Source organism: Achromobacter sp. D7-1 (assembly GCF_059760445.1).
In genome coordinates, this window is sequence record NZ_JCBAMT010000048.1 from 1 (window position 1) to 50,973 (window position 50,973).

39 protein-coding genes are annotated in these 50,973 nt (G+C 67.5%); 23 read left to right on the forward strand and 16 right to left on the reverse strand.

Annotation, left to right across the window (positions count from 1 at the left end; all coding sequences use genetic code 11):
• The first annotated feature begins 71 nt into the window (after nt 1-71).
• The 3 genes from AC6LKD_RS19830 (at nt 72) to AC6LKD_RS19840 (ending at nt 1,540) form a co-directional block, all read left to right on the forward strand.
• Complete coding sequence (locus AC6LKD_RS19830; RefSeq protein WP_013393888.1) at nt 72-239, forward strand: hypothetical protein; 168 nt, start codon at nt 72-74, stop codon at nt 237-239.
• 48 nt (nt 240-287) lie between these two features.
• A complete protein-coding gene (locus tag AC6LKD_RS19835) occupies nt 288-440 on the forward strand; it encodes a DUF3309 family protein (RefSeq protein ID WP_013393887.1) in 153 nt (50 codons plus the stop codon).
• A 158-nt stretch (nt 441-598) separates the two neighbouring features.
• Nucleotides 599-1,540, forward strand: a complete 942-nt coding sequence (locus AC6LKD_RS19840) for a 2-hydroxyacid dehydrogenase (protein WP_498117211.1) — start codon at nt 599-601, stop codon at nt 1,538-1,540.
• A 10-nt stretch (nt 1,541-1,550) separates the two neighbouring features.
• On the opposite strand, the gene AC6LKD_RS19845 is transcribed toward AC6LKD_RS19840, so the two are convergent.
• Nucleotides 1,551-2,384, reverse strand: a complete 834-nt coding sequence (locus AC6LKD_RS19845) for a universal stress protein (RefSeq protein WP_013393885.1) — start codon at nt 2,382-2,384, stop codon at nt 1,551-1,553.
• Between the two features lie 114 nt (nt 2,385-2,498).
• Nucleotides 2,499-4,625: an FUSC family protein gene (locus AC6LKD_RS19850; RefSeq protein WP_498117213.1), complete on the reverse strand. Its 2,127-nt coding sequence runs from the start codon at nt 4,623-4,625 to the stop codon at nt 2,499-2,501.
• A gap of 308 nt (nt 4,626-4,933) precedes the next feature.
• Between AC6LKD_RS19850 and AC6LKD_RS19855 the strand changes: the two genes are divergently transcribed.
• Together AC6LKD_RS19855 and AC6LKD_RS19860 are read left to right on the forward strand one after the other, a co-directional pair.
• A complete protein-coding gene (locus AC6LKD_RS19855) occupies nt 4,934-5,845 on the forward strand; it encodes an EAL domain-containing protein (protein WP_013393883.1) in 912 nt (303 codons plus the stop codon).
• Nucleotides 5,846-6,008: 163 nt separating this feature from the next.
• Complete coding sequence (locus tag AC6LKD_RS19860) at nt 6,009-6,188, forward strand: hypothetical protein (RefSeq protein ID WP_013393882.1); 180 nt, start codon at nt 6,009-6,011, stop codon at nt 6,186-6,188.
• 123 nt (nt 6,189-6,311) lie between these two features.
• Here the strand turns inward: AC6LKD_RS19860 and treY are convergent, their stop codons facing one another.
• From treY to glgA, 8 genes are read right to left on the reverse strand one after another with little or no spacing between them, the layout of a single operon-like run.
• Complete coding sequence (treY, locus tag AC6LKD_RS19865; protein WP_498117215.1) at nt 6,312-9,014, reverse strand: malto-oligosyltrehalose synthase; 2,703 nt, start codon at nt 9,012-9,014, stop codon at nt 6,312-6,314.
• The gene (malQ, locus tag AC6LKD_RS19870; protein ID WP_498117217.1) at nt 9,011-11,110 is read right to left on the reverse strand and encodes a 4-alpha-glucanotransferase; all 2,100 of its coding nucleotides are present in this window, start codon (nt 11,108-11,110) and stop codon (nt 9,011-9,013) included. Before malQ ends, treY begins: the two co-directional genes overlap by 4 nt.
• Nucleotides 11,107-12,885, reverse strand: a complete 1,779-nt coding sequence (treZ, locus tag AC6LKD_RS19875; protein ID WP_498117219.1) for a malto-oligosyltrehalose trehalohydrolase — start codon at nt 12,883-12,885, stop codon at nt 11,107-11,109. Before treZ ends, malQ begins: the two co-directional genes overlap by 4 nt.
• Entirely contained in the window at nt 12,882-14,993 is a 2,112-nt protein-coding gene (gene glgX, locus AC6LKD_RS19880; protein ID WP_498117221.1) for a glycogen debranching protein GlgX, read from the reverse strand. Before glgX ends, treZ begins: the two co-directional genes overlap by 4 nt.
• Before the next feature lie 6 nt (nt 14,994-14,999).
• The gene (gene glgB, locus AC6LKD_RS19885; protein WP_498117223.1) at nt 15,000-17,192 is read right to left on the reverse strand and encodes a 1,4-alpha-glucan branching protein GlgB; all 2,193 of its coding nucleotides are present in this window, start codon (nt 17,190-17,192) and stop codon (nt 15,000-15,002) included.
• Nucleotides 17,189-20,542, reverse strand: a complete 3,354-nt coding sequence (gene treS / locus AC6LKD_RS19890; protein WP_498117225.1) for a maltose alpha-D-glucosyltransferase — start codon at nt 20,540-20,542, stop codon at nt 17,189-17,191. Before treS ends, glgB begins: the two co-directional genes overlap by 4 nt.
• A gap of 18 nt (nt 20,543-20,560) precedes the next feature.
• Nucleotides 20,561-23,752: an alpha-1,4-glucan--maltose-1-phosphate maltosyltransferase gene (locus AC6LKD_RS19895; RefSeq protein ID WP_498117227.1), complete on the reverse strand. Its 3,192-nt coding sequence runs from the start codon at nt 23,750-23,752 to the stop codon at nt 20,561-20,563.
• Nucleotides 23,753-23,776: 24 nt separating this feature from the next.
• Nucleotides 23,777-25,345: a glycogen synthase GlgA gene (glgA, locus tag AC6LKD_RS19900; protein ID WP_498117229.1), complete on the reverse strand. Its 1,569-nt coding sequence runs from the start codon at nt 25,343-25,345 to the stop codon at nt 23,777-23,779.
• Nucleotides 25,346-25,736: 391 nt separating this feature from the next.
• On the opposite strand from glgA, the gene AC6LKD_RS19905 reads away from it, so the two are divergent.
• The 3 genes from AC6LKD_RS19905 (at nt 25,737) to AC6LKD_RS19915 (ending at nt 27,521) form a co-directional block, all read left to right on the forward strand.
• Nucleotides 25,737-25,994, forward strand: a complete 258-nt coding sequence (locus tag AC6LKD_RS19905; protein WP_498117231.1) for a hypothetical protein — start codon at nt 25,737-25,739, stop codon at nt 25,992-25,994.
• Nucleotides 25,991-26,329 (forward strand): ElaB/YgaM/YqjD family protein, encoded by a 339-nt coding sequence (locus tag AC6LKD_RS19910; RefSeq protein WP_498117233.1) that lies wholly within the window; start codon nt 25,991-25,993, stop codon nt 26,327-26,329. Before AC6LKD_RS19905 ends, AC6LKD_RS19910 begins: the two co-directional genes overlap by 4 nt.
• A gap of 82 nt (nt 26,330-26,411) precedes the next feature.
• The gene (locus tag AC6LKD_RS19915) at nt 26,412-27,521 is read left to right on the forward strand and encodes a DUF748 domain-containing protein (RefSeq protein WP_013393870.1); all 1,110 of its coding nucleotides are present in this window, start codon (nt 26,412-26,414) and stop codon (nt 27,519-27,521) included.
• Here the strand turns inward: AC6LKD_RS19915 and AC6LKD_RS19920 are convergent.
• From AC6LKD_RS19920 to AC6LKD_RS19930, 3 genes are read right to left on the reverse strand one after another with little or no spacing between them, the layout of a single operon-like run.
• Nucleotides 27,511-28,527 carry a lysylphosphatidylglycerol synthase transmembrane domain-containing protein gene (locus tag AC6LKD_RS19920; protein WP_498117234.1) on the reverse strand — a complete coding sequence of 339 codons (1,017 nt, stop codon included), beginning with the start codon at nt 28,525-28,527 and terminating at the stop codon, nt 27,511-27,513. The two genes, AC6LKD_RS19915 and AC6LKD_RS19920, sit on opposite strands and share 11 nt — an antisense overlap.
• On the reverse strand, nt 28,524-29,720 hold the full coding sequence (clsB, locus tag AC6LKD_RS19925) for a cardiolipin synthase ClsB (RefSeq protein WP_498117235.1): 1,197 nt from the start codon (nt 29,718-29,720) through the stop codon (nt 28,524-28,526). The genes AC6LKD_RS19920 and clsB overlap by 4 nt, the downstream gene beginning before the upstream one ends.
• Nucleotides 29,717-30,484, reverse strand: coding sequence for an endonuclease/exonuclease/phosphatase family protein (locus AC6LKD_RS19930; protein WP_492275178.1), 768 nt, complete (start codon nt 30,482-30,484; stop codon nt 29,717-29,719). The genes clsB and AC6LKD_RS19930 overlap by 4 nt, the downstream gene beginning before the upstream one ends.
• Before the next feature lie 201 nt (nt 30,485-30,685).
• Between AC6LKD_RS19930 and AC6LKD_RS19935 the strand changes: the two genes are divergently transcribed.
• On the forward strand, nt 30,686-32,323 hold the full coding sequence (locus AC6LKD_RS19935) for an ABC transporter ATP-binding protein (RefSeq protein ID WP_498117236.1): 1,638 nt from the start codon (nt 30,686-30,688) through the stop codon (nt 32,321-32,323).
• A gap of 11 nt (nt 32,324-32,334) precedes the next feature.
• On the opposite strand, the gene AC6LKD_RS19940 is transcribed toward AC6LKD_RS19935, so the two are convergent.
• The 3 genes from AC6LKD_RS19940 to AC6LKD_RS19950 all read right to left on the reverse strand — a co-directional run bounded on the left by AC6LKD_RS19940 (nt 32,335) and on the right by AC6LKD_RS19950 (nt 35,080).
• A complete protein-coding gene (locus tag AC6LKD_RS19940) occupies nt 32,335-33,048 on the reverse strand; it encodes an MgtC/SapB family protein (RefSeq protein ID WP_498117237.1) in 714 nt (237 codons plus the stop codon).
• A gap of 189 nt (nt 33,049-33,237) precedes the next feature.
• Nucleotides 33,238-33,645 (reverse strand): hypothetical protein, encoded by a 408-nt coding sequence (locus AC6LKD_RS19945; RefSeq protein ID WP_498117239.1) that lies wholly within the window; start codon nt 33,643-33,645, stop codon nt 33,238-33,240.
• A 481-nt stretch (nt 33,646-34,126) separates the two neighbouring features.
• Nucleotides 34,127-35,080: a LysR family transcriptional regulator gene (locus tag AC6LKD_RS19950; RefSeq protein WP_498117240.1), complete on the reverse strand. Its 954-nt coding sequence runs from the start codon at nt 35,078-35,080 to the stop codon at nt 34,127-34,129.
• 125 nt (nt 35,081-35,205) lie between these two features.
• Here AC6LKD_RS19950 and AC6LKD_RS19955 point away from each other — a divergent pair, with 125 nt between their 5' ends.
• The 14 genes from AC6LKD_RS19955 (at nt 35,206) to AC6LKD_RS20020 (ending at nt 50,927) form a co-directional block, all read left to right on the forward strand.
• Nucleotides 35,206-36,123, forward strand: coding sequence for an alpha/beta hydrolase (locus AC6LKD_RS19955; RefSeq protein ID WP_498117241.1), 918 nt, complete (start codon nt 35,206-35,208; stop codon nt 36,121-36,123).
• 64 nt (nt 36,124-36,187) lie between these two features.
• A complete protein-coding gene (locus AC6LKD_RS19960) occupies nt 36,188-37,117 on the forward strand; it encodes an alpha/beta hydrolase (protein ID WP_498117242.1) in 930 nt (309 codons plus the stop codon).
• Between the two features lie 8 nt (nt 37,118-37,125).
• A complete protein-coding gene (locus AC6LKD_RS19965; RefSeq protein ID WP_498117243.1) occupies nt 37,126-37,416 on the forward strand; it encodes a hypothetical protein in 291 nt (96 codons plus the stop codon).
• Nucleotides 37,417-37,678: 262 nt separating this feature from the next.
• Nucleotides 37,679-39,256 carry a TerC family protein gene (locus AC6LKD_RS19970; protein ID WP_013393862.1) on the forward strand — a complete coding sequence of 526 codons (1,578 nt, stop codon included), beginning with the start codon at nt 37,679-37,681 and terminating at the stop codon, nt 39,254-39,256.
• Nucleotides 39,257-39,514: 258 nt separating this feature from the next.
• Nucleotides 39,515-40,525: a SphA family protein gene (locus tag AC6LKD_RS19975; RefSeq protein ID WP_498117244.1), complete on the forward strand. Its 1,011-nt coding sequence runs from the start codon at nt 39,515-39,517 to the stop codon at nt 40,523-40,525.
• Between the two features lie 81 nt (nt 40,526-40,606).
• Nucleotides 40,607-41,770: a formylglycine-generating enzyme family protein gene (locus AC6LKD_RS19980; protein WP_013393860.1), complete on the forward strand. Its 1,164-nt coding sequence runs from the start codon at nt 40,607-40,609 to the stop codon at nt 41,768-41,770.
• Between the two features lie 32 nt (nt 41,771-41,802).
• Nucleotides 41,803-42,780, forward strand: coding sequence for an AAA family ATPase (locus AC6LKD_RS19985; RefSeq protein WP_498117245.1), 978 nt, complete (start codon nt 41,803-41,805; stop codon nt 42,778-42,780).
• A 7-nt stretch (nt 42,781-42,787) separates the two neighbouring features.
• Nucleotides 42,788-43,747, forward strand: coding sequence for a DUF58 domain-containing protein (locus AC6LKD_RS19990; RefSeq protein ID WP_498117246.1), 960 nt, complete (start codon nt 42,788-42,790; stop codon nt 43,745-43,747).
• The gene (locus tag AC6LKD_RS19995; RefSeq protein ID WP_498117247.1) at nt 43,744-44,244 is read left to right on the forward strand and encodes a DUF4381 domain-containing protein; all 501 of its coding nucleotides are present in this window, start codon (nt 43,744-43,746) and stop codon (nt 44,242-44,244) included. Before AC6LKD_RS19990 ends, AC6LKD_RS19995 begins: the two co-directional genes overlap by 4 nt.
• The gene (locus tag AC6LKD_RS20000) at nt 44,231-45,253 is read left to right on the forward strand and encodes a vWA domain-containing protein (protein ID WP_498117248.1); all 1,023 of its coding nucleotides are present in this window, start codon (nt 44,231-44,233) and stop codon (nt 45,251-45,253) included. The genes AC6LKD_RS19995 and AC6LKD_RS20000 overlap by 14 nt, the downstream gene beginning before the upstream one ends.
• Entirely contained in the window at nt 45,238-46,833 is a 1,596-nt protein-coding gene (locus AC6LKD_RS20005) for a vWA domain-containing protein (RefSeq protein ID WP_498117249.1), read from the forward strand. Before AC6LKD_RS20000 ends, AC6LKD_RS20005 begins: the two co-directional genes overlap by 16 nt.
• On the forward strand, nt 46,830-48,251 hold the full coding sequence (locus AC6LKD_RS20010) for a BatD family protein (protein ID WP_498117250.1): 1,422 nt from the start codon (nt 46,830-46,832) through the stop codon (nt 48,249-48,251). Before AC6LKD_RS20005 ends, AC6LKD_RS20010 begins: the two co-directional genes overlap by 4 nt.
• Nucleotides 48,248-49,246 carry an HAD family hydrolase gene (locus AC6LKD_RS20015; RefSeq protein WP_498117251.1) on the forward strand — a complete coding sequence of 333 codons (999 nt, stop codon included), beginning with the start codon at nt 48,248-48,250 and terminating at the stop codon, nt 49,244-49,246. The genes AC6LKD_RS20010 and AC6LKD_RS20015 overlap by 4 nt, the downstream gene beginning before the upstream one ends.
• A gap of 46 nt (nt 49,247-49,292) precedes the next feature.
• On the forward strand, nt 49,293-50,927 hold the full coding sequence (locus AC6LKD_RS20020; RefSeq protein WP_498117252.1) for an arylsulfatase: 1,635 nt from the start codon (nt 49,293-49,295) through the stop codon (nt 50,925-50,927).
• The last annotated feature ends 46 nt before the right edge of the window (nt 50,928-50,973 follow it).

Genomic DNA, 50,973 nt, shown 5'->3' on the forward strand with positions numbered 1-50,973 from the left:
GTGCCGGTCACGCGGGCCGGCGCGGGCACGCGGCTTGCTGAGGGAGGAATGGATTTTCCCCGGAGACAGCCATGCACATTGCGTACTCGTATTACCTGCACGTTCCGCCCAAACCAGATCCGATACCGCCGGGTTCGCCTCCCGGGGACCTGCCGGTGGATCCGGATACCGACGAGCCGGACGTCGACCTGCCGCCCTTGTCGCCGCCGGGCAAGGAAATCACGCCGCCCAGCCCCTGACGCGGGCAACGGGATTCCACAGACCCCAACAAGAACCGAGGAGTCGCCATGTCGACCATCCTGCTGATTATCCTGATCCTTTTGCTGGTCGGCGCCGTGCCGGCCTGGCCCCATAGCCGTGGCTGGGGCTATTACCCCAGCGGCATACTGGGCATATTGCTGATCGTCCTGATCGTGATGCTGCTGACCGGACGGCTGTAGCGGGGCCGGTCCACATTAGCGCGAGCCGTGTCGGGCGGCTCGCGCACCGGTTCCGTCGCCGGGCGGCCGCCTGGCGGACGGCGGCTGGCGCGCGTCACGGCCCAGGCGTAACATCGCCGGGTTTTTATGCAGCCCCCGCGATGCGCGGCATTCCCGACATGACCATCCCCTTGCTTGTCCTGATTGAAAGCGTGCAGGACTATCTGCCCGAAATCGAAGCGCGCGGCTTTCGCGCTATTTTTGCGCCTACCGACGCGTCGCGCGCCCAGGCGATCCGCGACCATGGCCATGAGATCCGCATCGTGCTCACGCGCGGCGCCACCGGCTTGCGCGCGGCGGAAATGGCGGCGATGCCGAAACTGGAGATCGCCTGCTCCCTGGGCGTGGGCCATGAAAACATCGATCTGGCCGCGGCGGCCGCGCGCGGCATCGTGGTGACCAACGGTCCGGGCGCCAACGCAGTGTCGGTGGCGGACCATGCCATGGCGCTGCTGCTGGGCGCGGCGCGGCGCTTGCCGCAGGCCGATGCTTCGGTGCGTCAAGGCCATTGGAGCGGCTTCATGGGGCCGCAGGTCTCGGGCAAGCGCCTGGGCATCCTGGGGCTGGGCACCATAGGCCAGGAAATCGCCCGGCGCGGCGCCCTGGGCTTCGGCATGAGCGTGGGCTATTACAGCCGCAGCGTCCGCCCGGAATCCGGCTATGCCTATTTCGATAGCCCGCGCGCGCTGGCAGCGGCGTCGGACTTCCTGGTGGTGGCGACGCCGGGCGGGGCGGGCACGCGCCATCTGGTGGATGCCCAGGTGTTGGAAGCGCTAAGACCCGAAGGGTATCTGGTGAACATCGCGCGCGGCAGCGTGGTCGACACGCAGGCGCTGATCGCGGCCCTGGCCGGGCGCCGCATTGCGGGCGCGGGCCTGGACGTGGTGGACGGCGAGCCCGACGTGCCCAAGGCGCTCATCGAGCTCGACAACGTGGTGTTGACGCCGCACAGCGCGGGGCGCTCACCGGAGGCGGTGCATGCCACCGTGGCGCTGTTCCTGGACAACGCCACGGCGCACTTCGCCGGCAGGCCGGTACTGACCCCCGTGCGCGGGGGCTAGCAGCCTGACGCTAGTGGGAGAACACGATCGGCACGGTCATGCTCTTCAGGATGGACGCGGTGGCGCCGCCCAGCGCCCACTGGCGCAGCTTGCTATGGCCGTAGGCGCCCATGACGATCAGGTCCGCGCTATGGTCGGCGGCGGCATTCAGGATGGTGCTGCCCACGCCGACGCCCTTGATGTCGCGGCGCACGTGCTCGGGCGCCGGCATGCCTTGCGCGACGCAGTAGGTCGCCAGGTCCTCGAACGGCGCTTCATGCTTCGGGCTGGCGGCGCCTTCGTTCATGGTCAGCACGGTCATATGCGTAGCCAGGCGCAGGATCGGCGCGGCATCGGCCAGCGCGCGGGCGGCTTCGCGGCTGCCGTCCCAGCAGCACAGCACGCGGTCGCCGATGACCGGGAATTCGCCGCTGGACGGAATCGCCAACACCGGGCGGCCGGCCGTCAATAGCGTCTGCTCGACGAATTCGATTTCGTGCGCGGCTTCGACGTCTTCGCGGTTTTCCTGGCTGACCACGATCAGGTCGGTGGTGCGGCCGAGCAGCGCCACGGTCTCGCTGGGCGAGGAGGTGCCAGCGCGCATGAAGGCGGGAACGTCCGCCTCGGCGGCAGCCTCCAGAAAGGCAGCTTCCACCGCATCGCGGTTTTGCGCGTGCAGTTCCTTGATGATGCCCAGCGAACGCGACATGAGCACGGATTCGCCGTAGTAGTACTGCGGCGGGGCGGCGTTGGCGTAGATGCCGACCAGCTCGGCCTTGTGGCGCTTGGCCAGGGCCAGGGCAGCTTCAATGCGGCGTTTGCAGTCGAATCCGTGATCGAGGTGGACGGAAATGCGGCGATACATGGAGGCCTCCTTGTTTAAGCGTGCCATGTGTCTATGGTTACGCTTTTCGGCCATTTCGCCCTTGATAAGCGTCAAGCCCGCGGCAGTTCGCCGGGGCCAGCGCAAACGGGCCGGCTAGGCCGAGGGCTGTGCCCGTTCCACGCGTTCGCGCAGTTGGCGCAATTGGCGCGCTTGCTGCGCGATGCGTTCCAGTGGCCCCGCGAGTTCCGGATAGCCGGCAGCGACTGCGGCGGGCACGGCCAATTGCCGGCCCCCCGACTCCGGCGCGGGCTCCTGCGGATGCAGCGCGTGCGCCAGCACCGCGCCATACTCGGCTAGCGCCTGGGCCGCGGGTGAGGCGGCGGGCAAAGCGGCTTGTATCTCCAGCACGGTGCCCGCGGCCGTGACGCGGCGCATTGCGTTCAGCAGGTTTTCCGCCGTGCCTACGTTGCGGTCGCGATGGACCGGGTTCTGTTGCAGGCGCTGCAAGGAGGCCTGCGCATTGTCTGCCGACAGGCAGGCCACGCGGCGGCGCGCCACGATGTCGTGCCCCGCGCGGGCATCGCCGCTTTTTTCACGGACCAGGGCACGCACGTAGGCGGCATGGCGTTCCAGCGCCAGGCTGAGCGCGCCCGCCAGTTGGCGCGGCTCTTTTTCAGGCCAGACCAGAAAGCCCACCAGCAGCGCCAGGATGCCGCCCAGCACGCTGTTGAAGGCACGCAAGGCGGCGAGCATGGGTTCCTGGATTTCCGGCTGCTGGATATGGGTGACCAGCACGAACTGCGACGTCAGGAAGAACGTGAACAGCGCGTAATGGATGGTGCGTGCGGCGAACGTGCCCAGCGCGATGGGCAACACCGCCAGGGCCACGGACAGGGGGGTGCTGAGGAACAGCCCGAGCAGAGAGGCGCCAATGGCGCCCGCCACGCTGCCGGCCACGCGTTCCAGCGTGCGCTGCCAGGTGGTGGCAAAGTAGGGCTGCAGAATGAAGACCAGCGTCAGCGACATCCAGTAGCCGTGGTTGACGGCAAAGGATTTGGACAGGGCCACCGCGATGGTGGCGCCCACGCCTACGCGCAGTGCGTGGCGCAGGGCGTCGGATTCGAAACTCAGATTCTGGCGCAATGCGCGCCAAGCGTCTTGCGTGCGGCTGGTAGCGCGGCGGTCGCGCGCTGGCGCCACGGGCGCATCGCCCTGGTCGAACAGCGACTGCGTCACGGCCTGCGCGGTGTGCAGCAAGCGGTCCAGCACCGGCACCATGGTAGCCAGTTCGGGCGCACGGGCCATGGCGCCGCCGCGCAGTTCGTGCAGACCGGAACCGTAGTGGTCCAGCCGATCGCGCAGGCACTGGGCCTGCTTGGCGTCGTTGAGGTCCGAGGTGCTGGCGATGGCATTGCACAGGCTGGCATAGCGATGCAGCGCGTGGGAAAGATGGGCCCCGGCGCCGCGGCCCAGCCACTGCGGCGCATTCGATTCCAGCAGGTCGGCCGCGGCCACCAGCGCGATGAAGCTGTCCTCGGCGTTGTCCAGCAGGTACAGCAACTGCTGCGCGCGGGCGCGGCGCGAGGGCCGCGCGTCCTGCACTTCGCGGATGCGCGTCCGGGCGGCTTCGAGGGCGGCGCGCTGGGCGCTGCGCTGCGGACGCGTGACGGCGCTCCAGGCCTGGGGGCTGGCCGCCGGCGTCAGTCCGGAATACATGCGGGCCAGCGCATCGGCGAAATCCGCCAGGCCGCGATAGCAATGCGCGACGGCATGGGTGGCATCCTTCCACGGCCGCCTGCGCCATACCAGCGCGGTCATCAGGATGGCCCAAGCCGCCCCGGCCAGGAAGAACAGCGTGTACGACAGGCTCTCCGACCAGGTCGGGGCGGGCAACTCGGCCGCCACCACGAAGCCGGCCGACAGCAGGGTGCCGACGATGGCCGCAGCCGGCCCCAACACGCGCAACAGGCCGCCGAAGGTGCAGCACACAAAGGTCAATGGCAGCAGCAGCCACAGGTGGGCGGCGCTGACGCTGGCCAGGAAGCAAAACAGCGCGCCGATCAGCCCCAGCGCCAGCATCGCGCCGGCGCGCTGCCGCAGCGGGCCGCCCGGGTCGCCGAAGCAGGCCCAGAACGCCGCGATGGCGCTCCAGCCCAGGCGCGGTTCGTGCGCCAGCACAGCCAGGATGACAGGGGCGGCGCTGATGGCCGCAGCTTGCAGGGCGTCCAGCCACAGGACGTTGCGCAAGGAGGCGCGGCAACGGGAAAACAGGTTCTTCACGCTAGGAGTACAGCAGCGGAGGTGGGCCCGGCAGGGCAAAGGACGCCAACCCTACCATGTCGACAAGGCATTCCGGCGAGGGGCGGCCGGGGCGCCGGAGATTGCAGCTTTGTTCATGAATCCGAGCAGCTTAATACGTATGGATACATATATGTGACTTTGCCGCCGCAGGGGCGCAGAATTGCCTGGAACAAAGTCTGGAAATGGCATACAAAAAGCGCTGTAGCTGGGAATACTCAGTCCAATGTGCCTCTTTCTGCGCCCGGACAGCGCAGGTTAACGCCCAGGGGCGCGCAAGGAGTGTCGACATGACGTCGAATCACGAGGCTTCCACAGACTCGGTGGCGAGCGACGACGAGATCGCCGCCATGATCACCGGCAAGGATGGCCTGCGCATGTTGTTGCAGCCGCAGGTGGACTTGCTGACGGGCAGGATCGTATCCGCCGAAGCGCTGGCGCGCTGGCGACATCGGCGGCTGGGCATCATCATGCCCTCCGAATTCATCCCGGCGGTCAACCGCCTCGGGCTCGACAAGATGCTGTTCGAGCGCGTCTGCCTGCGAGTGATAGACATGCTGCTGACCATGCGGCGCGCCGGCATCGCGATTCCCGTGGCCATCAATGCGCCTGCCTCCACCTTGTCGGACGAGGCCGCCGTCGACTTCCTGCTGGACCGCATCTACGCGGCGGAACTGCCGGCGTCGCTGGTGCGGGTGGAACTGACCGAAGACCAGCCCATCCGTGAACTCGACGTGCTGCGCGCGACGCTGCTGAAGCTCGAAAACGCGGGCTGTGAAGTCAGTCTGGACGATTTCGGCACCGGCCATGCGTCGTTGAAGCTGCTGTCGGCGCTGCCGCTATCGGAAGTCAAGATCGACCAGTATTTCGTCACGCGCATGCGCCGCAGCGCTGTCGCGTTCGAAGTGCTGCGCACCGCCGCCGAACTGGCCAACCGGCTGGGCCGCCGCGTGGTGGCCGAAGGCGTCGAAAACGTGGCGGATATTCCCGCCTTGCGCGCTGCCGGCTGCCGGTACGGGCAGGGCTTCGCGCTGGGCCGTCCCATGCCGCTGGACGAATTGATGGTCCGCCTGCGCACGCAGCGCGACCAGGGCGAGCCGCTGGCCGCGCCCGCCGCCTATACCTCGTCCTGGCTCGATACCTACGATGCCTCCCAGGAGGCGCAGTCCGCGCGCGGCAAACGGCACGTGGCCACGCAATAGCGCGGGCCGCCAAGCGCAATTTTTACCGGCTGGACCGGACTTTACCCTCGGGCCTTGCGTCCCCCATGCTCGCCCGGTGCGAAGGCTGGGTCACCGGGGTTTGGGCACGCGGGTTGCTGTATGGAAGGTGGCGGAGTTTTTTCCGTCTTCCAGGAGACTTGCAATGCCCAATCAGAACCAGCCCGACCAGCAAAAGCAGCAGCAGAAGCAACAGGCCCAGGAAAACCCCAAGGACCGCAATCAGCCTGGGCAGCAGCAGCCCGGCCAATCCGGCCAGCATGCCGATAAAGACCGGCAGCAACCTGGCCAGAACCCCGGGCAGCAAAGCAAGATGCCGCGCTGACTCGTAGACCGCGTGTTCCGGGCCCCATAGTCGGGCGGGTATCGCGGTAGCAAGACGGCCTTGTCCCGCTGTGGGCGGACAAGGCCGTTTATTCATGGACGGCATTTACGCGGAACTTCCTCCTCAAGGATGGAGGGACAGGCATAAGGCTACCGGCAGCTCGCGCAGCAGGTCATGCAGATGCAGCGCGCCATCCGGACCGGGCTGCACCGGGACGCCGCTCACGGCATCGCGCCAGGCCCCGTTCCTGATGGCATCAGGCAGCTGGATGACCGTGCCCGCCCAGAACCCGCGCGCTGCCGCAGGCTCGCCGCTCGCGTAGCCGGACAGCCGGCTTGCGCATAGCCGCGGGGCAACGATCAGCGCAGTCCCATCTTCATGACGCCGCAGCCAGGCAAGCAGGTGACGCGCGTTCGGCCCCGCTACCGTCAGCGCGACGCACCCTCCATGACTGGACAATGCCGGATGACGCTGGCGCGCCGCCAGCAGCCGCTGGATCAGCGCCTGCTTGACCGCGCCGCTGCGCCAATCCGATTCCCGCGTGCATATTCCGCCTTCCGCGGCCAGAGCCTGGGCCTCGGCGAGCATGGCGATTCGCCTCGGATAGTCCACGGCGCGCCGGTTGTCGGGGTCGACCAGGCTGTAGTCCCATAGCTCCGTTCCCTGGTACAAGTCCGGCACGCCGGGCAGCGTGTTGCGCAAGAGCGTCTGCGCGAGGCTGTTGATCATGCCCGCCGGAGCCAACTGCAAGGCATAGGCAGCCATTTCCGCCAACAGGCGGCGTCCTGGTCCCGAATCCCGCAGGAAGGCAAGCGCGGCGCGCGCCGCGTTTTCATATGCGGGATCCGTATCGGTCCAGCTGGTGTGGATTTTCGCTTCGCGCAGAGCCTTGAGCTGCCACTGCGCCACGCGTTCGATCCAGCCGGCCACGACCTCGGCCTTGTATTCAATCGCGTCTGCGGTCCAATCCGCCGGCCATGCGCCCACCAGCGTCTGCACGAGCATGTAGCGATCCGCCAAAGAAAGGCGGCCGCCGTCCGGCAGGGCCTGGATCCAGCGGTAAGCGGTCTTGCGCCATTGTTCCGGAATTTCCGACAGCACGGCCAGCCGGGCCCTCGTGTCTTCGCCGCGCTTGTGGTCATGCGTCGCGGTGGCCAGCATGGCATGGGGGAAGTCGTCCGCGCGGGCCTGGACCAGTCCAAGAAAGGCCTCGGGCGGCAACGCGAATCGCGCGGGCGATGCGCCAACTTCATTGCGCGACAGCAGCGGGCCGTAGCGGTAGAACAGGGTATCTTCGAGCGCCTTGGCGGCCAGCGGCGGCGTCAGTTGCTGGAACCGCCGCAAGGCTTCGGCCGCCTCGGTGTCGGCGTGCCGGGGTGGCCCATTCCGGTGTTCCGGTGTCGCATGCCTGGCAGCGTCGCCGTCGAGCCAGTGGTCCAACTGCGCCAGCAGGGCTGCGTCCGCCGAGCCGGGCAGGGCGTTCAACAGTGCCGCCGCCCGCTGACCGGCGCTATCGCAACAACGACGATCTGCGCCGCTGCGCCCGCCGTCCTCGGCGTAGGTCCGGTATACGGGGAAGGCGGTGAGCCACGCGGACAGCGCGCGGTCTATCGATACCGCGCTCCAGTCGCGGGTCTGGCGGCGTTGCCGCGCCATCCGTTCCAGGCTGCGGACCAGCGCCAACCGTTCGGCGGGAAAATGCCGCTCCAGCATACGCGTGCGAGCGGCCTCCAGCTGAAGCTGCGGCGTGCGCAGGTCGCCCGTCAGCAGTTGCCAGAACGCGCGCAGCGGCGCCTCGGCGTCGGGGTCGTGCAACAACGCGCTGACCTGGTCCATGAAGTCATAGCCGGTGGTGCCGTGCAGCGGCCAGCGCGGATCGGGCGATTCGTCCGGCGCCAGGATCTTCTCCACCACCAGATAGGCTTGCGCTTGCGCGCAGGAAGGCGGACGGCTGGCGCCCGCTGCGCCCAGGCGCTGGTTCAGGCGGCGCAGGTAGGCGCCCGGCGCGGCCAGACCATCGATGTGGTCGATGCGCAGCCCGTCCAGCACGCCCTGCGCATACAGACGCAGCGCCAGCGCATGCACGGCATCGAATACGGCTTCGTCTTCGATCCGCACGCCCACGAGTTCGCTGATCTCGAAGAAGCGCCGCCAGTTGATCTGGTCGGCGGCGCTGCGCCACCAGGCCAGCCGGTAATGCTGACATTCCAGCAAGCGGTGCAGGCGTTCGCGGCCAGCTGCGCGAGCGGGATCATATCGGCGCAGCAGGGTTTGCGGCTCCAGCCTGCGTGGAATCGACTCCGGCGCCACCGGATAGCGCAGGCCCGCCACCTCCAGTTCGATCCGTCCGCTGTCGGCGTCGTGCCGCAGCCGCATGACGCCTTGGGCCAACGCCACGCCATAGGGCTCGGGCAGGATGGGCAGCAGGACCTTGCCGCGTAGCGCCGGGTCCGGGCCATCCCAACTGATGTCGAAGCAGCGCGCGTGCGCGCTTGCGGCGCCATGCTCGAGCACATCGCGCCACCAGGCATTGTCGGGATGGGCCGCCATGTGATTGGGGACGATGTCCGCGATGAGGCCCAATCCGCGCCGACGCGCGGCCTGGGCGAGGTCCCGGAGCGCGGGCTCGCCGCCCAACTCCGGATTGACCATGGCGTGGTCGACCACGTCATAGCCGTGGGTGGAGCCGGCGCGGGCGCGGGTGATCGGCGACAGGTAGAGATGGCTCACGCCAAGGTCGGCGTAATAGTCGACGCAGGCGCGGGCGTCGGCCAAGGTGTAGCCGGCATGCAGTTGCAGCCGGGCGGTGGCGCGCGGCAGGCTCATGGCCGGCCCCGCCCGCAGCGCATGGCTTGCAGCCGCGACTGCACCGCGGCGTCGGCAAGACAAGCCTGGCTGCCCGCCGGCAGGCGCTGACGCCAATTGGGGTGCTCGTCGATGGTGCCGGGCAGGTTTGGCTGTTCCAACTCGCCCGCCAGATCCTCCATGGGAACCAGCAGCAGCGGGCAGGAGCTGGAAGATACGAAGCGCAGCATGTCCGCCAATGGCGCCTGCGCGGGTTCGGCGGGACAGCCCATGGCCTGCGCCAGCAAGCTGCGGTCCATCCGCCGGCAGCGCCGCAGCGACGTTTCGTCATCCTCCGCGCCCAGCAAGTTCAGTTTGGCGCGCACATCGATGTCGCGCTCGGCCCACCAGCCGCGCAAGGTAGGCAGATCGTGGGTGCTGGTCATGGCCACGGCCTCGGCGGGCCAGGCTTCGGGGGCTAGAAAGGGCTCCGGCGCGTCCGGCATGGTTTGCTCAGCTGCAACGTCCGCCTCCCGCCGCATGAACCACAACACATTCATGCCCAGAATGCCGTGATCCGCCAGTTCGCGGTTGAAGCCGTCCGGCACCGTGCCCAGGTTCTCGCCGATGGCCAGGGCCCGATGCCGCCAAGCCTCGAGCGCCGTCAGCGCCAGCAGTTCGCGCAGCGGATAGCGCAGGTAGGCGCCGGCGCCAGCGGCAAGGTCTTCGGGCACCAGCCACAGCCGTGCCATGCCCAGGATGTGGTCGATGCGCAGCCCGCCGGCATGGGCCAGGGACGCGCGCAACATATCGATGAAGGCCGCAAACCCCTGGACATGCATCGCGCGTGGCGAGAACGCGGTCAGGTTCCAGTTCTGCCCCCGGGGATTGTGGATGTCGGGCGGCGCGCCGATGGACAGTCCCGGCATCAGGTCGGTCTGCCGGCTCCAGGCGTGGCTGCCATCCGGACTGTCGCCGACGGCCAGGTCCGCGATCAAGCCCACGCGCATGCCGGCCTGGCGCGCCGCGTCTTGCGCGCCGGCCAGGCTCTCGGCCGCCAGCCATTGGGCGAACCGATGGAAGTCGACTTCTTCAGGATGCTGCTGCGCGTAGCGCTCGACCTCGGCCGAGTCCGGATCGCGCAGGCCTGCCGCCCACTGCGTCCAGGGCAGGGAGGCGGCGTTGCGCGCCACCTGGGCGGCATGCAGGGCTTCGAACACGGCATGATCGCGCAGCGCCTTGCCGCGCAGCGCGCAGTAGGCGTCGTAACGCAGGCGGCAGTCCTCCGGGCCGGTGGCGCGGAACTGCCGATGCAGTGTGCGCAGCAGGCGCTGCCGCCGCGCGCCTGCTGCCGGCCAATCGATCAGATGCGTTGCGGGCGGCGCGGCGCCGACATCCGCGGATGCGCGGCGCAGGGCTTCGACGCCCAGTACTGCCGCAGGGTCCGCATACAGCGTATTCAGGAACAGGCGGCTGGAGGGCGCATACGGGCTGCAGCGCTGCGGCTGGGCGGCGAACATGGCGTGCACCGGGCTGATGGCAAGCGCGTCGGCGCCTTCGGCGGCGGCCGCCGCGGCCAGTTCGCGCAGGGCGGCAAAGTCGCCGTAGCCGCCGTCACCGGCCACGTTATCGGGCCCATCGCGTCTCAGGCTGTAGACCTGCGCGCAAAGTCCCCAGGCGCGCGGGCGGGCGGCTGCCGTCAACAGGTCCAGGCCAGGGGCCTGCATGGGGGCAACGGCAAGCAGGGTCCGGTCCGCACCCACATACAGCGCGTGATAGCCGGGCTCGTCCGGCGCCGTCAGGCGGCCGTCTTGCGTGATGTTGCCCTCGTAGGTCGCGCCGGATTCGCACACGATGCGATAGCGGCCACGCGCGGCAGGGGGCAAGGGCGTGGCCAAGCCGCTGCGCGTCACCAGCAAGGGCGGCAGCAGGCCTACGTTTTCTGCGCCGAGACGATGGTCGCTCTCGCGGATGTCCTCTGCGCTGCACGCCGGCAGGCCCATGCCCGCCAGCAGCAGGCGCAGGGTGTCTGGCGACACGCGTTGCGGGCGCTGGCGCGCGTCGGTCCAATGCTCGGCGATCCCGGCCCGGGCGGCCAGCGCGGACAGGGCGACATCGCCAGCAGGCGCCGCGCTCATGCCGGCTCCTCAAGCAGCCATACCGTGCTGTCGCCGCACACTTCGCCCTGAACTAGCGCGTCGCGCGCGCCCGCCAGGGATTCGAAGAGCAGCGTGGCCTGAGACTCGGGGCCGGCCTGCAAGGGCTCGGGCAAGGCCAGGCGGTCGGGGCCGAAGTTTGCATAGACCGTCAGCCGCGCGCCGCCGGCCAGCTCCCAGCGCGCGAACACGCCGCGTTCGCCGATCGCGGCTGCGCCCAGGCTGGTTGCGCCGGGCAGTCGCGGCGCAATCAGGCGGGCGCGCAGATGCAGCAGCACCGCGTAGTCTCGCATCCAGGCGTGCGCGTCCGCGGCGCTGGCCCGCGGTTTGCTAGCGAGATACGTATCGGGGTCGTTCGGATCGGCCATCGCGGCTGCGGCCTGGAACTCGGGAAAGCGCGAGAACTCGCGCCGCCGGCCTTCGCGCACCGCTTGCGCCAGGGCCGGGTCGGCATGGCTGGTGAAGTAGTGGAACGGCGTGCGTGAACCGCGTTCCTCGCCCAGGAAAATCAGCGGAATCTGCGGCGCCAGCAACTGCAGGGCGACTGCGGCCCGCAGCCGGGCAGGGTTGTCCACCAGGCTGGCCAGGCGTTCGCCGCCTGCCCGGTTTCCGATCTGGTCGTGATTCTGCAGGAACAGCACGAAGGCGGTGGGCGCAAGCGCCGCGCTGGGCTCGCCGCGCGCCTGCCCGCCGCGGTACGGCGAACGCTGCCCTTGATACAGCCAACCCTCGGCCAGGCAGCGCGCCAAGGCTTGGGCCGGCTGCGCGCTGTAGTCCGAGTAGTAGCCATGGCTCTCGCCGGTCAGCAGGCAATGCAGGGCATGATGGGCGTCATCGTTCCATTGCGCATCGAAATCTCCCTGCAGCAGGCTGGCCCGGTTGTCGTCGTTTTCCAGCACCAGATGCACGTAGCGCTCGCCAGGAATGTGTTGGCGCAGGTATTGGGCGAGCTCATGCAGCCATTCATGGCCGGCAATGGCGTGCACGGCATCCAGGCGCAGTCCGTCGAAGCGATATTCCGTGAGCCAGTACAGCGCGTTGTCCTTGAAGAACTGGCTGACCGCGGGTTGGCGGAAATCGATCGCGTCGCCCCAGGGGGTGGCCACGTCCTTCCTGAAGAATGGCGCCGCGTAACGCGGCAGGTAATTGCCGTCGGGGCCGAAATGGTTGTAGACCACGTCCAGCATGACGCCCATCTCCAGGCCGTGGGCCTCGTCGATCAGGCGCCTGAGCTCGTCCGGCGTGCCGTAGGCGGTGTCGGGCGCATAAGGCAACACGCCGTCATAACCCCAGTTGCGCGGGCCGGGGAAGTCGGCGATGGGCATGAGCTCCAGCAGCGTGACGCCCAGCGCCGCCAGCTCGGGCAGGCGCGCGAGCAGGCCCGCGTAGCCGCCTTCCAGGCCGGCATGGGTCTCATACAGGACGGATTCTTCCCAGGGGCGTCCCCGCCAGGTCGCGTAGCGCCATGGATAGGAATCCGGCGCGACCACCACGCTGTCGCCATGCACGTCGCCGTGCTGCAGGCGCGAGGCGGGATCGGGCGCGACGGTGTCGGCGTCCAGGCGGTAGTGGTAACGGGCGCCTATGGGGCAGTCCACGTCCGCTTGCACGTAGCCGTCCGGATCGGGGCGCAAGGCGATGGGTGGATGGCCCTCGACCTCGAGCGCCAGGCCTGCGGGCGCAGACGGCGCCCACAGGCGAAAGCGCGTGACGCCGCTCTCCAACGGCGTGGCGCCGGATGCGTAGGCATGCGTCATGGAGGGTCTCCCGGCACATGGGTTGCCGCCAGCAGCACCAGGCTGCGCGCGGCCACCGTGATGGCGGCGTCGGCCAGGGGCGCGGCGGGCGCCTGCGTGGCGGAATCCAACTCGCGGATCCAGGCCAGCGCGGGCGGCGGCAGCTGGAACACGAGGTCCTCCGCGCCCGGGTTCAACATCAGCAGCGTCACGTCGACACTGCCGTCCTCGCGGCAGGCGGCGCGGCGCAGGGCCATGGCATTGTCTTGCTCCGATTCCCAGGCTGCCGCGCCCAGCTCCGCGCCCGTCGGATCGAACCAGGAGATTGCCTTGACGCCCGGCACGAGCTCCTGCCCGGCATCGCCGTAGCGCGCGCTCCGCGTGCTGGGATGGGCGCGGCGCAAGGCGATCAGGCGCGCCGCATAGCGGCTGAGTTCACGGCCGTCGTCCGCCTGCGCCTGCGTCCAGTCCAGCCACGAGAGGGCGTTGTCCTGGCAGTACGCGTTGTTGTTGCCTTCCTGGCTGTTGCTGAATTCGTCGCCGGCCAGCAGCATGGGCGTGCCATCGGACAGGAACACGCAGGCAAGCTGGGCCCGCTGCACGAGCTTGCGGATCTGCAGGATTGCCGCGTCGTCGGTGGCGCCTTCCGCGCCCCAGTTGTGGCTGTAGTTCTCGCCATGGCCGTCGTTGCCGCCTTCGCCGTTGGCCTCGTTGTGGCTGGCGTCGTAGCTGACGACGTCAGCCAGCGTGAAGCCGTCGTGCGAAGCCACGTAGTTGATGCTGCTCCAGGGGCGGCGATGGCGGCGGTCGAACAGGTCGCGCGACCCGCACAGGCGCGCCGCCATCTCACCGCGCATGGAGGGGTCGCCGCGCCAATAGCGCCGGGTGGCATCGCGGAACTTGTCGTTCCACTCCGCGAAGCCGGGCGGATGGTTGCCCAGCTGATAACCGTCCGGCCCGACATCCCAGGGCTCGGAAATCAGCTTCAGGCGGGCAAGCACGGGATCCTGCAGCACGGCGTCGAAAAAACCCGAGCCGGGGTCGTAGCCGGTGCCTTCGCGGCCCAGCGTGACGCCCAGGTCGAAGCGGAAGCCGTCGACGCCATAGGACTGGGCCCAATAGCGCAGCGAATCCGTGACCATCTGCAGCACGCGCGGATGCGACAGGTTGACGGTGTTGCCGCAGCCGGTGTCGTTGATGTAATAGCGTTCATCGCCCGGCACCAGCCGGTAGTAGCTGGCATTGTCCAGGCCGCGCCAGGACAGCGTGGGCCCCAGTTCGCTGCCTTCGCAGGTGTGGTTGTAGACCACGTCCAGGATGACTTCGATGCCGGCGGCGTGCAGCCTGCGTATGGCCTGGCGCAATTCGTTCGGATTGTGCTGAAGATAGAACGGTTCCGGCGCAAAGTACGACAGCGTGCTGTAGCCCCAGTAGTTGCGCAGACCGCGTTCGGTCAGGAAGCGGTCCTGCAGGAACGCCTGCACCGGCAACAGTTCCACGGCCGTGACGCCCAGCCGCTGCAGATGCTCGATGAAGCGCGGGTCGGCCAGGGCGGAGCAGGTGCCCCGCAAGGGCTGGCGCAGGTCTTCGCGCAGCATGGAGGCGCCGCGCACGTGGACCTCGTAGATGACGGAATCATTCCACGCCGTGGCTGGCGGCCGGCTGTTGCCCCAGGTGAATGGCATTTCCTCGGCCACGATGCCCTTGGGCATGGCGGGCGCGCTGTCGCGCCGGTCGATGCTGAGGTCGGCGCGCGCATGGTTCATGCGGTAGCCGAACAGCGCGTCGCTCCAGTGCAGCGGACCGGTCAGTTGCTTGGCATACGGATCGAGCAGCAGCTTGTGGGGATTGAAGCGGTGTCCATTGCGCGGATCATGCGGGCCGTGGGCGCGGTAGCCGTATACCAAGCCCGGATGCGCGTCCGGCAGGTAGCCGTGCCAGATCTCGTCGGTGCATTCCGGCAGGTCGAAGCGGCGCAGTTCCTTGCGGCCCTTGGCATCGAACAGGCACAGCTCGATGCGCGTGGCATTGGCCGAGAACACCGCGAAGTTCACGCCCAGGCCATCGCTTACCGCACCAAGGGGATGAGGCTGTCCGCTGGCGAGCCGCGTGAATTGGGTAGGGTCCATATCCGTTCAGCCTTCGTAGAGCAGGAAGAGGGTGGCCAGAGGCGGCAAGGTGAGCGACAAGGCCTGGGGCTGGCCGTGGGACGCGCCTTCCCCGGTGCTGGCGCCGCCCTGGTTGCCCTGGCCCGAGCCGCCGTAGTGCGTGGCATCGGTGTTCAGCCTTTCCGTCCAGCGGCCGGCGCGCGGCACGCCTATGCGGTAGTCATGGCGCGCCACGGGCGTGAAATTTGCGACCGCGAGCACATGGTGCGTGCCGCCGCTGCGGACGAACGCGACCACGCTGTTATCGCGGTCGTCCAGGATGGTCCAGGCGAAGCCGGCTGGGTCGGCATCCTGCGCATGCAGTGCGGGCAGCGCGCGGTACAGGCCGTTCAGGTCGGCGACCAGGCGCTGCATGCCCAGGTGGCCGGGACGGTCCAGCAATTCCCAATCGAGCGGCTCGTCATGGTTCCACTCCCGCGGTTGGGCCATCTCGCCGCCCATGAACAGCAGCTTCTTGCCCGGATGGGCCCACATGAAGCCCAGATAGGCGCGCAGGTTGGCGAGCCTGGCGGCCGCATCGCCCGGCATCTTGGCCAGCAGCGAGCCTTTGCCGTGCACCACTTCGTCGTGCGACAGCGGCAGGATGAAACGCTCGCTGTACGCGTAAACCATGCTGAAGGTGATGTCGTGGTGGTGATGCTTGCGGTGCACCGGGTCCTGGGACAGATAGCGCAAGGTGTCGTGCATCCAGCCCATGTTCCACTTGTAGTGAAAGCCCAGGCCGCCCTCGGCGACAGGCGCGGTCACGCCCGGCCAGGCGGTGGATTCCTCGGCCACCATGATGGCGTCGGGAACTTCCTGCCGCACGGTGCTGTTCAGCGCCTGCAGGAACTGCACCGCCTCCAGGTTTTCGCGGCCGCCGTAGCGGTTGGGGATCCATTGTCCCGGTTGGCGGCTGTAGTCGCGGTACAGCATCGACGCCACCGCGTCGACCCTCAGGCCATCGATGTGGAAGCGCCGCAGCCAGTGCAGCGCGCTGGCGATCATGAAGGCCTGCACCTCGGTACGTCCCAGGTTGTAGACCATGGTGTGCCAGTCAGGGTGGTAGCCTTCGCGCGGATCCTCGTACTCGTACAACGCGCTGCCGTCGAAGCGGGCCAGGCCGTGCGCATCGTCGGGGAAGTGCGCGGGCACCCAATCCAGGATGACGCCGATGCCGGCGTGGTGGCAGCGGTCGACGAAGCGGGCGAACGCCTCCGGCGGCCCGTAACGGGCGGCGGGTGCGAACATGCCCAGGGGCTGGTAGCCCCAGGATCCGCCGAAGGGGTGCTCCATGACGGGCAGCAGCTCCACGTGGCTGAAACCCATGGCGCGGGCGTAGGCCGGCAGCTTGTCGGCCAGGCGGTCCCAGATGCAGGCGTTGGATCCGGCGTCGTCGGGCAGCCAGGAACCGGCGTGCACTTCATAGATGGACAGCGGCGCTTCCGGAGCTTGGCACGCCTGCCGGTCCGCCATCCAGGCCTGGTCTTCCCACGAATAGTCTGCTGGATCCTCCACCACCGATGCAGTGGCTGGCGGCGCTTCGCTGCGCCGCGCCAGCGGATCGGCCTTGAGACGCTGATTGCCGGCGCGGTCGGTGATGGCGAACTTGTAGCGCTCGCCGGCGCGCACGCCCGGGATGAAGATTTCCCAGACGCCGGCGCGGTGCCGCAGCCGCATGCCGTGCCGGCGGCTGTCCCAGGCGTTGAAATCGCCCACCACGGCGACGCGTTGCGCATTCGGCGCCCACACCGCGCAGCGCAGGCCGGCCACGCCATCAACCGCCATCAGTCGCGCGCCGAGCGCAGTCCCGGCGTCGCGCCATGAGCCTTGCGCCAGTTGCTCCAGCGTCTCTTCATTCAGCAAGGGGCCGAACGCATAGGGATCGGCGGTGACCTGCTCGGCGCCGGGCCATTGGATAGCCAGGCAGTACGAACTCGCGTCGCCTGCCCGGGCGTGCGCCACGCGTCCAAGGAACAGTCCCTGGCCCTGTTCTCGCAGCGCGGTCCTGGCGCCTCCCGCATCCAGCGCGTCGACCCGCTGCGCGCCCGGGGCATACACGCGCAGTTCGCCATCGTGCGGCCCCAGGAAGGCATAGGGATCGTTATGCAGGCCGCAAGCCAGCGCGGCCAGTTCGGCGGGATCGGCGGTGACGGCGCCGGCGCGCATGTCCTGGTTCATGATGGCGTGTCCTCATCGTCCACCGCCGCCGATAGCAGCAGGCTGCGCGCCAGCTCGGTCAGCGCGCACAGCGGTATCGAGATCCAGTCGGGGCGATGCGCCGCTTCGTAGCTCACCTCATAGGCGGCTTTCTCCAGTTCGGCCAGGGTCAGCAGCGCGTCCTCGTCCGCAGGCGGAATCAGCGCCGAGGCGCGGGCATCGCGGTAGCCTTGCAGGAACGCCTGGGTGGCGGTCTGGCGGAAACGCGACAGCAACGCGTCGCGTAGTTCGGTAGGGGTAACCGGCGTGCCGGGCGTCTCGCCCGCGCCGGCATTGGCGTCGGTCGGCGCGCCGCCGATGATGTCGGTGCGGGCGATCGACGCCGCGGCATAGTCGAACGAACGCAGCATGCCCGCGACATCCTTGTAGGGCGAGGCCAGCGCACGGCGCGCCTGCACGCTGCTGACCGGTTCGCCCTCGAAATCAATGAGATAGGCGTCCGCCTGCGCCACCAGTACCTGCCCCAGGTGGAAGTCGCCGTGCACCCGCAGGCACAGGGTTCCGGCTTCGGCCTGTGCCATCGCCGCCACGCGCGCGGCCAGGCGGGCGCGGTGTTCGAAATACCATTCGGCGCAGGCGCGGGAAGGGGCTTCGAGCTTGCCGAATTGTGCGCGCAGATCCTTTTCCGCGCTTTCGAGCAGGCCCTGGATATGCCGCGCGCGTGCGTCGGCGTCGGCCTGGCTGGCCTGGCGCGGCTGGAAAGCGGGGTCGTCACTGGGTTGCGCCAGCAGGTTGTGCATCTGCGCCAGGCGTTCGCCCATGGTGGCGGCCATGGCGGCGTAGCCTTGCAGGTCTTGCGCGAATTCGTCGGGGTTTTGGTTTACCAGCAGCGCATTGTCCAGCGTGCGTTTCAGGAGATCCAGCGTCCAGCTCCAGGCGTCGCCCTCGTTGGCGACGTAGCGATGCGCAACGGCCAGCGTATGGACCACCCCGTCGGCGTCCTCGCGCTGCACTTCGCCCAGCAGCGCGGGCATGTTCGCATAGCCCGCCCGCGTCAGGTAGCGGGTCATTTCCACCTCGGGCGATGCGCCGGCCTGGACCGCGCGGATCAGCTTCAGGATGAGCTTGCCGTCAACGATGACCGAGCTGTTGGATTGTTCGCCGGTCAGCCACTGCAGTTCGCCGTCCTCGGCCAGGTCCATGGCGGCCAGACCGTCCTCGGCCATGAAGCGGATCACCCCGGGCTTGTCGCCAGGCTTGCCGCCGCTGCGGCCGTCCAGCTCGCGGCCCTCCAGCAAGGCCTGGACCACTCCGCGCACGAAACCGCCTTGCAGGAATGCGTCCGCCAGCACGCCGACCTCGGCGCCGCGGCGGACCCGCGCAATCGCATACTGCACGGCGGCGGTCTCATCCCATACCAGCACGAAAGGCGCCTGAGCGCGCAAGCCGGTGACGCCATCCTCGGGCTCGACCTCGGCCCAGTAGTATTCGCCAGCGGCCGAGGTGAAGGGCGTGGCGTAGGCCAGGCGCGCGCGGGCGGGCGGCTGCTTGCCCGGATACCAGCGCTGGCGCGCCAGGTACTGCGGCAGTACTTCGCGCTCCAGTGTGGCGCGGGACGAGTCCGTCAAGGCCGCGCCGCCGTGCGCGCGCAATACCAGCGTGGTCAGCTCCGGCATCTGCTCGGGCGTGCTGGCGTGCCAGTCAGGCGGGGCAGCCTGGTTGCTCAAATCCAGCCAATAGAACGCATAGGGCGGCAGGGTCAGGAGGTAGGGCAGTTCGCCCACCGCCGGGAACGGCGTTCCGCCCAGCATTTCGACCGGGACTCGGCCGTTGAACTCCTGCAGTTGCAGCTCGACCGGCTGCGCGGCGTTGGACAGGTTGGCGACGCACAGGATGGTGGTGTCCTGCCACTGCCGCAGGTAGGCCAGGATCTTCCGGTTGCCGGCGAAGATGAAGCGCAGCGCGCCGCGCCCGAACGCATGGCTCTGCCGGCGCTGCGCCAGCAGGCGCCGGGTCCAGTTGAGCAATGAGTGCGGATCGCGCTGCTGCGCTTCGACGTTGACCGCTTCATAGCCGTACAACGGTCCCATGAGCACGGGCAGCGGTAGTTGCTCGGGATCGGCGCGGGAGAAGCCGCCATTGCGGTCCGGCGACCACTGCATCGGGGTGCGCACACCGTCGCGGTCGCCCAGGTGCACGTTGTCGCCCATGCCCAGCTCGTCGCCGTAGTACAGCACCGGCGTGCCCGGCATGGACAGCAGCAGGCTGTTCATCAGTTCCACCCGGCGCCGGTCGCGCTCCAGCAGCGGCGCCAGGCGGCGCCGGATGCCCAGGTTGATGCGGGCGCGAGGATCCGCCGCGTACACGTTCCAGAGATAGTCGCGTTCGCGGCTGGTGACCATTTCCAGCGTCAGTTCATCGTGGTTGCGCAGGAAAATGGCCCATTGGCAGGTGGCGGGAATGTCCGGCGTCTGGCGCATGATGTCGATGATGGGGAAGCGGTCCTCCTGCGCGATCGCCATGTACATGCGCGGCATCAGCGGGAAATGAAACGACATATGGCATTCGTCCCCGGCGCCGAAGTATTCCTGCGCGTCCTCCGGCCATTGGTTGGCCTCGGCCAGCAGCAGCCGGTTGGGATATTCCGCGTCGATCACGGAGCGGATGCGCTTGAGCACATCGTGCGTCTCGGGCAGGTTCTCGTTATTGGTGCCTTCGCGTTCGACCAGATACGGCACCGCGTCCAGCCGCAGGCCGTCCACGCCCATGTCCAGCCAGTAGCGCATCACGGCCAGCACTTCCTTGAGCACCTGCGGGTTGTCGTAGTTCAGGTCGGGCTGGTGGGAATAGAAGCGGTGCCAGAAGTAGGCGCCGGCCTCGGGGTCCCAGGTCCAGTTGGATTTCTCGGTATCGCAGAAAATGACGCGCGTGCCGGCGTAAGCCTTGTCGTTGTCCGACCAGACATAGAAATTGCGCGCGGCCGACCCCGGCCTGGCCGCGCGGGCGCGGCGAAACCAGGGGTGCTGGTCCGAGGTGTGATTGACCACCAGCTCGGTGATGACGCGCAGGCCGCGGGCGTGCGCCGCGCGGATCAGCTTCCTGACGTCGGCCACGGTGCCGTAGTCCGGATGCACGCCGCGGTAGTCGGCAATGTCATAGCCGTCGTCGCGGCGGGGCGAGGGATAGAAGGGCAGTAGCCAGATCGTGTTGACCCCCAGGCTGGAGATGTAGTCCAGCTTGGAGATCAGGCCGGGCAGGTCGCCTACGCCATCGCCATTCGAGTCGAAGAAGGACTTGACGTGCAGCTGGTAGATGACCGCGTCCTTGTACCAAAGGCCGTCGTCCTGGAGGGGCTGGGTTTCACTGATCATGGCAATGGGCGTGCGGCGTCAGCCATGCAGCGACAGGCGCCACACGCGATAGGGTTGATCGGGATGCAGCGTCAGTTCGCGGGTCTGGCCCTGCCATGGCTCGCTGCGTTCGGCCAGCAGGTCTTCGGCGACCAGCCGCCCGGTGTCGGCCTGGCCGAACAGCCAGAAGGGCGCTTCGATGCGCGCCGCCTGCGGCTGGAAGGGATCGAGGCTGATCGCCGCCAGAATGAAATTGCCACGGCCGGGCGTGGACTTGCAGAACGCCAGCACGCGGTCGTTGCCGCTGCGCGCCAGGGTCAGGCCCCGATGGCTCTGCAAGGCGGGGTTGGCGCGCCGGATCTGGTTCAGGCGGGTGATCTCCGCGCGGATGTTGCCGGGCGCGAACCAGTCGCGCTGGCGCAGTTCATACTTCTCCGAATCCAGGTATTCCTCCTTGCCGGGCAGGGCAGCCGACTCGCACAGTTCGAAGCCGCTGTACATGCCCCACAGACCGGACCCCAGTGCGGCCAGCGCGGCGCGTATCAAGAAGCCGGGGCGTCCAGAGGACTGCAGGAAATAGGGGTTGATGTCCGGCGTGTTGACAAAGAAGTGCGGCCGGAAGAAGTCCGCGGCAGGCGGCGTGGACACTTCTTCCAGGTATGCCTCCAGTTCCGCCTTGTCGTTGCGCCAGGTGAAGTAGGTATAGGACTGGGTAAAGCCGATCTTGGCCAGCCGGTACATCATCTTGGGGCGGGTGAAGGCTTCGGACAGGAAGATCACGTCGGGATGCTGGCCATGGACCTCGGCGATCAGCCACTGCCAGAACGGCAGGGGCTTGGTATGTGGGTTGTCGACCCGGAAGGTGCGCACGCCATGGTGCACCCAGAACAGCACCACGTCGCGCAGCGCGCGCCATAAAGCCAGCTTGCGGGCGCGGCGGGCAGCGGCGCCGTAGAAGGCCACATTGACGATGTCCTGGTACTTCTTGGGCGGATTCTCGGCGTAGCGCAACGTACCGTCCGGCCGCCAGGAGAACCAGTCGGCGTGGCGCGCCAGCCAGGGATGGTCCGGCGAACACTGGATCGCGAAATCCAGCGCGACCTCCATGCCGTGCGCGCGCGCAGCCTCCACCAGCCTGAGGAAGCCGTCCAGCCCGCCCAGCAGGGGTTCGATGGCGTCGTGTCCGCCCTCGGCTGAGCCGATGGCGTACGGACTGCCCACATCGCCCGGCGCTGCGTGCAGGCTGTTGTTGCGTCCCTTGCGGTTGCGCTGCCCGATGGGATGGATGGGCGGCAGATAGAGCACGTCGAACCCCATCTCGCGTACGTCGGGCAGCCGGCCGATGACGTCGTCGAAGGTGCCGTGCTGGCCGGATTGCGCGGACTGGGACCGTGGAAACAGTTCATACCAGCTGGCGTGGCAGGCCTGGCTGCGGTCCACCCAGACCGGATAGGGCGCCGGGCTGACGTATTCGAACGGACGGTCGTCCAGTTCCCGCATGGTGCTGGCCAGGTCCTCGTCCAACAGGGCGCCCAGCTGCTCCGGCGTGGGCGGGGCCGTCTCGCTTTCGGCGGACTTGCTGAACCTCTGCAAGGTGTTGCGCAGCGTCATGGCGCCTGGGTGGGAGGCGTTGCGGGCGCGCGCCAGGGCCGCGCGCAGCATCAGCAGGCCTTCCTCTACTTCCAGGCGCAGGTCCACGCCGGCCTGGCGCTTGACTTCCAGGTCATGGCGGAACGTCTGCCAGGCGTCGAACCAGGCGTGGATGGCGAACTCATGCGGCCCGATGCGGCGCGGACGGAACGCGGCCTCCCAGCGGTCGTTCAAGCCGCGCGCGAAGGGCGTGGCGCGCCATGAGGTCTCGTCGGCCGCACGCCAACGCAGTTCGGCCGCCAATAGTTCATGGCCGTCCATGTAGATGTCGGCGCACACTGGAATCCGCTCATGCGGAATGCACTTGACGGGAAAGGCGCCGCCATCCACGGCGGGGCTGACCTGTTCGACGACGATGCGCTGGCTGGCGGCGCCGTCCATGCGTCTTGCAGCGTGCCGCGAGGGTTCGCGCACCGGATGCGTGGGTTCGAGCAGGAACATGGCGCAGCCCGCGGGCGCGACGTGGTCGGTTTGTGGCGCCAGGCCGTCCGGCACGCCTTCGGACAGGAAATCGGCCGGGGGCAGTAGAGGGGCCAGCGCATCCCAATCCACGCTTGCCTCGGCCGTGTCCGACGGGTTGAGCGCCAACACGGCGGTGCCGGCGGCGCAAGCGCGCAACAGCATGGTGCAATGGCCATCGCGTCCGCCCGCCAGGCGCAGCGGCCCGCGCAGGCCGGCCTGCGCAAACCAGTGGTTGGCGGCGGCGACGTCGGGCAGGCGGGCTTCATCCTGGTCGTCGAACATCAGGAAGTCGGCACATAGCGCTGCAGTCCAGGCGGCCCGCTTGTCGGCCGCAGCGCGCGGCGTATCCGCGTGCGGCGGCGAGGCGATCACGGGCGCGAGGGCGCGCAGTCTGCCATCTTCTTCCGCCAGCCATGCGGACTTGAAGTCCCACCACGGCAAGGATGAGAACAGGCCGTCGAATCCCGCTCCGCGCAGGGCGGCCAGCGATTCGGGCGTGAGTCCCTGGGCCCAGGCGAGCAGTTGCGGGGCCGCTCGCCCGCCGTGCAGGGCCGCCGCCAATTCGGCCCAATCCGGGGCCGGGAGACATTCCGGCGCTTGAAAGGCGTAGCCCGCGGCGCCGCGTTCCGTCCAACGCTCCAGCCGCTCGCGCCAAGCCTGGAGAAAACCAGGGGGCAAAGGGCCCGGCCGCAAATGCAGCACGCCGCGCGCCTCGGCGCTCATGCGCGGATCGCGAGCGGGGTTCTCGGGAGGTGGCTGGTACCAGCCCGGGCCCGCCGTACCGGACGCGGCGCCGACGGCGCAGCGGTCCAGGACAATATCCAGGTACAGCGCCAGCCCATGCGGCGCCAGTTGATCCGCCACATGTCCGATCCATTCGGCCATGGGCACGCGCCTGCCTGCTAGCAAGGCGCTGTCGGCGTCCAGCGGTGCGGCGGAAAGGCTGTCAGGGCCCAATAGCCAGGGCGCGGGCAGCAGCAGCGCGTTGAAGCCGCGTTGCTGCAGGCGCGCATACAGGGCCGGTCCCGATTCGCCGCCAGGGGCGAAGGAAAGCCCCGGCGCGCCGCCTCGGGCATGGTAGAAGCGCAATGGAGCGTGGGCGGAGTGGGCTGTGGGCACCTGCGGTTCCTCCTGTGGGCGTACCTATACGGCGGGTGCGGGCAGCGGGCCGCTGGAACGTTGCCCCGCGCGCAGGGCGGCAGCGCTCGCGGCTGCCTCGGCCTGCGCCGGAACGCGCGTCCGCCGGTCGGCGTCGGCCAGCGATCGGTAAAGTTCGGCGTAGGGGCCCGCCGCCGAGCGCCAGCTGAAATCCGCGCTCATGGCGTTGCGCTGCATGGTGCGCCAGAGCATGGCATCCTCGCGCAGGCTCAGCGCGCGCGTGATCGCAGCGGCCATGGCCGCGGGATCGTCGCCGTCGAACAGCAGGCCGTTGGCGCCGGCCATCGCCGACAGCGGTGCGCGCGGCCCCGGATCGTCTATCGTGTCGGCCATGCCGCCCACCCGTGAACCTATCGGGATCGAGCCGTAGCGCATCGCATACAGCGGCGTCAGGCCGAAGGGCTCGAAGCGGCTGCCATGCAGCAGCACATCGGAGCCCGCATGCAGCCGGTGCGCCACCGCCTCGTCATAACCGATATGGGTGGCGCAGCGTCCCGGGTAGCGCGCGCTCAGCGCTTTCAACGCCTCTTCCAGCCGGCGTTCGCCCTGGCCAAGGATCGCGACCTGCAAGCGCGGGTGGCGCTCCAGGGCCTGGGGCAGCGCCTGCGCGGCAACGTCCGCCATCTTCTGTTCGGTCAGCCTGCTGCCCATGGCCACGAGCACCGCATCGCTGTCTTCGCATAACCCGAACTCGCGTTGCAGGGCCGCCTTGCAGCGCGCCTTCCTGCCGAGGTCGCGGGCCGAGTAGCGCAAGGAACCGAGGTGCGGATCGCGGACCGGATTCCACAGCATGTTGTCGATGCCGTTGGGGATGGGAACCAGGTCGGCGGCGCGTCGCCGCAGCAGCGCGTCCAGGCCGCAGCCAAAGGCCGGCGTCAGGATCTCCCGGGCGTAGGTGTGGCTGACCGTGGTGACGCGGTCGGCATAACGGATTCCGGTCTTGAGGAAATTCAGCCGGCCCCAGGCGCCCGCGCCCTCGTCGTTGCGGTAGCGCTCGGGGATGCCCAGGGACTCGGCGCATTCCATCGGGAACTGTCCCTGGAAGGCCAGGTTGTGTATGGTCATGATGCTTTTGACATCGCGCGGCCCGTATTCCCGCAGCAGCAGCGGTACCAGTCCGGCGTGCCAGTCGTGCACGTGCAGCAGGGTCGGGCGCGCGATGCCTGGCAGGCCGCCCGCCACGCGCACCGCCGCATGGGCCAGCGCCGCGTAGCGCAGCGCATTGTCGGTGTGCTCGCAACCGTTCTCGTCCAGGTAAAGGCCCGGCCGGTCATAGAGCGCATCGTTCTCGAGCAGCAGGAAGTCCAGCCCGGACTGGGCGCAATGTCCGGCGAGCAGCCGCGCCTCGCCTCCCGGCAAGTTGTGGAGGGGGGCCACTACCCGGACCCGCTCCAGGCGCTGCCGCACGCCGCGGTACGCCGGCAGCAGCACCATCAAGGGAAATCCGGCTTCGCGCAGCGCGCGCGCCATGCCCGTGATGGCATCGCCCAGGCCACCCGTCTTCGCCAGGGGAAATGCTTCACCCGCTACTACCAGGGTTCGAATCTTCGCCATGCCAACTCCCTTTGTGTGGCGGATCGTCCAACGCGTCCGCCGCAAGGCTTTCATCCGCAAGCGCCGTGCCCGCCGCGGCGCCGTTACAGGTGTCACGTTCCCGGGCATGGCACTTGCTACCCCCAGCGTTCTGCAGGATGCGGGTGGAGCAGGGAGACTCGAATGAAGGCGGTGGCGCACGATGGCGTGCGGATGGCGGCAACAGTGGCGCAAGCGGGCCACATGATCGACCGCGCCATGCCCATCGCCATGGGGCGCGCTGCATGGCTCTGCGTCATATTTCCAAACCATGTGCAGGATTTGCCGGCAGTCGAACACGCCGCTCGTGGACCGGAAGAAGCCTGCAAATCGCTCTGCCGCATCGATCGTATTTGTCGTTCAGGAGCCTGTCATGACCAAGACCACGCCTTCAAAGCCTGCTCAACCCAGGGAGCGGCAGCAACCGGGCCCGCAGCAGCATCCGGCGGAACAACCGGGGCCCGATCCCGCCGGACAGGAAAAAGACCAGCGCGGCCGCTGGCCGCCCGATAGCCTGCCAAATCCCATGCCCGGGCTGGATCCCCAGCAGACGCCCGGCATTGACCGGCTCGACGGACCGCGCTTCGCGGAGGTCCGGAGCGCACGCTTTTTTCACGAGGAGCACGTATGAACAAGCACCATGGATTGCGGGACTTTTTTCAACCGGCTGACAACTCCGCGCGCACGATACGCGAGCTGATCTCCGGAACCGAAGCCTTGCTGCGCAGTACGGCCAGCTACGGCGGCTCGGAGATCGAAGCGGCGCGCGACGGTCTCAAGCAGCAACTGGAAGCCGCGCGCGAACACGCCAAAGGCTGGGAGCGGGCGGCCTGGGACCGGGCCAGGCAGGCCTCCCATGCCGCCGATGAATACGTCCACGAGAACGCATGGAAAAGCCTGGCGGGCGCCGCGCTCATCGGCGTGCTGGCGGGCGTGTGTCTCATGTCAGACCATAAACGCCGCTGAGCGCCTAATCCTTTTTGCCCATTGATGAGACGGGGCGTTTCCAGGACCATGCACGGATTGCGCCGCACCTCCGGAACCCACGATGAACCTCGACCCAGCCGCGCCACGCCGCAAGTCGCCATGGGGGAACGCCTTCGCGGTCTTGACCCTGATTTTGGCCGTGGCCGTCGTGCTGGCGTTTGCTGCCTTGCGCATTGCGGAACAGCGCATCGCGAACATGCTGGGCCCGCGCGGCCAGGTAGGCCACGTCGAGGTCGGATACCGGCAGGTGATCCTCAAGGACGTGACGATCTCCGGCGGCACCGGCCAGGCGGGCGCCACGGCGCGCCAAGTGATCCTGGAGCCTGAATGGTCCGCCTTCCTGCGGCACGAGGCGGTCTTCAAGACTGTCACCATCGAAGGCTTCGACTTCACCGTGGTGCGCAGGACCAATGGGGACATGGACATCGCGCCCGCCCTGCAATCCTCCTTGCGGGCCGGCGAAGGCGGCGACAGCCAGTCCCGGCCCAGGACGCCGATCCGCATCGCGGAATTGATCTTGCGCGACGGCCGCCTGGATTTCGAGGATGCGGCGATCTCCAGGCCTGCGCACCGGATCCCGTTTTCGGACGTCCAGGCGCATCTGCGACCGCTGGCCATACCCGGCGACGGCAGTCGCAGCGACATGGAGTTCACTGGCAATATCGAAGGCAACCGCAACGGCGCGGCGACAGTGCGCGCGGAGGGCTGGCTGGTGGTCGGCGGCACGGATGCGGACATCAAGGTCGCGGTGCGCAATATGGACATCAAGCATGCCGCCCCATACCTGGCCGACAATGGCGCCACCTCGCTGGCAGCGGGCGCCATGGACCTGGATATGCGCACCGCCATCGCCAAGCGCCAGCTTCAGGCCACGGGCACGGTGGCGTTGCGCGGCTTGCGATTCAGCGGCGACGGCAGCCTGTTTTCATTGCCGCGCAAGGCGGTGCTGGCGGCGCTGAAGGACCAGAGCGGCACGCTGCGCTTCGACTTCGCCCTGGCAGGCGACCTGGACAATCCCAAGTTCTCGGTCACGCGCGGTTTTACCGCGCAGGTTGCGCGGGGCTTCGGCCATGCGATAGGGGTGGGCGCCGAGGGCGCGGCGGAGGGCGTCACTGGCGCCGTGAAAGAACTTGGAAATGCCTTGTCGGATCTGCTCACGCCTAAACCTTGAACGACCCGTGCGCATTCTTGCCGCCGCCGTCCGCGGGCACCACCGCGTGCGCCCGCCTGTGTCTCAGCTTCACTTCCATCACGGCAAACGCCGTCAGGGCGAGGAACAACGGAGTGAAGGCATAAAGCGCGCGGTACGTCAGTACCGCGCCCAACACCTCGGTGGCTGGAATCCCGGGCGCGAGCGTGGCCACGAAGATCGCTTCGGTGGTACCCAGCCCGCCCGGCACGCGGATGATGAGGGCGGCGAAGCTGGCGCACAGCAGTATGCCCAGCACGGCGGGGTAGCTGGCCTTGCCCTGCAACAGCAGATAGATGATGGCGCCCATGATGGCCCATGACAGCGCGGCCACCAGGCTTTGGGCCACCGCCATCCAGGCGCCGGGCAGGACGGCGTGCTGTCCCATCCAGGTCCAGGTGCGCTGCCGCGCCCGCGCGCACACCGCCACATAGCCCGCCGCCAGCACCAGCAGCGCCACGCCGAGCGCGCGCAACAGATTCGAGCCTATGGCCCAGCCCTGCGGCACGGGCACCGCGCCCGCGACGAACAGCGCGCCCGCGACCCATGCGTAGCCTATCCAGTTGGAGGCCGCCGAAAACAGGGCGACGCGCGTCGCCAAGGACTTGCGGCAGCCCAGGCGAGCGTACAGCCTGAGTCGCGCGCCCAGGCCTCCCAACAGCACGCCCAGGCTGAGGTTCAGGGCGTAGCTCATCATGGCCACGCCCAGCACTTTCGGCCAGGGTAGGGTATGGCGGGTGTAGCGTTTGCTCAAAAGATCCAGCGCGCCATAGCTCAGGTAGCCCGCCACGACGAGTACGGCTGCGGCGGCAATGGTGCCTGGCGGAATCCTGCGCATGGCGATCCAGACCTGGGCCCAGTCGACCGAACGGCCAAAGTAGTACAGCAGCGCTGCGACCAAGGCCAGCACCAGTACCGGCAGCACGCGCTTGAGGCGAGGCCAGCGATGCCGCCATGCGCGCGTCAGCGTGGAGCGGAACACTCTCATGCCGACTCCCGCTGCGGTTCCATGGCAATGGATTTCAGGTGGGGCTTGTGCGCAGGCAGGCTGCCGGCCCAGGCGGGAAAGCGCCGCAGGAAGTGGAACACGACCACCCCGATCCACAGCCGCCGCAAGCGCCGCTTCGAACCTTCGGGCAGCTCGATGCGTCGGCAATCCTGTTCGATGAGCCGGTCCAGGCTGCCGCGCAGCGCGCTGTTCAATCCGGCATCGCGCGCCACCACATTGGCCTCCAGATTCAGCGCCAGGCTGAGTGGATCCAGGTTGCTGGAGCCTATCGTGCTCCAGTCCTGGTCCACGCAAGCCACCTTTCCGTGCAGCGGGCGTTTGCAGTATTCGTAAATCTCCACGCCGGCGTCGATCAGGTAGTCATACAACATGGACGCCGCCAGCCGCGCCACCAGCACGTCAGGCTCGCCCTGCAGCAGCAGCCGCACGCGCACGCCGCGGCGGGCGGCGTTGGCCAGGTCATGCAGCAGCTGATAGCCGGGGAAGAAGTAGGCGTTGGCGATCAGCACGTCTTCGCGCGCGGCGCGTACGCCCGCGCGATAGTAGCGTTCGATGTCGGTCTGATGCTCGACGTTGTCGCGCACCACCAGGCGTCCGCCGCCATCGCCCACCGGCATGGGATCCAGGCGCGCCGGCCGGCGCCGCCGCGGGCGCGCCCAGGCGTCCACGGCCAGCGCGGCGCGGGCAAAGTCCGCAATGTCCGACGCCAGCGGGCCTTCCAGCCGCAATGCGTAGTCCTGTTTGGCTTCAGGGCCGTAATCAGGCAGATGGTCGGCAGAAAAATTGATGCCGCCGACGAAGGCGATCCGGCCGTCCACCGCCACGATCTTGCGGTGCATGCGCCTGAACACATTGGTGCGCACGCCCAGGAAGCGCGGACGCGGGTCGAAGACATGGACGCGGATGCCGCTTTCGGTCATGGCGCCGACAAAAGCATCGCTCAGTTCATCGGACCCATAGCCATCCACCGTCAGGTCCACGCTGACGCCGCGGCGGGCTGCCGCGATCAGGGCGCGCTGGAATTCCTGGCCGACGGCGTCGTCGAAGAGAATGAAGGTCTCCACCAGCACTTCGCTGCGCGCCGCGCCGATCGCTTCCAGCACCGCCGGAAAGTAATCGGTGCCGTTTTCCAGCAGCGTGTAGCGGTTGTGCTCGCGCCAGCGCAGGTTCATAGCGCGATCTCCGCGCAGATCGGCACATGGTCGGACAGCCGCGACCAGACTCGCGAGGCCAGCGGTACCGGCTGCCAGTCGCGGACATTGCGCACATAGATGCGGTCCAGCCGCAAGAGGGGCCAACGTGCCGGAAACGTACGGGCAGGGCGGCCCAGGCGCGTAGTAAAGACCTCGCGCGTGCCGCAGCCGGTCATCAAGGCATCGGCGCGCAGGCGCCAATCGTTGAAGTCGCCCGCGATCAGCAGCGGTTCGTCGGCAGGCACGCCGTCCGCCACCAGTTCGCACAGGCGCCGCAATTGCTTGCCCCGGTGCCCCTCCAGCAAGCCCAGGTGCACGCATATTGCATGGACCGGGGAAGGTAGCGAGGGCACCCGCAGGACGCAATGCAGCAATCCGCGCCCCTCATGCCCATGCACGGTGACGTCGTGGTTTTCATGGCGTTCGATGGGATACCTGGACAGCAGCGCATTGCCATGGTGCCCGGCCGGATAGACCGCATTGCGGCCATAGGCGAAATCGGTCCATAGCGAGTCGGCCAGGAATTCATACTGGGACAGGGCGGGCCAGGCCTGGTGCCGTTCCGCGTGCCCTTGGTGTTCTCCCAGCACTTCCTGCAGGAACACGATGTCGGGGCTCGCCAGCCTCAAGGCTTCACGCAGTTCATGCAGCATGAAGCGGCGGTTGAAGCTGGTGAAACCCTTGTGCGTGTTCACGGTGAGCACGGTCAGCGTGGTGGCATCGATGTAGTGCGAGGAGGGCATGGACGCTCCGGTAAGGGTCGATCCGCAGTGCGGAGCAATCCGCGTTCCCAAAACGTAAACAGGCGTAACTGACGCAGCGTCACGATAGCTGTGCGCCACAAAAGCTGTGCGCCACAAACCGAATGAGCAAATGAGAAATGCGCAGTTCCCACGCGATCCGGGCAAGCCTACGATCCAGGGCTACTTCGTGTTGGACCACTCATGACCGAATTGCTGCGCATCCAGAATCTGACCGTGAACCTGCCGCCGGGGGCCGACCGTCCGCACGCGCTGAAAGACTTGTCGCTAAGCATCAGCGCGGGCGAGATCGTGTGCGTGGTGGGGGAAAGCGGCTCGGGCAAGTCGCTGACCGCCGGCGCGATCCTGGGGCTGCTGCCGCCGGACGTGCGCGCAAGCGGTGGCCAGGTGCTGTGGGAAGGGCAGGACCTGCTGCGGCTGGCGCCCGAGGCGCTGCGCCGCCTGCGGGGCCAGCGCATCGGCATGATCTTCCAGGAACCGATGACGGCGCTCAATCCGTTGCGCACCATCGGCGACCAGATCGCGGAAGTCTTCCGCACCCATACCCGCCTGGGACGGACCGAGATCCGGCGCCGCACGCTGGAACTGCTGGACGCCGTGCGATTGCCGGACCCGGCGCGGGCGCTGGACGCGTATCCGCACGAACTGTCCGGCGGCCAGCGCCAGCGCGCCATGATCGCCATGGCCCTGGCACTGGAGCCAGCCCTGCTGATCGCGGATGAACCGACCACCGCGCTGGACGTGACCACGCAGGCGCAGATCCTGCACCTGATCCACGACCTGCAGCGCCGCAAGGGCACGGCCGTGCTGTTCATCACGCATGACTTCGGCGTGGTCGCCGAAATCGCCGACCGCGTAGCGGTCATGCAACGCGGCGTACTGGTGGAAAGCGGCGCGGCGCAGCAGGTGCTGGAACACCCCCGGCACCCGTACACGCGCGCCCTGATCGCGGCGGTGCCGCCCTTGGCGCCGGCCGCGGCCCGGCCGGCGTTGCCGGCCGACGCGCCAGTCATCCTGCGCGCGCAGGGCGTGTCCAAGACCTATCGCAAGCGCGGGTGGTTCGGCCGTCCGGGCCGCGAGACGCGGGCGCTGGACGACGTGACGCTGAGCCTGAAGGAGGGCGGCACGCTGGGCATCGTGGGCGAAAGCGGGTCCGGCAAATCGACCTTGGCGCGCGCCTTGCTGGGACTCGCGCCGCCGGACGCGGGCGGTATAAGCCTGGCCGGCGAACCGCTGGCGCTCAAGGGGACCATCGCGCGGCGCGAGCATGCGCGGCGAGTGCAGATGGTGTTCCAGGATCCCTACGGTTCCTTGAATCCGCGCCAGCGCGTGGGCGAGATCGTGGCGCGCGGCCCCATCGTGCACGGCACGCCCAGGCGCGAAGCGCTGGCGCGCGCGCAGGAGCTGTTTGAATTGGTGGGTTTGTCGCCCGACGCCCTGCGGCGCTATCCGCACGAGTTCTCGGGCGGCCAGCGCCAGCGGATCGGGCTGGCGCGGGCGCTGGCGATGCGGCCGCAGGTGTTGATCGCGGACGAACCGGTATCGGCGCTGGATGTGTCGGTGCAGGCGCAGGTGCTGGATCTACTGGCGCGGCTGCGCGAGCAATTGGGGCTGTCCATCCTCTTCATCACGCATGACCTGCGCGTGGCCGCGCAGGTCTGCGACGACATCGCGGTCATGCAGAACGGCAGAGTGGTCGAAGCGGGCATCTGCGCCCAGGTCTTCGGCCAGCCCGCGCATCCGTACACCCAAGCCTTGCTGGCCGCCGTGCCGGGGCGGCGCTGGGATCCGGCTTCCGCGGCATTGCGCCAGGCGGCCTGATCCGGGCTGCGCTACACCGTGCGAGACGCCCAGAACGCGGTGCGCACCGCGGGCGAAGCGGCGATGCTGGCCGTGACCCGGTCCAGGTCCAGTTCGTCGATCGAGGCCTCGCTGAGCGCCGCCTCGATCTCGACCTCGTTCTCGCCAAATTGGTCGATCTTCAGTTCGGACAGCGGCAGCTGTTCGGTTTCGAGCACGTCTTCCAACACCGTCATCGCCGCCTGCCGTTGCTCCACATTTGCGATTATGTGTATCACGGTCGTGACTTCCGTGGTCTGCGCATCCACCGGCTGGCGATTGACGTAGCTGACCACCGGCCGCAGCAAGGTGTTCGCCGCCAGCACGAAGGCCGTGGCGGCAACCGCTTCCAGGATCAACGATGCGCCCGCGCAGGCGCCGATGGCAGCCGAGCCCCATAGCGTGGCGGCGGTGTTCAGGCCGCGGATGCTGCCGCCTTCGCGCATGATGGCGCCGGCGCCCAGGAAGCCCACGCCCGAGACCACATAGGAAATCACGCGCGAGCCGCCGTCGGCGCCACCCACCCGGAACGCCAGGTCCACGAAGATGGCGGCGCCCACCGCCACCAGCACGTTGGTGCGCAGGCCGGCGGTACGTTGGCGGAACTGGCGTTCAAAGCCGACCACGGAACCCAGTACGAACGCGGTCAGCAGGCTGACCAGGGTATTGGCCAGCGTGATGAACTGGATATTTTCGAAGTTCTTCATCTTCTTCTCGATGCTTCAGCATGTTGTGAGGGGAGTGCAGGGCGCTCAGGGCAGGCGCCAGACCGAGGCCAGGACCAGCACCAGCCCTGCCAGCCAGATCAGCGCCAGCGCGACGACGCGCGCAATCATCAGGGTTTTGTACGGATCTTTCATGACAGCCTCCCGGCTGCGGCCGCGGCCGCGCTTATGTCAGGCGGGCAGGACGGCAATGGCCGCGCCCGACTCGCATTCCCAGTGCACCCGGCGCACGTCCGGGCTCTGGCCCAGCCGCAGCGCAACGGCTCCCAGCAGATTGCGCAGGTGCGGCGGGCAATGCAGCGTGACGATGGTCGACGCCAGTTGATCCGATTCGCTGCGCGAAATGCGCACCGCCAGCACGCGCAAGTCCAGGTCGCGCAGTTCGTAATAGAGCTGCTTGCGCAGCGCGTTGAGCGTGTCGCCCAGGCTCACGATAGTGAATTGGTAGATGGGCGGGGCCGCCTTAGGTGCGGCCGGCTTTGGCGGGGCTGCCTCAGGCGCGGCCGGCTTATGTCCGGCCGCCGCCATCTGTGCGGCGCCGCTCCGATCCAGGAAGGGCAGGAATTGTTTGATACGCATGATCGTCTCCTTAGCGGGGAGTACGGTGGAAGGTCCACATGCATGCGCCGCCTGGCCGGCCGCGGGCGCGCGCAACCCGGCGCAACGCATCGCGTGTCGGCAAGCAGTAGGGGATAGGGCTGTCGGCCCTTGGGAGGGGGCCGGAGAGCCGGGTCCTGGCTTCAGGCAGGACCGGCGCGGGCTATAGCCGCGGATCCTGCGTCAAGCGGCGCTTGCAGTCGTGTGTCGACTACATCCGTCGTTGTCCACATTGATCTCGGGTGAGTTGAAAGTGCCGGGAGTATATCGCTGACCTAGGGTAAACACCAGTAAAAATCCCGCGAAGTTGTAGAAGTACATTGAACTGGCAACTTTGGTCATTGAATTTGCAATGTAGCCTTGCTGCATGGCGGTGCGCTGCTACTGCGTCGTCCCATGCATCTGGAGTTTCGGCCCAACCGTAGTCGTCGAAGGCGGACGCAAGGCTGGGCCGCCATCATGTCTATTTGCCGCCTGGCTCTGCCCCGATAGATTCTCTAGCGAGTTGTTCCCGCTTCTCGATCAGGAAGTCCATCAACGCCCGGATCTTGGCCGGCATCTGCGCGCGCGAGGGCACGTAAAGGAAGAACCCTGGGAACGTCCTGCACCAGGGCGCCAGCACCCGCGCCAGCGAGCCCTCTGCCAGGTGATGTCGCACGCACAGATCGATGTGCTGCACCAGCCCCACCCCTTGCAGAGCGCCGCGCAACATGCTCTCGTCGTCATTGAAAACGGCATTGCCCTGCGGCTCGAACACCACCGTGCGCGCCTTGGCGTCCGGTGAAGTGAACGACCAACGGTCGATGGTTCCACTCGATGTGAATCGGTAGGCCAAGCAGTTGTGCCGCATCAGGTCAGCCGGCGTTTCGGGTATGCCGTGGCGCGCGAAGTAAGCTGGAGAACCAACGATGGCGTACTGAAGGGGAGGCGTGACCGGCACCGCCACCATCCCTTCATCCAGACTCTCACCCAGGCGTAAACCGGCATCCAACCCCTCGGCCACGATGTTGGTGAAGCCGTCGTCCATTACCAACTCTAATCGTAGCTTTGGGTAGCGCGCCAGAAGTTCGCCCATGTGCGGCTCGATCAGCAGCCGCGCTGCTATGCGCGACGAACTCAAGCGGATCAATCCCGATGGCTCGGCATGCGCCTCGCCCAATTCCGCCACTGCTCGCTCAATTGCGGTGAGCGCAGGTTGCAGAACGTCCAGCAGGCGCCGGCCTTCCTCGGTCAACGACATATCCCGCGTCGTGCGGTTGAGCAGCCGCACGTTCAGGCGCTGCTCCAGCCCCTTGAGGTGCTGCGACAGTGCGGCGCGCGTCACCTCCATCTCCGTCGCAGCCTTGGTAAAACTGCGATTTCTGGCGATATGGGCAAACCAAGTCAGGGATGAGGCGAGGGAGGGTTCAATCGGCATTTGTTTAGATTAACTAATCATTAATGTCTTGAAAAGCCTATTTATCAAATGCAATAGCGTCCTTACCATTGAATCCTGTCTATGTCGTCCAGCGACGATTTTTTCATTCCTGACTGGAGAACCTCATGCCCAATGTCTCGTTCAAGAACCTCAACGGCCAAGGCGTTACCATGGCCGCCATCATCAATTTCCCGGCCGGTTTCGATGAATCCAGGAAGTACCCGGCCGTCGTCGTCTCCCACCCTGGTGGCGGCGTGAAGGAGCAGGCCGCAGGTCTCTACGCCAAGAAACTCGCTGAGAGCGGCCTCATTACCATCGCCTTCGACCGCTCCTACCAGGGCGAAAGCACCGGCGAGCCGCGCCAGCTGGAGAACCCCTACATCAGCACCGAGGACGTTAGTGCCGTCATCGACTACCTGACCACGCTGCCTTACGTGGATCAGGACAGGATCGGCGCCATGGGCATCTGCGCTGGCGCGGGCTACAGCGCCAACGCCGCCATCAACGACCGCCGCATCAAGGCGCTGGGCATGGTAAGCGCGGTGAACATCGGCCAGATGTTCCGCAATGGCTGGGAGAACACGGTCAAGGACGCCGACGCGCTGCCTTACCTCGAAGCCGGCTCCGCGGCGCGCACGGCCGATGCGAACAACAGCGACATGGCCACCATTCCGCTGGCCCCGCTGAAGGAAGAAGACGCGCCCAATACCGAGTTGCGTGGCGCGTGGGAGTACTACCACACGCCGCGCTGCGAGCACCCCAACGCCCCAGGCTACACGCTGGCGCGCAATCTGACCCAGATCATCACTTACGACGCCTACAACAAGGCTGAAGCCTTCCTGACCCAGCCCGTCCTGGTCGTGGCCGGCAGCAAGGCCGGCAGCAAGTGGATGAGCGACGACCTGATCGCCCGCGCCGCCAGCACCGACAAGATGCTGCACATTGTCGAAGGCGCCGATCACATGGATCTGTACGACGTGCCCCGGTATGTGGACGAGGCCGTCTCGAAGCTGGCGCGGTTCTTCCAGGCCAAGCTGAAGTAAGCCACTGAAACCAAGGCACGATCCGGGGCAGATCGCGCCCCTCCTGTACCGAAAGGAGTTCAACATGAGCGCCATCCAAACCGTTACCTACCAGAACCTGGGCTGGGAATCCGCCGCCGACATCTACCTGCCCCTAGGCTTTGACGAGAGCAGGAAGTACCCCGCCATAGTCAGCACGCACCCCATCGGCAGTTGCAAGGAGCAGACCGCCGGCAACATTTACGCCAAGGGGCTGGCAGAAGCGGGCTTCGTAGTGCTGGTGCATGACGCCAGTTTCCAGGGCGCCAGCGGCGGCACGCCACGTTTCATCGAAGACCCGGCCATTCGCGTCTCCGACATCCGTTTCGCGGTGGACTACCTGCAATCGCTGCCCTACGTGGATGCCGAGCGCATCGGCGCCATCGGCGTGTGCGGCGGCGGTGCCTACACGGTACATGCCGGTATCACCGATCACCGCCTGAAGGCGCTGGTTTCGATCACGGGCGTGAACTATGGCCGGCTGATACGTGAGGGCTTCGCACAGTTCAAGCCGCGCGAACTAGCCGCCAATATTGCGCAGATGCGCACGGCCCAGGCCCAGGGCGCTGCCCGGTATGCAGCGAACCTGCTGCCGGAGTCAGTGGGTACCGCGAAGCAGGCCGGCATCACCGACATCGATGTGCTGGAGGCCACCGACTACTACAAGACCGCGCGCGGCCAGCAGCCCAATGGCGCCACCAGCCAGCTCATGTCGTTCAGCGGTGCGGCGATGGGTTGGGACGCTTTCCTGCACGCCGAGGTGCTGTTGACCCAGCCGCTGATGGTGGTGATCGGCGACAAGCCGGGCGGTTTCGGCGCTTTCCGCGACGGCTGGGAAATCTACAGCCGTGCCGCCTCGACGGACAAGCACATGGTTGTCGCCGAAGGCTGGTCGCACTACGACCTGTACGACAAACCCGAGCCCGTGGCTATCGCCATGAACAAGGTGGTGCCGTTCTTCAAGGACCGGCTCTGAAACAGCGGATGGGCGACCCCAGGAAACTGATCGGCCAGGAGCCCGCCAACGCCCAGGCGGCGGCGTGGCAACTGGTCGCTGAAGGCATGCACATGGTGTTGGTCGCGCGCCGTAAAGAGCGCATCGACACGCTGGCCGCCGGGCTGGGCAGCGCCGCCCGCGCCCTGGCCGGAGCCGGGCTCGCCAGGATGCACCCGAAACCGGATTCAGGTAGTATTCAGTTTCCTGTAAGAACGAGAGCAAGGCGGGCGCTCTATCCGTTTGCTGCCCCGGCAGCCAGAGCCGTCCGCCATTTATGACTGAAGACCCACCTTCTAGCAGGGCGCCGCAAGCAAGCCGGCGCCCGCTGCCCCATCTTCCTGCCACGGCCCGGGCGCGCAGCCCGCACGCCGATTCCATCCTCGCCGCCGCGGCCACGCCGCGCCTGGGTTGCCGCGCTCCGCCGCCAGCCTCCAGGCGCATTCGCGCCCACACTGAGCCTTCCGCCCGCGTCCGCGGCGCATTTCCCTTGATCCTGTCCGGCGCCACTTGGCGCGCGGTCCCGATTTGCATGGAATTTCGATGATTTTCGATTGGATGTCCGACCCCACCGCCTGGCTAGGCCTGGCGACCCTGGTCGTGCTTGAAATTGTGCTGGGTATCGACAACCTGGTGTTCATCGCCATCCTGGCGGACAAGCTGCCGCCCGCGCAGCGCAACCGCGCGCGCCTGATCGGCCTGACGCTGGCGATGGTCATGCGCCTGGGCCTGCTGGCGAGTATCGCGTGGGTGGTCACGCTGACCGAGCCCATGTTCACGCTGCTGGGAGCCGAAATCTCAGGCCGCGACCTGATCCTGATCCTGGGCGGCCTGTTCCTGCTGTTCAAGGGCACCATGGAACTACATGAGCGCGTGGAGGGCAGCGCCAGCCACGACCAGGGCCAGAAGCCGCAGCATGCGGTGTTCTGGCAGGTGATCCTGCAGATCGTGGTGCTGGACGCGGTGTTTTCGCTGGACTCGGTGATTACCGCCGTGGGCATGGTGCAAGACCTGAGCATCATGATGATCGCGGTGGTGGTGGCCATGGCCGTGATGATGCTGGCCAGCCGTCCGCTGATGGCCTTTGTCGGCCGCCACCCCACGGTGGTGATCCTGTGCCTGGGCCTGTTGCTGATGATCGGTTTCAGCCTGGTGGCCGAAGGCTTGGGCTTCCACGTGCCCAAGGGCTATCTGTACGCCGCCATCGGTTTCTCGATCCTGATCGAGCTGTGCAACCAGCTGGCGCGCCGCAACCGCGCCAAGGGCACGCACGCCCTGGGCCGCCGCCAGCGCACGGCGCAGGCCGTGCTGCGCTTGCTGCGCGCCGGCCGCGCCGGACAGGCGGGCGCGCAGGCCGACGAGGTGGCCGCGCTGGTCGACGGCGCGGAGGGCGAACCTGCCTTTGCTCCTGAGGAAAGCACCATGATCGAGCGCGTGCTTTCCATCGGCGGGCGGGACGTGCGCTCCATCATGGTGGCGCGCGGCGACATGGTCTGGCTGGACGTGGCCGATACCCCCGAGGCCATCGTGCGCAAGTTCGCCAGCGGTCACTCGCGTCTGCCGCTGTGCGCCGGCGATCCGGCCAATGTACTGGGCGTGCTGCACTTCAAGGACCTGCTGCCGCTGCTGCAGAATCCTGGCCCGATCGATCTGGTGGAACTGGCGCGCGAACCGCGCTACGTCATGGAAACCACGCCGGTTCTTAAGGTGCTTGACGAGCTGCGCGCCTCGCGCGACCACATGCTGATTGTGGTCGACGAGCATGGCGTGTGCGAGGGCCTGATCACGCCCATGGACGTGCTGACCGCCGTCGCGGGCGATCTGCCCGAGCACCAGGAAGACCAGCCCGAAGCCTTGCAACTGGCCGATGGATCCTGGCTGCTGGAGGGCCGGCTGGCGGTGGCGGAAGCCGCGCGCCTGCTAGACGCGCCGGCGTTGGCCGATGAGTATCCGGACGCAACCTTGGCGGGCTGCCTGCTGCGCGCGGGCGGACGGATTCCCGAGACGGGAGACTCGATCGCGTGGCGCGACTGGCGCTTCGAGGTCACCCGGCGCGATGGGCTGCGCATCGATCAGGTGCACGCCAGCCCGCTGCGGCAGGAGGCTGAGCAGGCGGGCTGACGCACGCCGCCGGTAATCGCTGTCCCTGGGGATGCCGCGAGGCATCCCTTTTTTCATGGGCTGTCACATGGCGGCGCAACAGCTTTCGCCGGGCTGAAATGGCATCGCGCGCCTCGGAAACCCGGCTTGGTGAAAGTAAAACTCTGTGCGAATATTGCGAAGGATTTCTCGACTTTTGATTTCGGCGTTCATTGTTGAAATCAGCGTTTCCGTACGGCGTGTCTTTGCATTTTGTTATCTCCAGCCGGGGTACATCGCATGGGCAGTACGAGTTCGGCATTCAAGAGAATCAGCGCAGCAGTAACCGCGGCCAGCAGCGTGCTGTTGGCGCGCGCAGTCGTGCTCTGCGCCGCACTGTCGTCGCCCACGGCGGCCTGGGCCACCGAAGGCGCGCTGGGACGTCAGATCACCGGCACCAACGTGCAGCCCAACGCAGGCATCGTGTCGCCGGAACCGATCTGGGCCGTCAACCTGTCGCAGATCTACCTGGACGGAAACATAGGCGGCAGCCGGGAAGTGCCTGTAGGAGGACGCACCTCGCTGGGCCTGGACGCCAAAGTCGCGTTCACGCTGGCCACTGTTCTCAAGACCTGGGACACCGGGCCCGGACGTTGGAACTTCGCCTCCAGTTTCACCTTGCCCTACGTCTGGACCAAGGTGAACTCCACCGTGATGGGCTCCGGAGGACGGAGCGCCGGCCAAAGCGATACCGCGTCGAACCTGTTCGACCTGTATTTCTCGCCCATCATCGCGGGCTACCACTTTTCCGAAACCTCGCACATGGCGCTCAGCCTGAATATCTGGGCGCCCACCGGCAAATACAACGCCGACGATATGGCCAACCCCAGCCTGAACAACTGGACCTTCATTCCGCAGGTGGCGTACACCAAGATATTCCCGGACTCGGGCTTTCAATTCGATACCGTGGCGGGCATCCAGTTCTATACCCGCAACAACGCCACCGATTACCGCAACGCGCCGCTGTTCAGCATGGACCTGATGGGTCGCAAGGTATTCAGCAATGGCGTCAGCGCGGGTCTGATCCTGGGCACCATCCAGCAGCTGGGCAACGATTCCGGACCGACCGCGGACCGGCTCAACGGTTTCAAGGGACACGATTGGGCGCTGGGTCCCATCGTGACCTATGACAGGAAGCTGGCGGACAAGCGCTCCCTGTCCCTCAGCCTGCGTTGGGTGCCCACGATCAGTAGCACGAACCGTCTGGACAGCAACGACACGGTTATGGCGACCGCGACGCTGGTGTTCTGAACGTCAGCACGATTTCAAGGGGGCTGTCAGCCCCGGGCGCGGCCCCGCCGCTCCTGAACCGCTAGCTTTCGGGTGATTGAAATGGCAAAGCAAACACAAGGGAAAACACGCTACGCCGGGGCATTGCTGCTGGCCGGCGTGGTGTTGGGCGCGGGCGCGAGCACCGCTTATGTGGTCATGGGCAAGGACGGCCCGCCGGCAGCCGTCAAGGTGGTGCTGGGCGACGGCAAGAGCGGCCCAGCCGGCATGGCCTGGGTGCCGGGGCGCGAATTCCTGATGGGCAGCAGCCACAAGCTGGCGCAGCCCAACGAGATGCCGGCGCACAAGGTGTCGGTCAGCGGCTTCTGGATGGACGTCAACGATGTGACCAACGCGCAGTTCCGCCGCTTCGTCGAAGCCACGGGCTACGTCACGACCGCCGAGCAAAAGCCCAAATGGGAGGACCTGCAGGTCCAACTGCCGCCCGGTACGCCGCGTCCCGACGAGCGCCTGCTGGTGCCCGGCGCCATGGTGTTCGTCGGCACCGAGAGCGAAGTGTCGTTGCGCGACTATTCGCGCTGGTGGCGCTATGTGCCTGGCGCCAATTGGCGTCATCCGCAAGGGCCGGGCAGCTCCATCGCCGGCAAGGACGACCATCCGGTCGTGCAGGTGTCATATCAGGACGCGGCAGCCTATGCCAAATGGGCCGGCAAGCGCCTGCCCACGGAATCGGAATGGGAGATGGCCGCGCGCGGCGGGCTGGAGCAGGCCACCTATGCCTGGGGCGAGGAACTGCTGCCACAGGGCAAGCCCATGGCCAATATCTGGGACACACAGCAACCGCAGCCATTCCCGGTGGTGAAGGATGAGAAGGTGCAGGTCGGCACCATGCCGGTGGGCAGCTTCTCGCCCAACGGCTATGGCCTGTACGACATGGCGGGCAATGTGTGGCAATGGACCGCCGACTGGTATCGTGCCGACGCCTTCAAGATCCAGGCGCAATACCGCCAGCCGCCCGCCAACCCCGCAGGGCCGGCCGACAGCTACGACCCGGACGATGGCATCGTCCCGCCGGGCGCGCCCAAGCGCGTGACGCGCGGCGGCTCATTCCTGTGCAGCGACACCTATTGCATCAGCTACCGCACCAGCGCCCGGCGCGGCACGGACCCGATGAACGGCATGTCGCACCTGGGATTCCGCACCGTCATGACGCCTGAACAATGGAAACTGGCCCAGACCGCCAGGAACGGCGTCGCCAGCCGCTAGCGCGAAATGCCATCCGTCACTCAGGAGGGGGAATGACCACGAGCAACCGCGACAGCATCCTGGAACTGGAGCGCGCCATCGCGCGCTCGGTGCTGGGCCAGGGCGCCGTCATACGTGAAGTATTGCTGGGCCTGTTGGCTGACGGCCATCTGCTGCTGGAAAGCCTGCCCGGGCTGGCCAAGACGCGCACCGTCAAGACCCTGGCCCAACATCTGGCCGCTGCCATGAGCCGCATCCAGTTCACGCCCGATCTGCTGCCTTCGGACATTACCGGCGCCGAGGTGCTGCAGCAGGATGCGCAAGGCAATAGCCGCATCCAGTTCCAGCAGGGGCCGCTGTTCGGCAACCTGATCCTGGCCGACGAGATCAACCGCGCGCCGGCCAAGGTGCAGGCCGCGCTGCTGGAGGCCATGGAAGAGCGGCAGATCACCGTGGCGGGTACCACCCACCGCATGCCGCGCCTCTTCATGGTGCTGGCCACCCAGAATCCGATAGAACAGGAGGGCACCTATCCCTTGCCCGAGGCGCAGATGGACCGCTTCATCATGAAGGTCGTGCTGGACTATCCCGACCCCGACAGCGAAAGGCAGATGCTGGCCATGCTGCGCGGCGAGTCGCGCCAGGACCCGGGCGCCGATTCCGCGCCGCTGACGCAGGAAGCCTTGTTCGCCTGCCGCGCCGATATCGATCGGGTGCATGTGTCCGAGGCGCTGGACCAGTACCTGGTGGACCTGGTCAATGCCACGCGCCATCCGGCCGGGCAGGACGCCGATCTCGCGCGCTGGATCCAGGTCGGCGCCAGCCCGCGCGGCGCGATCGCGCTGGACAAGGTGGCGCGCGCCCACGCCTGGCTGTCGGGACAGGATTACGCCTCGCCTGACGACGTGCGCAGCGTGGCCAGGCCGGTGCTGCGGCATCGTCTGCATCTGTCCTATGACGCGGTGGCCGACGGCGTGTCGGCTGACCAGGTGATAGACAAACTGCTGGACACCGTCGCGGTGCCGGCCTGAATCCGCCATGCTCTCAGCCGCTCCTTCCCCCGAAGTTCAGGTCCGCATCACGGACCTGATGGCGCTGGAACCCGCCGCGCGCGGCCTGGGGTTCTTCAGCCGCCAGCCTGTGCGCAGCATACTGGCCGGCCAACATGGTTCGCGCCTGCGCGGGCGCGGGCTGGACTTCGAAGAGCTGCGGCGCTACCTACCGGGAGACGACCTGCGGCAGCTGGATTGGCGCGCCTCGCAGCGCCTGGGCAAGCCCTATGTGCGCACCTACAGCGAGGAGCGCGACCGTCCGGTGCTGCTGGTGGTGGACCAGCGCATGGGCATGTATTTCGGTTCGGTGCGCAGCTTCAAGTCGGTGGTGGCTGCGCGCGTCGCGGCACTCTCTGCCTGGATGGCCTATCAGGCGGGCGACCGCGTGGGCGGCCTGGTGTTCAGCGACGCGGGCATCGACAGCGTGCGCCCGCTGCGCAGCCGAGAACGCATCCAGGCGCTGTTCGCCGCCATCGCGCGGCGCAACCAGTCCATGGGCGCCGATCGGCCTGATGTGGACGCGTCTGGCCGGCTGAATGAAGCTCTGCAAGGCGCGCTGGCGCATGCGCCGCACGATTGCCTGGTGTGCGTGGTCAGCGACTTCGCTGGCGCCGACGATACGAGCTTGCGGCTGTTGCGCAGCCTGGCCGCGCACAACGACGTGGTGGCCACGCTGGTGTATGACCCGCTGGCGCTGCGCCTGCCTTTGCGCGGCCGGCTGGTGGTGACACAAGGCGAACTGCAGGTCGAGGTGGCGGCGGATCGCAAGCAGGTGCGCGAGCCGCTGTCGGACTTCTTTTCGGGACGACTGCACGACGTGGCCGAGTTGCTGCGACGCAGCCGCGTGCCGCTGCTGTCCATCGACACGGCGGACGACACCGTGGCGCAGTTGCGCCGCGAACTGGGTCGGCAGGCGAACCGGGCGCAAGCCAGGGGCAGGGCATGAACGCCGACGCCGCGCCGTCCATCGAACAGCTGCGGCAGCTTCCGCTGCCCGCGCCGGTCAGCTATTGGCCGCAGACCTGGGGCTGGCTGGTCCTGCTGGCCGCGGTGCTGGCGCTGGCCGGATGGGCTGCATGGCGGATTGCGCGCGGCCGCAGGCGCAATCGCTACCGCCGCGAAGGCCTGCGCATGCTGGAGGCCCTGCGGCGGGAAACGCAGTCGGACCCGCTGGCCGCGCGCGCGCTGCCGGAACTGCTCAAGCGCGTCGGATTGTCCTCGGTGGCAGAAACCGACAGGGCCAGGGTGGGCGCCTTGCAGGGCGCGGAGTGGGTGGCCTTCATGGACGACGGCATGGCCGTGTTTCCTCCCGACGCCGGCGTCTTGCTAAGAGCGTTGGCCTATGCGCCGCCGCACACCTTGCGGGCCATCGACCCCGCGCTCGTGCGGAACTTGTTCACCGCCAGCCGGCAATGGATGGAGCGTCACCATGTGGCGGCTTGAGTATCCCTGGTTGCTGGCGCTGCTGCCGCTGGGTTGGCTGGCGTACCGCTATCTGCCGCCATATGTGCAGCGCCGCAGCGCGGTGCGCATTCCGTTCTTCGAATCGGTGGCGCGCAGCACCGGCCAGACGCCGCAGCGCCCCGGCGTGCGCGGCGACCGCTGGCAACTGGCCTTGAACGCGCTGGTTTGGCTGCTGCTGATCCTTGCCCTGGCACGGCCCGAGCGGGTCGAACCGCCGCTGGAACATCGCCAGCCGGTGCGCGACCTGCTGCTGGCCATCGACATCTCGCAATCCATGGAGACCGAGGATTTCGTGGCGCCGGACGGCCGCCGCGAGGACCGCCTGAGCGGCGTGAAAGCGGTGGTGGCCGATTTCATCGACCGCCGCCAGGACGACCGGCTCGGCCTGATCGTGTTCGGCACCGCGGCCTATCCGCAGGCGCCCCTGACCCAGGACCACGCCACGCTCAAACTGCTGCTGGATCAGGTCAGCACGCGCATGGCCGGACCCAACACCGCCATCGGCGATGCCATCGGCGTGGCGATCAAGCAATTCGAGCACGCCGGCGAACATGACCAGGTGCTGATCCTGCTGACGGATGGCAACGACACCGGCAGCGCCGTGCCGCCCGACCGCGCGGCGTCCATGGCAGCCGCGCGCCATATCGTGGTGCACACCGTCGGCATCGGCGATCCGCAGGCGGAAGGCGAGGAAAAGGTCGATTTCGATGCCTTGCGTGCAATCGCCGCCAAGACCGGGGGCCGTTTCTTTCCGGCGCAGGACCAGGCATCGCTGCGGCAGGTCTACGCCGAGCTGGACCGCATCACGCCGCACGAGGTCCGCGAGCTGCGCCATCAGCCCAAGCAGGATTTCTTCTGGGTGCCGCTGGGCCTGGCGCTGTTGCTGCTGGCGGGCTGGCATCTCGCGGCCGCGCTGCGCGGCTGGCGCCACGGCGCCAAGCCGCAAGGCGATGCAAGCGTGGAGGAGGGCCGATGGAAGTCGATCTGAGCGCCTTCCATTTCCTGCGTCCCTGGTGGCTGCTGGCGATTCCGGCCGCGGCCTTGCTGCTATGGCGGCGGCGGGACGAGGACGGCCAGCTCGGATGGCGCAGCAATATCGCGCCAGCGCTGCTGCCGTACCTGACCCTGCGCACGCAAGGCAGCCGCGGGCCGCGTCCCGCGCAGATGCTGGCCGCCTTGCTGGCGCTGGGGGGCATCGCCGCGGCGGGGCCGACGTGGCAGCAGGACCGCCCGGCCTTCCTGGACAATCTCGCGCCCCTGATCGCGGCGGTGGACCTGTCGCCATCGATGGACGCGGCCGATCTGCCGCCCAGCCGGCTGGAGGCCGCCAAACGCAAGCTGCGCGATCTGCTGAAACGGCGCGCCGGCGCCAAGACGGGCCTGATCGCCTACGCGGGCTCCGCGCACCTGGTGCTGCCGCCCACCGACGATCCCGCGCTACCCGACATGTTCGTGCAGGCCCTGTCCACCGGACTCATAGCCGCGCCGGGCAAGGACGCTGCCGGCGCCATCGCCCTGGCGGCGAGTCTGCTGCAGTCCGGCGAGGCGGGCGGCACCTTGCTGCTGGTGACGGACGGCGCAGACACCGGACAGTTGGCCGAGATCGAGCGCCTGGCCCGAGCCAGTTCCTTCCAGATACTGGTGTGGGCTGTGGGCACCCGCGACGGCGGCGTGGTGCGCGACGCCCGCGGCCAGCCTCGCATCGATGCACAGGGCAGGCCGGTGCTGGGGCATTTCGACGAGGACGCCCTGAAACAGCTGGCGCAGGCCGCCCGCGCACCGCTGGGCAGCCTGACCTTGAACGATGACGACCTGGACTGGGTGACGCTGCACGCCGAGCGCCACTACCAGGAGGTCCAGGACGCGGACAAGCTGCTGCATTGGAAGGACGCGGGCTATTGGCTGTGCTGGCCGCTGGCGCTATTGGCGCTGCTGTCGCTGCGGCGCGGCTGGAACATCAACTGGACGGCCTGCCTGCTGCTGACCGTCATGGCCGCGCTGTACACGCCTCGGGTGGACGCCGGCCCGCTGGCCGACGCCTTCTTCACGCCCGATCAGCAAGGCCGCTGGGCCTATGAGCACAAACGCTATGCCGAAGCCGCGGCCTTGTACGCAGATCCTTACTGGAAGGGCCGCGCCGCCTACGACGCGGGCGAGTACCAGGCAGCGTTGGCGGCGTTCGCGAAACTGGATACGCCCGAAGGCTACTTCTATCTGGGCAATACCCAAGTCCGGCTGCGCAGCTACGATGCGGCGCTCGCGGCGTATGACCAGGCGCTGCGCCTGCGGCCGGACTTCAGCGCAGCGCGCGACAACCGCGAGCTGGTCGCCAGGCTGATCGCCGCCGCCGAAAGCGAGCAACAGGACGACGATTCGGAGAAGCCCGACGAAACCCGCGTGGACAGCAACAAGAGCACGGGCAAGATGATGCGGACCACGGTGCCGGAGGCCGCATCCGACGAGGTCTGGCTGCGCAACCTGAGCCTGTCGCCTGCCGGCTTCCTGAAGCAGAAGTTCGCCATCGAGGACGCGCGCAAGGCCGCGCCCGCGCAGGGGAAGCAGCCATGATCCGCTGCCATGCCGCGCTGTTGCGCCACCTGGGCCTGCTGCTGTTGTTGCAGCTGGGGCTGTACGCCGGCATGGCACGCGCCCAGTCCGCGGATGAGGGGCCGCAACTGCGCGCCGAAGCCCGCATGGCGGTGTCCGGCGACCTGATGGCGGGCGCCACGTCCATCCTGCAGGTCGACGTGCTGACTTCGACCTGGTTCACCCAGCCGCCGCAGCTTCCCGCCCTGGATATACCGGGCGCGCTGGTCTCGGGGCCGTCGGGACAGGCCAGCATCATCCGGACCTCGATTGGCGGCGTTGCGTACAGCGGACTGCGCTTTTCGTATCTGATCAGTCCGCAAACGGCGGGTACCCTGCAGGTGCCGGCCATCCACGTCAGCGCGCAGGTGGGGCAGGCGTCCGCGCCGTTGGCCGCGCAGACGCGCCCGCTGGAGGTGCGCGCCGCTGGGCCGCCGGGCGGCATCGCCGGGCGCTCCCTGGCGGCAAGCGCGGTCAAGGCGACCCAGCAGATCCGCTATACGGCCGAGCCTCCCGCCGTGGGCGACCACGTCAGTCGCGTCATCACCATAGAGGCGCAGGGCGCGCAGGCCATGCTGATTCCGCCGCCGGCCATGGCGGCCGTACCGGGCCTCAAGCTCTACCCGTCGGAGCCCGAGTTGACACAGCTTTCCGACAACCGCGGCGGCTTCCTGGGCGGACGACGGGTGGATCGCCTGGATTATGTGATCGAACGTGGCGGCGCCTTCGAGCTGCCCGCGGTGGAGATCCGTTGGTGGAACATCGCGGCCAACAAGGAAGAGCGCGTGGCGCTGCCGGCGCAACGCTTCGAGGCGCAGGCCGGCGCCGCCTACCAGACGCCATTCTCGGTCGAACAGGACCTGCGGGACATGGGCCGGCAGGTGCAGGTGCGTATCCCGGGAGGGTGGCTGGCGCTGGCCGCCGGGGCGGCGCTCGCGGCGCTGGCCTGGTGGCTGGGCGCGCCCTGGCTGCGGCGGGCAATTGCCCGGCTGCGCGCCGGCTTGCGGGCGCGGCGCGCACAGTGGCGCGCGTCCGAACCCTATGCCGCGATGACGCTGCGCCGCCTGCTGGCGCAACCCCAGCCGCGCCTGGACGCGCTTTACGTCTGGCTGCGGCGCGCTGCTGGGGCAGCCACGGTTGCACAGGCGACGGCTGGCCTGGAATCTGCGCTGTGGCGGACCGGGACGGACGCGCTGCGAGCCATCTATGGCCGCGATCCTGACGCGACGCTGGGCTGGCGCGGCTTGCGCGGGGTGTTTCCACGGTGGCGCCGCGCCTTGGTCGCCCGGGCGAGGCCGGCCGAAGCGCATGGTCTGCTGCCTCTGAATCCCCGGCCAACGGAATCCTCACGCGGACGCGCAGGCATCGCGTCCGGCGAACCTCCAGGAGATCTCCCATGACGACGCCTTTGATGGTCCGGCGCTGGTTCGCGCTGCTGATCCTGTTGCTGCTGGCCAGCGTGGCGCGCGCGCAGACGCCGTTGCCTTCCTGGAACGAGGGCCCCTCGCGACAGGCCATACTCAGCTTTGTGCAAGCCGTCACGGCCGAGGGCGGCCCGGACTACGTGGCGCCAGCCGACCGCATTGCCGTGTTCGACAACGACGGCACGCTATGGAGCGAGCAGCCCATGTACTTTCAGCTGATTTTCGCGCTGGACCAGCTCAAGGTCATGGCGCCCCAGCATCCTGAATGGACGACGGAGCAGCCCTACAAGGCCGCGATCGAAGGCGACCGCCAGGCGCTGGCCGCGGCGGGCACGGAGGGACTGCTGAAGATCGTCGGCGCCACGCACACCAATATGACGACGCAGGCCTTCAGCGCCGAGGTCAGGCAATGGATCAAGACCGCCCGCCATCCGCGCTTCAAGCAGCCTTACACCAGCATGATCTACGCGCCGATGCTGGAGCTGCTGGACTACCTGCGCAGCAACGGCTTCAAGACCTACATCGTGTCCGGCGGCGAAGTGGAATTCATGCGGGCCTGGGCGCAAAACGTCTACGGCATTCCGCCCGAACAGGTGATAGGCACCACCTTCGTCACCGAATTCCAGATGCAGGACGGCAAGCCCGTGCTGATGCGCACGCCCAAGCTCGACTTCAACGACGACGGCCCAGGCAAGCCGGTGGCCATCAACAAGTTCATCGGCCGCCAGCCCATCTTTGCCTTCGGCAATTCGGATGGCGATCTGCAGATGCTGCAATGGACGGCGGCCGGCAGCGGCAAGCGCTTCGCCGGCCTGGTGCACCACACCGACGCGAAGCGCGAATGGGCCTATGACCGCGAGTCCAGGATAGGCCGTCTCGACAAGGCGTTGGATGAAGCGGAACAACAGGGTTGGGTAATCGTGGACATGGCAAAGGAGTGGAGAAGGGTATACGCATTTGAAACACAGTGATTCGTTTACGTGACTGGGAACCGCCCGCAAGGGTCAGGAGAAAGCGATGAACGCAAGAAAACTGTTGAGCGCGGCGCTCTTCGCCGCAGCCGGGCTCACGGCCCTGGGCAGCGCGCAGGCGCAAACCCAGACGCCGCCGGCCCAAGGCCAGGCGGCAGCATCGGACAAGAAGCCGAACATCCTGGTGATCTTCGGCGACGACATCGGGCAGGCGAACATCAGCGCCTACACGCACGGGGTCGTGGGCTACACCACGCCCAACATCGACCGGATCGCCAAGGAGGGCGTGCTGTTCACGGACTATTACGCCGAGAACAGCTGCACGGCGGGTCGTTCGTCCTTCATCACCGGACAGTCGCCGCTGCGCACCGGGCTGTCCAAGGTCGGCATGCCTGGCGCCACCGTCGGACTGCAGAAGGGTGATATCACCATCGCCGAAGCCTTGAAGGCGCAGGGCTACACCACGGCGCAATTTGGCAAGAACCACCTGGGCGACCGGGACGAATACCTGCCGACACGCCACGGCTTCGACGAGTTCTTCGGCAACCTCTATCACCTGAACGCCGAGGAGGAACCCGAGCGCCCGTACTGGCCCAAGGACCCCAACGATCCCTACGTCAAGAACTTCTCGCCGCGCGGCGTGATCAAGGCCACGGCCGACGGCAAAGTGCAAGATACCGGCGCGCTCACCACCAAGCGCATGGAAACCATCGACGACGAAACGGTGGGCGCGGCGATCGACTACATCGACAAGCATGGCAAGTCCGACAAGCCGTTCTTCGTGTGGATGAACACCACGCGCATGCACATCTACACCCACATCCGGCCGGAACATAAAGGCAAGAGCGGCATGCCGGGCAACGACTACGCCGACGGCATGTGGGAGCATGACCAGGACGTGGGCAAGCTGTTGAAGAAGCTGGACGACATGGGCATCGCCGACAACACCATCGTCGTCTACACCACCGACAACGGCCCCAACGCCTTCACCTGGCCGGACGCCGCTACCACGCCGTTCCGCAGCGAGAAGGACTCCAACTGGGAAGGCGCGTTCCGCGTGCCGGCCATGGTCCGCTGGCCGGGCAAGATTCCCGCGGGGGAAATCAAGCGCGGCATCGTGTCCGGCATGGACTGGTTCCCGACCCTGTTGGCCGCCACCGGCGACGCCAACGTCAAGGAACGGCTGCTGGACGGCTGGGCGCCGCAGGCGGGCGGCACCAAGTTCAAGGTGCACCTGGACGGCTACAACCAGTTGGCCTACCTGACCGGCAAGCAGGACAAGAGCGCGCGCGACGACTTCTATTACTTCAATGACGACGGCCTGCTGGTCGGCGCGCGTTGGGGCGACTGGAAGGCGGTGTTCTGCGAACAACGGGCGCCGGGCAACCTCAACATCTGGCAGAACCCCTTCGTCTGCCTGCGTCTGCCCAAGATCTACAACCTGCGCATGGATCCCTACGAACGCGCCGACATCACGTCGGACCAGTACAACGACTGGCTGGCCAAGAACGCCTATCTGACGGCGATCGCGACCATGAAGGCTTCCGCGTTCCTGGAGACGTTCCTCAAGTATCCGCCCAGCCAACGGCCTGCCAGCTTCAGCGTGGACCAGGTTCAGGAAAGGGTGAACAAGGCCATGGAGGAACACTTCGAAGAGGTCGATAAGCAGAAGTCGAAGTAAAGCCGGTTCCGGCGCGAGCCGGCGCAGGACCGGGCGGCGCCTGTCG

Excerpts from the sequence above, each read along its gene's own strand:
- AC6LKD_RS19830 (WP_013393888.1), top strand. The coding sequence starts at position 72 with ATGCACATTGCGTACTCGTATTACCTGCACGTTCCGCCCAAACCAGAT.
- AC6LKD_RS19835 (WP_013393887.1), top strand. The coding sequence starts at position 288 with ATGTCGACCATCCTGCTGATTATCCTGATCCTTTTGCTGGTCGGCGCC.
- AC6LKD_RS19840 (WP_498117211.1), top strand. The coding sequence starts at position 599 with ATGACCATCCCCTTGCTTGTCCTGATTGAAAGCGTGCAGGACTATCTG.
- AC6LKD_RS19845 (WP_013393885.1), bottom strand. The coding sequence starts at position 2,384 with ATGTATCGCCGCATTTCCGTCCACCTCGATCACGGATTCGACTGCAAA.
- AC6LKD_RS19855 (WP_013393883.1), top strand. The coding sequence starts at position 4,934 with ATGACGTCGAATCACGAGGCTTCCACAGACTCGGTGGCGAGCGACGAC.
- AC6LKD_RS19860 (WP_013393882.1), top strand. The coding sequence starts at position 6,009 with ATGCCCAATCAGAACCAGCCCGACCAGCAAAAGCAGCAGCAGAAGCAA.
- treY (WP_498117215.1), bottom strand. The coding sequence starts at position 9,014 with ATGAGCCTGCCGCGCGCCACCGCCCGGCTGCAACTGCATGCCGGCTAC.
- malQ (WP_498117217.1), bottom strand. The coding sequence starts at position 11,110 with ATGAGCGCGGCGCCTGCTGGCGATGTCGCCCTGTCCGCGCTGGCCGCC.
- treZ (WP_498117219.1), bottom strand. The coding sequence starts at position 12,885 with ATGACGCATGCCTACGCATCCGGCGCCACGCCGTTGGAGAGCGGCGTC.
- glgX (WP_498117221.1), bottom strand. The coding sequence starts at position 14,993 with ATGGACCCTACCCAATTCACGCGGCTCGCCAGCGGACAGCCTCATCCC.
- glgB (WP_498117223.1), bottom strand. The coding sequence starts at position 17,192 with ATGAACCAGGACATGCGCGCCGGCGCCGTCACCGCCGATCCCGCCGAA.
- treS (WP_498117225.1), bottom strand. The coding sequence starts at position 20,542 with ATGATCAGTGAAACCCAGCCCCTCCAGGACGACGGCCTTTGGTACAAG.
- glgA (WP_498117229.1), bottom strand. The coding sequence starts at position 25,345 with ATGGCGAAGATTCGAACCCTGGTAGTAGCGGGTGAAGCATTTCCCCTG.
- AC6LKD_RS19905 (WP_498117231.1), top strand. The coding sequence starts at position 25,737 with ATGACCAAGACCACGCCTTCAAAGCCTGCTCAACCCAGGGAGCGGCAG.
- AC6LKD_RS19910 (WP_498117233.1), top strand. The coding sequence starts at position 25,991 with ATGAACAAGCACCATGGATTGCGGGACTTTTTTCAACCGGCTGACAAC.
- AC6LKD_RS19915 (WP_013393870.1), top strand. The coding sequence starts at position 26,412 with ATGAACCTCGACCCAGCCGCGCCACGCCGCAAGTCGCCATGGGGGAAC.
- AC6LKD_RS19920 (WP_498117234.1), bottom strand. The coding sequence starts at position 28,527 with ATGAGAGTGTTCCGCTCCACGCTGACGCGCGCATGGCGGCATCGCTGG.
- clsB (WP_498117235.1), bottom strand. The coding sequence starts at position 29,720 with ATGAACCTGCGCTGGCGCGAGCACAACCGCTACACGCTGCTGGAAAAC.
- AC6LKD_RS19930 (WP_492275178.1), bottom strand. The coding sequence starts at position 30,484 with ATGCCCTCCTCGCACTACATCGATGCCACCACGCTGACCGTGCTCACC.
- AC6LKD_RS19935 (WP_498117236.1), top strand. The coding sequence starts at position 30,686 with ATGACCGAATTGCTGCGCATCCAGAATCTGACCGTGAACCTGCCGCCG.
- AC6LKD_RS19940 (WP_498117237.1), bottom strand. The coding sequence starts at position 33,048 with ATGAAGAACTTCGAAAATATCCAGTTCATCACGCTGGCCAATACCCTG.
- AC6LKD_RS19945 (WP_498117239.1), bottom strand. The coding sequence starts at position 33,645 with ATGCGTATCAAACAATTCCTGCCCTTCCTGGATCGGAGCGGCGCCGCA.
- AC6LKD_RS19950 (WP_498117240.1), bottom strand. The coding sequence starts at position 35,080 with ATGCCGATTGAACCCTCCCTCGCCTCATCCCTGACTTGGTTTGCCCAT.
- AC6LKD_RS19955 (WP_498117241.1), top strand. The coding sequence starts at position 35,206 with ATGCCCAATGTCTCGTTCAAGAACCTCAACGGCCAAGGCGTTACCATG.
- AC6LKD_RS19960 (WP_498117242.1), top strand. The coding sequence starts at position 36,188 with ATGAGCGCCATCCAAACCGTTACCTACCAGAACCTGGGCTGGGAATCC.
- AC6LKD_RS19965 (WP_498117243.1), top strand. The coding sequence starts at position 37,126 with ATGGGCGACCCCAGGAAACTGATCGGCCAGGAGCCCGCCAACGCCCAG.
- AC6LKD_RS19970 (WP_013393862.1), top strand. The coding sequence starts at position 37,679 with ATGATTTTCGATTGGATGTCCGACCCCACCGCCTGGCTAGGCCTGGCG.
- AC6LKD_RS19975 (WP_498117244.1), top strand. The coding sequence starts at position 39,515 with ATGGGCAGTACGAGTTCGGCATTCAAGAGAATCAGCGCAGCAGTAACC.
- AC6LKD_RS19980 (WP_013393860.1), top strand. The coding sequence starts at position 40,607 with ATGGCAAAGCAAACACAAGGGAAAACACGCTACGCCGGGGCATTGCTG.
- AC6LKD_RS19985 (WP_498117245.1), top strand. The coding sequence starts at position 41,803 with ATGACCACGAGCAACCGCGACAGCATCCTGGAACTGGAGCGCGCCATC.
- AC6LKD_RS19990 (WP_498117246.1), top strand. The coding sequence starts at position 42,788 with ATGCTCTCAGCCGCTCCTTCCCCCGAAGTTCAGGTCCGCATCACGGAC.
- AC6LKD_RS19995 (WP_498117247.1), top strand. The coding sequence starts at position 43,744 with ATGAACGCCGACGCCGCGCCGTCCATCGAACAGCTGCGGCAGCTTCCG.
- AC6LKD_RS20000 (WP_498117248.1), top strand. The coding sequence starts at position 44,231 with ATGTGGCGGCTTGAGTATCCCTGGTTGCTGGCGCTGCTGCCGCTGGGT.
- AC6LKD_RS20005 (WP_498117249.1), top strand. The coding sequence starts at position 45,238 with ATGGAAGTCGATCTGAGCGCCTTCCATTTCCTGCGTCCCTGGTGGCTG.
- AC6LKD_RS20010 (WP_498117250.1), top strand. The coding sequence starts at position 46,830 with ATGATCCGCTGCCATGCCGCGCTGTTGCGCCACCTGGGCCTGCTGCTG.
- AC6LKD_RS20015 (WP_498117251.1), top strand. The coding sequence starts at position 48,248 with ATGACGACGCCTTTGATGGTCCGGCGCTGGTTCGCGCTGCTGATCCTG.
- AC6LKD_RS20020 (WP_498117252.1), top strand. The coding sequence starts at position 49,293 with ATGAACGCAAGAAAACTGTTGAGCGCGGCGCTCTTCGCCGCAGCCGGG.